We start from the raw sequence: 44954 nt of genomic DNA, 5'->3' as shown, positions 1-44954 counted from the left end.
AGATAGGCCCGGTCCCGCGTCCACAGCCACAACCCCTCAAGCACCGCCAGATAGCTCGCCAGACCAATCGTGATCGCCGGGAACACAATGTGAAACGACACCGTGAAACCAAACTGAACTCGCGCCAACTCCAACGCACTCAGCGTAAACATGACCGAAAAATCCTGATGAATGGGTCGGCCCGCGGGGGACCGGCCTGAACAGATAAGACGCGGGCGAAAACCCCCGGAGAATAACCCTGAGGCGGGCCTTGATGCCTAGACGACGGCCCTTGCGCCCAGTGAGGGCTGCGCGATCAGGCCGGACAGCAGCATCAGCCCGTCCTCAAGATCGCCGCGATCCGGGGCCACCCCCAGCGAGATGCGCACTGCCTCGATCGGATGGGAGGCCGTGGCAAAGACCTGCCCCGGCACGACCGAGACTCCGGCCCGGTCGGCATGTTCGGCAAAGTCCGCCGCGCGCCAATGGTTGGGCAGGCGCAGCCACAGATGATGGCCATGCGGGTCGGCGGCGAAATCCATGCCTTTCAGGACCGAGCCCGCCAGCTTCTGGCGCAGGGCGTTTTCGACGCGGATCGCCGCGGTGATCTGGTCCAGCGTGCCGTCGGCGATCCAGCGACTGGCCAGCGCCGACATCAGCGGCGGGGCCATCAGGATGGTGGCGCGCAGGACGCCCGCCAGCCTCAGCGCTTGGGTCGCCGCAGGGGCCACGACATAGGCGACGCGCAGCGCGGGCGAGGCGCATTTCGACAGGGTCGCGATATGCCAGGTCAGGTCCGGGGCAAGCTCGGCCATCGTCACCCGGCGTTCGGGCAACAGCGGGGTGTAAGGGTCATCCTCGATGATCGCGACGCCGTGCTGGCGCGCGATCTGGGCTAAGGCCCTGCGCCGATCCTCGGGCAAAGTCGCGGTGGTCGGGTTGTCGATGCTGGGGATCAGATACAGCGCCCTGACGTGACGATCACGACAGGCGCGGTCGAACGCGTCGGGAATGATGCCCTGATCGTCCATGTCCAGCGCGGCGATTTCCAGCCCCTTCTGGATGGCGACGGCCTTGATCCCCGGATAGGTCATCGCCCCCGCCGCGATCACGTCGCCACGCCGCAGCAGCAATTCGCAGACCGCAAACAGCGCGCTTTGCGCCCCGCCGGTCAAAACGATACGGTCGGGGGACAGTCCTTCGATCCGCGCGCCCAGCCAGTTTGCGGCGGCCCGGCGGTCGGGCTCGGCCCCGGTGCTTTCCTGATAGTGCAGGCTCAGCAGGCCCTGCGTGCCCCCCAGAATGCTTGCGATGCCGGTCGGGAACAGCTTGCGGAAATCGACATCGGCTGGCTGCGAGGGTATATTCATGCTGAGATCGATCAGCGGCTGCGCCAAATCCGCGGCTTTGCCGTCCAAAGCCTCGCTGACAAAGGTGCCGCGTCCTGCCTGCGCCTGAACCAGCCCCTGGCGGCGCGCCTCGTTGAAGGCGCGGGTGACGGTGGTCAGGTCGACGTCAAGCGCCTCGGCGACGCTGCGCTGGGGCGGCACACGTTCGCCCGGCGCGATGCGCCCGGCGCGGATATCCTCCGCCAGTGCCTCGACGATGCCCAGATATTTCATCCGGGCGTTTTCGATCAGTCGCGGCTTCCACATGGGGTTACTCGTATTGTATGGATGTATTGTTGGTTTGTATGGGTCTACTGCGTCTGCGTGCCGGGCTGAAACCCGTGCATGCCCTTGGCCCATTGAAAGGCGACGAAGCTGCCCTTCACAGGGGGCAGCAGGGCCAGAGACAGCACGATACTGGCAAGGCCCAAAGTGACCGCGATCGTCGTCGGCCTGTCGCCGATCAGGTTGAACATGACCGGCAGTGAAAACCCGATCAGATGGGCGACAATCAGAATCACGAAATAAGCGGGTCCGTCATCCGCGCGCTGCGGTGTCAGGTCCAATCCACAAGCGTCGCAACTGGCTGCGACCTTCAGATAGCCCGAAAACATCCTGCCTTCGCCGCAGCGTGGGCATTTCAGGCAAGCCCCCCGCAACATTGCGGGCTTCACGTTTTCAGCGCCCTGAACCAGCATCTGTCCTTGCTTCATCATCGCACATCATCCCCTGCGACAGCTCGATTCGCTTGCGGTGATCATACGCGAATTGTATGGGCATACAATCATCAATGTATGGATATTAAGCATACGGATTCAGCATTGTCTGTATCCCGCGCCGGACCAGCAGGGCGGTTAAAACAATTGCCCCAGCGTCAGGCCTGACCTAATGATATGAAATTCAACAAAGACGATGTTGGCCCGCGCGGAAACTTACGGAGGGATATGATGCCTCTGGTCGAGCGTCTCCTTCGCGAATTGCAACTGTCGCTTTATCTGCCCCATTTCGAACGCAACCACCTGACCGACGATCTGCTGGCCACGCTGACCGATGCCGATCTCAAGGAAATCGGCATCAGTTCTCTTGGGCATCGCAAGCAGATCCTTGCCGCGATCGCCTCCGTCGCCCGGACACCGGCCGAGGCACAGTTGCGCGCCGTGGTTGTGCTGTTTGCCGACCTGACCGGATACACGCGCCTGACCCGCGAATTGCCCAGCGAGGACATGCATGTGCTGCTGTCCGAGTTCTTCTCGCAATTCGATGCGATCCTGCGGCAGACGGGCGGCACGGTCAGCCATATCGGCGATTGCGTCATGGCAGTGTTCGGCACCGAGCGGTCGCATGGCAATGAGGCCGAGCGCGCGCTGACTGCCTCGATCGCCATGCATGCGGCCATGCCGGGGCTGTCGGCGCGGACAGGGCGCGAGTTGTCGATCCATATCGGCATCGCGGTCGGACAGGTGCTTTTCGCGCAGGGCGGTCTGGGCGAGTTGGGCGGCATCGGTTTTACCGTCAGCGGGGATTCGGTCAATCTGGCCTCGCGCATTGCCGACAATGCCGAGGCCGGCGAGACCTTGATCTCTGAGCGCGTCTATCGCGGGCTGGAAGGTCGGATCATCTGCGATCAGGAACGCCGGATCGAGGTGCAGGGCTTTGACGGCCCGGTCCCTGTCCACCGTTTCCGGGCGCTGCGGGCGGCCTCCGCACCCAGCCGCTTCGTTGGTCGCAAGACCGAAATCGCGTTGGCAGACAACCTTCTGCGGGCTTGCGCGACGGGCCCACCGGGCGGTGTGCTGCATATTCGTGGTGAGGCCGGAATTGGCAAGACCGCCTTGGTCGAACAGATCCTGTCCATGGCGCAGGATGCCGGTTTCGCCTCGCACCGGACGTTGGTTCTGGACTTTGGTCTGGGCGAAAAGGCCAGCGTCGACCGTGACATCCTTGCCGCCTTATCCGGTCTGCCGCGCGATGCCAGCGCGGATGCCGTCCGGGCGCGGACCGAGGAATATCTGCGTCAGGGCGCGCTGGACCCGGCCGGGGCGCGGTTCTTTGAGCTGGCCTTGGGGCTTGTGCCTGCGGGAACCGCGCAGGCCTTTTTCGCCGGGCTGGATTCCGCGGCCCTGGCCGAGGGTCGCAGGGCGGTCGTCGCCCGCGTGGTTCAGGCCAGCGCCCGCGCCCGCCCGCTGCTGCTGGTGGTCGAGGACATCCATTGGGCCGATGCGGAAACCCGCGCCATCCTGTCGGTTCTGGCCGGGACGGTTCCGCAGGCGCGGGTCTGCCTGATTCTGACCGAGCGCCGCACCGAACGCCTGATCGACCCGCAGGAACTGTTTGCCGGGCTTGACGCGCAGGTCCGGCAGATCGACCTGAACGCCATCAGCATCGAGGAGGGGCTGGAGCTTGGCCTTGCCCTGCACGGGGCGCAGGGTGAGTTTGTCGTCGCCTGCGTGCGCCGCGCCGAGGGCAACCCGCTTTTCCTTGAACAATTGCTGCGCAGCGGCTCGGACCCGCAAGAAGCCAATGTCCCCGAGACGATTCAGGGCCTGATCCAGTCCCGCGTCGACATGCTCAGCGAAGACAACCGCCGAATCCTGATTGCCGCCTCGGTGATCGGGCAGCGTTTCGACATGGCGGCGGCGGCGGCGATTGCCGGAATCCGCATCGACAATCTGGCGGTGCTGGAGGGAAGCGCGCTGATCCGGCGGCATGAGGACGGCTATCTGTTCCACCACGCGCTGATCCGCGATGCGGTCTATTCCCAGATCCTGCGTGACCAGTTGCGCCGCCTGCATCGCGCCGCAGCCGACTGGTTCGCGCCCCATGATCGGTTGCTTCATGCCGAGCATCTTGAGAAGGCGGCCGACCCCGATGCCGCCGCCGCCTATCTGACCGCCGCAAATGAGGTGCTGGATCGGCACCGCCGCGACAGCGCCATCGCGCTTGTCGATCGCGGATTGGCATTGGCCGGGGACGATATCCGCGTGCCCTTGCTGCTGCTGCGCGGCGATGTGCTGCGCGATCTGGGGCGTGGCCCGGAATCCATTGCCGCCTTTGAATCGGCACTGGCCGAAGCGAAGGGGCCTGCTGCGGCGCTGAAGGCGCGGATCGGGTTGGTCTCGACCATGCGGGTTCTGGACCGGATTGACGATGCCTTCGCGATGATTGCCGAGACCGAAACCCTGATGCGCGATGCCGAGGCCGAATTCCTGCCCGATCTGGCCCGGCTGCATTACTTGAAAGGCGGGCTTTGCTTTCCACGCGGCGATTTCGGTGGCTGTCTTGCCGCGCATCGTCAGGCCTTTGACTATGCGGTTCGCGCCGATCACCCGGAACTGCGGGCCCGCGCACTGAGCGGCCTTGGCGATGCCTATTACGCGCAGGGCCGGATGCATCTTGCCCATGGCGTGTTCGAGGAATGTCTGGCGCTTTGCGACGCGCATGCCCTGAGCAGCGTCGAATGCGCCAATCGCTTCATGCTGGGCACGACCAAGATCTACATGCTGGAAACCCGCGCCGCGCTGGACGAGGCGCTGCGTTCCGCCACGCTGGCCCAGCGGATCGGCCAGCTGCGCCCCGAGATCGTCGCGCGCCTTACAGCGGGTTGGATCTATCAGTCCATGGCCGAACATGACGCCGCCCGGCAGCAGATCGAACGCGGGCTGGAGGCCGCGCAGGAACTTGGTGCCCCGCGCTTTCTGCCCTTCCTGCGCGAGACGCTGGTGCGCGTCTGCCTGTCCGAAGGCGACGTTCCCACCGCGCATGCGCTGGCCTGCGATGTGCTGGAGCAGGCCCGCAGTATGGGGGCGATGAATTTCATCGGGCCCTGGGTTCTGGCCTCGCATGCGATGACCTGCTGCGATCCCGACCAGCGCAGCACCTCTCTGGCCGAGGGCGAGGCCCTGCTGGCGGGCGGTTGCGTCGGGCATAACCATTACCGCTTTCGCGCCTATGCGATCCGGGCCTGTGCGCAGGCGGGCGATTGGGACGGGGCGGGGCGGCAGGCAGCGGCCCTTGCCGCCTATACCAAGGACGAGCCAACCCCTTGGTCCGATTTGCATATCGGCTTTGGCCATGCGCTGGCGGCATGGGGCAAGGGCGACGGCGCGGCCCGGCAGGCCCTGCATGACATTGCCGATCGCGCCAGCGCTGCGGCGCAACTGACCACCCGGCGCGCCATTCTTGAAGTGACCGGCATCACCACCTGAGCTTTTCCATCGTTTGAATTCAAATCAAGGGAGGGACCTGGAATGAATGACACGGATATTGCCATCATCGGTGGCGGCATTGGCGGTTTGGCAGCTGCGTGGAACATCATCCTGACGGCCAGACAGAAGAACCCCTCGGCGGTGCCGCGGATCACTGTCCTTGAGGCCAGCGATCGTTTCGGCGGCAATGTCGACACGTTCGACTTTACCTTCGGCAATGGCCCCGATGGCACGATCGACCGCTGGGCCGATCTTGGCGTCAATGATTTCAACGTGACCGCCTATACCAACATCGTGGCGGTGATGAACCAGATCGGCTTCAAGGCGGGCACGGACTATCTGCCGCTTGAGGATTCCACCAGCTATTCGACCGGGGATGGCAGCATCTGCTTTACCGACAGCGCCTCGGCATGGTGGGGGACGGCGATCGATAAGGCACTGGCGGCCTCTGTCAACGATTTCATGCAGGTTGCGGGTGTGGACGCGACCAAGAATGCCGGGAAATTCGCCACGACCACGATCAGCGAATATATCGATATGGTGGGGCCGACGCGAAGCCCGCCATGGGATGCGCGGCTGGGTCCGCAGGTGATCTATCCCCGGATCAACGGCATGTATTTCGTCACCGAGCTTGGGCCGCGCGGCATGCCGTTTCTGGCGGTGATGCATTATTACGCGATACAGGAAGGCGCAGGCGGCAAACCCGCCAACAGGTGCTATTTCGTCGGCGGGGCGTCGCGTTGGATCAATCAACTGGTCGCCTATATGACGGCGACGATGCCCGAGATCACCTTCGTGCAAAACTATCGGGCCTCGGCCAGCCTTGAGGACGGGCTGTTCACGATCAGCAATGATCTTGCCCCGACCTTGCAGCCTTTCAGGGCCAAGAAACTGGTGCTGGCGGCGCATGCCGATTCCTCACTGATAGCGGTCAAGCAGGGACTGCCGGGCGAGGTTGCCTCGGCCATGGCCTCGATCGAATATACCAACGGCATTTCGGTGGCCCATACCGACAGCCGTTTGCTGCCCGTGAATTGCAATGCCTGGTCGACTTACAACATCCTGATCCACCAGCCGGGCGCGGTGGCGCAGATGCCCTATACGATCAACTATGTCGCGAACCGGCACCAGAACGATGCGCAGAACCCGTTTTATGACAAGTTCGGCTATCCGCTGTTCTTTGTTTCGGTCAATCCCTATCGCCCGATCCCGGATGATCTGGTCCTGAAGGATGCGCAGGGCAATCGTGCGGTGCAGAACCTGCGCCACAATATCCTTGATTTCGCCACCTTGCAGGCTCAGGCGGTCTGCCTGAAAAATCAGGGCGTCAATGGCATCTACTATGCTGGCGGCTGGACGCAGGGCGCGGGCCTGCATGAGGAATGCTGGGTTCAGGGTCAGGATGTCGCCAAGCTGATCCTTGGCGAGACCGAACACCACGAAAAGCTCAAGGCACTGGACTTTGCTGAGCTGGCTGGCGCGCGGCTGCACCGGAACATGCAACCCGGCTGATCCGCATCGGCAAAGGGCAGTTCCTGACTGGCGGGTTTCCTGAGCCAGTTTGCCAAAGGCAAATCCGGGAATCCGTGTATCATTTCCGGGCCGGTCGGACAGCCGACCGGGTTTTCTAGACCTTTCCCATCATTCTGGAACGAACCCCGGCCGATGGATCTGCCCGCCCGCCCTGCCGCCGCGACCAGCCTGCCCAAAGCGCCGGGCCGCATGTCCAGCATCGTGGCGGGGTTTCTGCTTGGGCTTGATTCCGTGGGGGAAAGCTATGCGCTGGCCTCGCTTTGCTTCGCGGGGGCATTGGCGACGGGACTGGGTTCCGGCACGCTGATCCTGCTGTTTTCGACTGCGGTATCGGCGTTTTCGACGGCGCTGTTCAGCCGGATTCCAGGCGCACTGGGAACCGCGCAGGATGCCTCGATCGCGGTGCTTGCCGCCGCGATGGCCTCGGCCGCGGCGGCCACGACCGGAGGGCCGGCGGCGGCGCTGGTCACCGCTATCGCCGTCATGGGCATTTCGACGACGCTGACCGGGATCGCCTTGCTGCTGCTGGGCAAGCTGCGGTTGACGCGCTTTGCCCGGCTGCTGCCCTTTGCGGTGTCCTGCGGGTTTCTGGCCGCTTGCGGGTTGCTGCTGATCATCGCCGCGATCGAGCTTGTTCTGGGCGGCAGCCCTTGGCAGGCGTGGCGCGGGGGCCTTGATGCCGACAAGATCAAGGTGCTGCTGCCCGCCATCGGCCTTGCCCTGCTGCTGGCGCTTTCCGGCCAGCACCTGCGCACGGCGCTGGGGTTTCTGACGGTCTTGGTGGCGGCGGTCGCCGGATTCTGGATCGTACAGGCAGTGCTGGGTCAGGATATCGCGGGTCTGGTGGCATCGGGTCAGCTGGTTTCCTTCGATACGACGGACCAGCCTGTGCTGGCACTTGGGCAGATCGACGTTGCGGTGCTGCTGGGGTCGTCCGGAGCGATTCTGGTCGTGGTGCTGCTGAATGTCCTCAGCGTGGTGCTGAACCTCAGCGGGATTGAGCTGGACAGCCGCCGCGATGTCGATTTCGACCATGAAACCCGGCTGGCGGGGGGCGCGAATATCCTGATCGGGCTGTTCGGCGGGCTGGTCAGCTATGCCGATAGCCCGACCACCGCGCTGACCAACAGCCTTGGATTGCGGCGCAACAGCGTCGGACTGGGCTATGGGCTGGCCGCGCTGACCGGCTGCGTCTTCATGGGCTGGCTGATCCCCTATTTCCCGGTCTTCGTCAGCACCGGTATTCTGCTGTTCATCGGTTATGGTCTGGTTGCGGATTGGCTGTGGTCGGTGCGCCGCCAGATCGACAGACTGGAATGGTGCGTGGTGATTGCCGTGGTCGCCGTGGCCTGCCTTGTCGACATCCTTGCCGCCATCGGGCTGGGCATTCTGCTCTCGGCGCTCAGCTTTGCCATGGCCTATGGCCGCACCCCGCTGGTCAGCGCCCGTTGGTCCGCGCGTGAGCGCCGCTCGCCGCTGGACCGGGCGCCCTCGGCCGAGCTGTGGTTGTCCGGTCAGGGCGCGGCCATTCAGGGGCTGACGCTGTTTGGCCATATCTATTTTGGTCGCGTCGATCTGCTGCGGAAGGAAATCCGGGGGCTGAAATGGCCGGATGCGGCGGGGCAGGGATTGCCACGGCAACTGATCCTTGATTTTTCGTCGGTCAGCGGGCTGGACGGGGCGGCCTGCGCCGCCTTGATGCGGATTTTGCTGCAACTGGGCGACCGGGATGTGACCTGCTGGCTGGCCGGGCTGAATGCCGATTGCCTGCGCGCCTTGCGGGCCTGGGACCGGGATTTCGACATCCATGCCCAGTTGCGGCTGGCACCGGATGTGGCCACGGCGCTGGAGGCGGCCGAAACCCTTCTGCTGGCCCATGCCCCGCCCGAGGCGCTTGCCCATGGCGCGACCGACCTGCCCGACGCGCCGCCGGGCTTCTTCAAGGCGGTGGCTCTGGCGCAGGGCGATCTGCTGGTCACCGAGGGCAGCGCCGGCGACGAGGTCTGGTATCTGCAATCCGGCCAGCTTGGCGTTTTCGCGCGGACTACGACAGGGCCAAAGCGGCTGCGCTCGCTTGCGCCCGGAAATCTGGTGGGCGAGATCGCGCTATATACCGCAGGCCCGCGCAGTGCCGAGATCCGCGCGGATGCACCTTGCCGCCTGCTGTGCTTTGCCGCGCAGGATCTGCGTGATCTGGAGGCGAGCGACCCCGCCACGGCATTCGCGATCCATCGCTGGCTGGCACGCGGTCTGGGTGAAAAGCTGGTCCGCGCGAACCGGCTGCTGGGCTGAGGGGCGCGGTTACTTCAGCGCGACAAGGATCGCGCCGCAGGCGATCATCGCCACCCCCGCCCAGCCGGTCATGGACATCCGCTCGCCCAGAAACAGCGCCGCGATGATGGCGACCAGCACCACGCTCAGCTTGTCGACGGGCGCGACCTGCGCCGCCTGGCCCAGCTTGAGGGCGCGGAAATAGCACAGCCATGACAGGCCCGTGGCCAATCCCGACAGGATCAGGAACAGCCATGTCCGCCCCGAGATCGTCGCCGGGTCCATCCATTGGCCGGTGGCAAGGACGATGCCGCCGGCTGCCAGCAGGATGACCACGGTTCGGACAAAGGTCGCGTAGTCGGAATTGACGTTCTCGATCCCGACCTTGGCAAAGATCGCGGTCAGCGCCGCGAACATCGCCGATAGCAGCGCCCAGATCTGCCAGCTGTCGAAAAGCCTCATGTCGCACCTTTTGGCCCATGGCGGGTCAGTCCCGCTTTCCACGCCCATAGTCCCGAAAAACGATCAGAACGACAGAGGCAACCTGATCCCTTCCGCTGGGCGGTCCTTAACCCGCCTCTCGCAGCCCCGGCTGTCCATCCAGAAAGCCATCGGCGAAGCTGGCCTGCGGCATCAATTCCCGCAGTCTGGTCATGGTTTCGGAGCCGGGGGTCAGGCCTTGCAGCGCCCGGTCGTAAAGATCGACGATGGCAGCGAAATCCCCCGGATGGGGCGACAGGCGCAGGGATGCGACCCCGGCCGCCTGAAGTTCCGCCATTTGCAGCGCCACGGTGGTATGGGCGTGGCCAAGGGTCTGCACGCCGTTCACGGTCAGGAAGCTTTGGCCGTCCAATGTCTCGACATCGCGCCCGTCGGGGTCCTCGCCGCAGACGAACTGGCAATTGTCCTTGGCGCGCTCATGCAGCCTTGCGTGATAACACCGCCCCGAGATCGCCAGCGGCGCCCGGCCATGGCCCCAGACCTCCACCGCGACCCCGGCGGCCAGCCCGGCCTGAGCCAGCGTCGTGACCGAGGCCAGCGGCAGTTCCGGCGGCAGGCAGATGCGCGTTGCGCCTTTTCGCGCCAGCCATTCCAGCGTGCCTTCGTTATAGACATTCACCGTCGGGCCGACCTGAAACGCCGCGCCCTCGGGCAGATATTTCAGCACGCCCAGATCGGCGATCTCGACCGGCACGCCCGAGGCAAACAATTCCTCGGCCTGCCGCCTTTCGCGCTTGAGCGTGATCAGCGCCAGCGTCGACAGGCTGACCTCTTTTCCCGCTGCGGTCAGGCATTCGATGGCCTGCGGGATTTCGTTCTGCCAGAAGGGCAGGCGCTTCGAGCATACCCATTCGCCGATCACCACCCGGCGCGCGTGGGTGGCGGCGATCATCTGATAGAAATCGCGCAGCTGCGCGGCGGGCCAGAAAAACGCGATGGGTCCGATGGTCAGGTCCATGCTCATCTCCAGGTCTTGGCATAGGCGCCGGTGGTGGCGGATTGGCCCTCGGTCAGGCGGGCCAGCAAACCGGTGGGCATGGGTGCCCCGGTCTCGGCGGCCTCAACAGCGGCGCGGAATGCCCGGACCACCTGCGCGACATAGGCGCGGCTGCGTTGCCGCCCCTCGATCTTCAACGCGGTGACGCCTGCCTTTTGCAATCTGGGGATCAGTTCGGTGGCATCCAGACTGACCGGGTCCTCGAACAGATGCCCGGTCTGGGCCGGACCGCTGGCGGTGGCGGGGGCGGTGAAGCAGCCCTTGCACAGCGTCGGATAGGGGGCGGGTGCGCCCTTGGGCGTGCGGTGGATCAGGTAGCCGCCCAAACGCGCCTCATTCTGGCCGTCCTGTTCGACATAAGCGACATGGCTGGCCGGAGAGCAGACGCCATTCATGTTCGGCGACAGGCCGGTGGCCCATGACGACAGTGAACACCGCCCCTCGGCCATGACGCAAAGCCCGCCAAAGGCAAACACTTCGGTCTCGATATCGATTTCGCGGTTGATTGCGGTGATTTCCTCGACCGTCAACACGCGGGGCAGCACCACGCGGCGGATGCCGAAGGATTCCGCATACAGGTTGATCGCATCCGGATTGGCGGCCGCTGCCTGTACCGACAGATGCAGCCGCAGATCAGGATGGGTTTCGGCGGCATGCGCGATCAGGCCGGGATCGGCAAGGATGACAGCATGTGCGCCTGCGTCCTTGGCATCGGCCACGGCCCGGTGCCACAGCGCCTGTGCGCCCGCACGCGGGAAGGTGTTGATCGCGACCAGCACCTTGGCGCCGCGCGCCTTGGCATAGGCGATGCCTTCGGCCATTTCCTCGCGCGAGAAATTGAGACCGGGGAAATTGCGGGCATTGGTTTCATCGGCAAAGCCGCAATAGACGGTATGTGCGCCCGCCTCGACCGCAGCGCGCAAGGCGGCAGGTGTGCCCGCCGGACAGACCAGTTCCATCATCATCAGATCTCCTGCCGGGTCAGCGGATAGCCGGTGCGGGATTCCGCCAGCGCGAAAGCACGGCGCAGCCAGCCGTCAAAGGGGCTGCGGGACAGGGTGGCCAGTTCCTCGGTCAGGTCCAGCTCGGCGTCGTCCAGGGCATTGCGGAACGCCAGCACCGCCGAGGTGTCGCCCGCGATTTCCAGATCGCCCGAAAAGAACAGCGCATCGCCATCCTCGCTGCCATGAAGCATGGCCAGAAAGGCAGCCAGCTGGCCCCGGATCGCCGCATCATGCGGGGGCAGGGGACGCTTGCGCGACCATGCGGTAATGCGCTGCGCCTGCGGCTCGATCAGCAAAAGCGCGGGGCCGTCGATCACGTCGATCAGGAAGCGCGCGCTTTGATACGCGCCCAGACGGCCAAGGATGGCGGGCTTATGCGCCGCGATCCGGCGCAGCAGCCGCGACAGGGCAAAGCCGATGACCGAGGCTGCCGGGACTGGCATCGGCAGATGACGAAAGGGCGGGGGAAGGGGTCTTTGAGCTATCATGCCCGCAAGGCTAGATCGGCAAAACCGCGCCACAATTGACATATGTCAAGTTTGTGCCGGTTTTCAGTCTCTAGACAGCACGGCATCACGATAATGGAGCCGCCGATGCGCAGCCTTCCTGCCTTTCCCGATCTGCGGGGCTTTCTGACCTTTGTCGAGGGGCGCGGCGATCTGGCGCGCATCCCCGACCCGATCTCCTTGCGGCACGAAATGACGGCCCTGCAACTGGCAGCCTTGCGGGCGGGCGGTCCAGTCCTGCGGCTGGAGGGCCATGACGGGCCGCCTATGCCGGTGGTGACGAACCTGTTCGGCACGCGCGAAAGGGTCGCCGCCGGACTGGGGCTGCTGCCCGATGAAATCCCCGCCTTTGGCAGCTTTCTGGCCAGCCTGCGCAGCCCGGCCTCGCCCGAGAGCATGCGCGATGCGCTGTCGCGCTGGCCGATGCTGCGGGCGGCGCTTGCCGCGCGGCCAAGGGTGCTGCGCCATGCCCCCGCGCAGGATCAGGAACTGGGCGGTCTTGATGCGCTGCCGGTCCAGACCCCTTGGCCCGAGGATGCAGGCCCGCTGATCACATGGCCGGTGGTGATCACCCGCCCGCAGGACAGCGCGGCAGCCGATGTGGCGCGCTACAATCTGGGCGTCTACCGGGCGCAGGTGCTGGGGCCGGACCGGCTGATCATGCGCTGGTTGGCCCATCGCGGCGGCGCTGCGCATCACCGCAGCTGGCAGCGGACCAACGCGCCCATGCCGGTGGCGATCGCCCTTGGCGCCGACCCGGCGCTGCTGCTGGCGGCGGCGCTGCCCTTGCCCGAAACCGTGTCCGAGCTGGGATTTTCCGGTGTGCTACGCGGCCAGCGGACCGAGTTGGTTGCGGCGCGGATCGTCCCGCTCATGGTTCCGGCCCGTGCCGAGATCATCGTCGAGGGCTGGATCGACCCGGCCGAGACCGCCCCCGAAGGCCCCTTTGGCGATCATACCGGCTATTACAACGCCGTTGAGCCGTTTCCGGTGATGCGGGTCAGCGCGATCACCTGCCGCCGCGATCCGCTTTACCTGACCACCGTCACTGGCAGGCCGCCGGATGAGCCCTCGGTCATCGGAGAGGTCTTCAACGAACTCGCCCTGCCGGTGATCCGCGCCCAGATCCCCGAGGTGCAGGATCTGTGGCTGCCGCCTGCCGCCTGTTCCTATCGCATGGCGTTGGTCAGGATCGACAAGCGTTACCCCGGACAGGCGCGGCGGGTGATGATGGCGCTATGGGGGATGCTGCCGCAATTTTCCTATACCAAGCTGGTGGTGGTCGTGGATGGCGATCTGGACATCCGCAACTGGGACGACATCGCGTGGGCCTTGGCGACCCGCATGGACCCGGCGCGGGATGTCATGCTGCTGGACCGCACGCCGATGGATTATCTGGACTTTGCCTCGCCGCTGGAAGGGTTGGCGGGCAAGATCGGGATCGACGCCACCACCAAGATCGGCAGCGAGACGACTCGCGAATGGGGCCGGGAAATGCATCTGGACCCCACGCATGAGGCATGGGCCGCAAAGCTGCTGAAAGGGATCATGCCATGAGGGTGGTGCTGGGTGTTTCCGGTGCATCGGGCGCCGCGCTGGCAATGGATTGCGCCGAGGCGCTGACCCGCGCCGGGGTCAGTATCGATCTGGTCCTGTCGGCCATGGCCGAACGCACCTTGGCCGAGGAAATCGGCCCCGATGCCTACGAGCGCCTGTGCGCGATGGCGGCGCGCGTGCATCCGCGCGGCGATCTGGGGGCGGAAATCGCCTCGGGCTCCTGCCCGGTCGCGGGGATGATCGTTGCGCCTTGCTCAATGCGCAGCCTTGCCGCCATCGCCCATGGGTTTGACGATAACCTGCTGACCCGCGCCGCCGGGGTGCAGCTTAAGGAACGCCGCCCGCTGATCCTGTTGACGCGCGAGGCTCCGCTGACGCTGGCGCATCTGCGCAACATGACCGCCGCCGCCGAGATGGGCGCGGTGATCCTGCCGCCGGTTCCCGCCTTCTATCTGCGCACGGCCAGCCTTGCCGAGGTCACCGCCCAGATTGCCGCCCGCGCCGTCGACCTGCTGCGCCTTGCCCCGCCGCAGGCAAGGGCATGGGTGCCTGGGCAGAACGGCTGACGGTTTGTGCTAGCGGGGCAGATTGTCCCGCAGATAGATGGTCGGGTTCACCTCGGGGGGTGTCGCGGGCAACTCATCGGCGATGGCTTTCATGGCCTGCAGGGCAAGGGTGATTTCCACGTCCGGGTTCTGGTCGATGACCGCGTCGATCAGGTCGGCTTCCAGCGCCGCGCGGGTATGGGCGGTCAACTCGTGCAGCACGACGAAGGGGCGCGGGGTCGGCATGTCGCGCAGCATGGCGATCAGCGCGCGATTGCCTGCGCCGATGGAATAGATGCCAGTGATCTGCGGGTCTGCGGCCAGCATTGCCGCAAGCTTCTGACGCAGGATGTCGGACCGGTCCTGAACCTCGATCGGGGGCAGCAGATGCAGATGCCGCCCCGGCTCGGTCAGGACCTCATGCGCCCCCTTCAGCCGGTCGCGGTGATCGCGAGAGGCAAGCGCGCCAAGGATCGGCAGCACCCGACCCGGACCGCGCCCATGCGCCAGGCGCAGCAACCGGCCTGCGGTCCGGCCCGCGGCGACATTGTCGATCCCGACATATAGCATCCGCGCCTCGACCGCGGCGTCGGAAACCAGCGTCACGACCGGAATGCGCATGGCCTGCAGCCGTTCGACCGCAGCCGTCAGCGCGCCCGAGTCGCTGCCGATGATGCCGACGCAATCGCAATCCCCGGCCTCGATCCGCGACAGTTCGGCCGCCAGTGCATCGGCATCCAGCGGCGGCACGTCATGGATCTGGATCTGCATGCGCTCGGCCAGACGCTGCGCGGCCTGCGCCTCGACCACCTGACGCAGCACGGTGAAGAAGCTGTGATCCCCCTGCGGCAGATAGAAGCGAAAGACATAGCTGCGCCGCCGCGACAGGTTCGCTGCATGGATGTCGCGCTGGTAGCCCAGTTCATCAATGGCGTGCTGGACGCGCAGGACCGACTTTTCGGCCACCCCGCCACGCCGGTTCAGGACGCGGTCGGCGGTCGAATAGCTGACGCCTGCCGCCCGCGCCACGTCATGCAGCGTCGGGTTTCGCATGATCTCTCCTCCGCGTCCAAAGATTCCAATCGGAATGACAGACGTCAATCAGCAATCTGACAGACGTCTTTCTTTTTCTTTGACAGGTTATCGGGCGCGGCGCAGTCTTGGCCCAGATCCGGCGACTCGACCGGATGGTCGCATCTATTGGGAGGTATCGATGCGCACTGCCATTCTGGCCGCCGTCCTTGCGACGGTGGGTTTTTCGTCTGCTTCATTCGCACAAAGCATGACCGTCGGTGTGTCCTGGTCGAACTTCCAGGAAGAGCGCTGGAAGACCGATGAGAAGGCGATCAAGGACGCGCTTGAGGCCGCCGGGGCCAAATATGTCTCGGCTGACGCGCAATCGTCCTCGGCCAAGCAGCTTTCCGATATCGAGGCGCTGATCGCTCAGGGCGTGAATGCGCTGATCGTGCTGGGTCAGGATACCGAGGCTGTCGTGCCCGCCGTTCAGGCCGCCGCCGATGAAGGCATCCCGGTCGTCGCCTATGACCGCCTGATCGAGGACCCGCGTGCCTTCTACCTGACTTTCGACAACGTCGAAGTGGGTCGGATGCAGGCCGCCGAGGTGCTGAAGGCCGCGCCCAAGGGCAATTACGTGATGATCAAGGGTTCGCCCACCGATCCCAATGCCGACTTCCTGCGCGGTGGCCAGCAAGAGGTCCTGCAAAAGGCCGTTGATGCCGGCGATATCAAGATTGTCGGCGAGGCCTATACCGATGGCTGGCTGCCCGCCAATGCCCAGAAGAACATGGAACAGATCCTGACCCAGAACGACAACAAGGTCGATGCGGTCGTGGCCTCGAATGACGGGACCGCAGGCGGTGTTGTCGCCGCGCTGACCGCGCAGGGCATGCAGGGCATTCCGGTTTCCGGGCAGGATGCCGATCATGCCGCGCTGAACCGCGTCGCGCTGGGGACGCAGACGGTGTCGGTCTGGAAGGACTCGCGCGTGCTGGGCAAGACCGCAGCCGAAATCGCGCTGGCGCTGGCCGGTGGCAAGGCTGCGGCCGAGGTCCCGAATGCGATCAAGTTCAAGACGCCCGGCGGCAAGGACATGGACGCGATCCTGCTGACCCCCGTGCCGATCACCAAGGAGAACCTCTCCACCGTGGTCGATGCCGGATGGATCACCAAGGATGCCCTGTGCCAAGGGGTCCAGAACGGCCCCGCGCCCTGTAACTGATGGAAGGGGTGGCGGCGTTACCAGCGCCGCCACCGCGCCATGCACATGAGCGACCTTTCCCCCGCCGCCCCGCCGCGCCGCAACTGGCTGCAACAGCTTGAGATCGACCTGAGATTGCTGGGCATGATCGGGGCCTTTGCGCTGGTCTGCCTGTGCTTCTGGATCGTGACCGATGGCCGCTTCCTGTCGGCGCGCAATATTTTCAACCTGACGATCCAGACGGTCTCGGTCGCGATCATGGCCACGGGAATGGTCTTTATTATCGTCTGCCGCCATATCGACCTGTCCGTGGGCGCGATCCTTGCGCTGGCCTCGGCGATGATGGGGATGATGCAGGCGCGCTGGCTGCCCGGCATTTTCGGGCTGGAGCTGGGCCATCCGCTGATCGCGCCGCTGACCATGGTCACCGGGCTGTTGGTCGGGACGGCCATCGGGGCGCTGAACGGCTGGCTGGTCGGCTATCAGCGCATCCCGGCCTTTATCGTCACCTTGGGCGGGTTGTTGATCTGGCGCTATGTCGGCTGGTATCTGACGGCGGGACAGACCATCGCACCGCTGGACCAGACCTTCCTGCTGTTCGGGGGGGCCGAGGGCACCTTGGGCGTCACCACCAGCTGGATCGTGGGCGGGCTGGCCTCGATTGCGGCGCTGTGGGTGATCTATGGCGCCCGCCGCCGCAAGCAGTCGCATGGCTTTCCCGTGCGCCCGATCTGGGCCGAGGGCGCGGTCATGGCACTGGTGGTCGGCCTGATCATGGGCTTTGTCGCCATCCTGAATTCCTATGAGCTGCCGCAAGCCAAGCTGAAGCGCATCTTTGAGGCGCGGGGCGAGGTCATGCCCGAGGGGTATACGCAGGGCTACGGCCTGCCAATCTCGGTCCTGATCCTGATCCTTGTAGCGGTCGCAATGACCGTCATCGCCAGACGCACCCGATTTGGCCGCTATATCTTTGCCACCGGCGGCAACCCCGACGCGGCCGAGCTTTCGGGCATCAATACGCGGCTGCTGACCGTCAAGATTTTCGCGCTGATGGGGTTCCTGTGCGGGCTGTCGGCGATCATTGCACAGGCGCGGCTGCAATCGCACCCCAATGACATCGGCACGCTGGACGAATTGCGGGTGATTGCGGCGGCGGTGATCGGCGGCACGGCGCTGTCGGGCGGGATTGGCACCATCTATGGCGCAATCCTTGGCGCGCTGATCATGCAAAGCCTGCAATCGGGCATGGCCATGGTCGGGGCCGACGCGCCTTTGCAGAATATCGTGGTCGGCGTCGTGCTGGTTCTGGCCGTCTGGATCGACATCCAATATCGCAGAAGGCTGGGGATGCGATGACACCTTTAGTGGAAATGCGCGACATCTCGATCGCGTTCGGCGGGATCAAGGCGGTGGATCACGTCTCGATCGACCTTTATCCGGGCGAGGTCGTGGGTCTTCTGGGCCATAACGGCGCGGGGAAATCGACGCTGATCAAATGCCTGTCCGGGGCCTATCGCGCCGACGCGGGCGAGATCTATATCGACGGGCAAAAGGTCGATATCCGCAATACCCGCGACGCCCGCGCCCTGAATATCGAGACGATCTACCAGACGCTGGCCTTGGCCGACAATCTGGACGCGGCCTCGAACCTGTTTCTGGGGCGCGAGCTGGTGACGCCCTCGGGCCTGCTGGACGAATCCCGGATGGAGGCCGAGACGCGCCGGATCATGGCCCGGCTGAACCCCAATTTCCGCAAATTCGCCGATCCGGTCATGGCGCTTTCGGGTGGGCAGCGGCAATCGGTGGCGATCGCCCGCGCGGTCTATTTCAACGCCCGCATCCTGATCATGGATGAGCCAACCGCCGCTCTTGGCCCGCAGGAAACCCAGATGGTGGCCGAGCTGATCCAGGAGCTGAAGCGACAGGGTCTGGGCATCTTCCTGATTGAACACGACATTCACGCCGTGATGAAGCTTTGCGACCGCGCGGTGGTGATGAAAAACGGCCAAAGGGTCGGAACGGTGCGGGTGGACGAGGTCACCGATGACGACATCCTTGGCATGATCATCATGGGCAAGAAACCCGCGCAGGCAGCGTAAGCCTCACAGCGACATGCGATGCACTGGTGCCCCGGCGACCGGGGCGTCGAAGGCAAGCAGCGTGCCGGGCTGCATGGTGCCGTCGTCGCGCGGCATGTGCAGGCAGGTGACATAGAGTGTCCGCAGATCCGGTCCGCCAAAGCAGGGCATGCTGCAGCCTTTATGGGGCATTTCCCAGATTTCGATGATCTCGCCTTGGGCATTCATGCGGTTCAACCGGCCCGAGCGGACCCCGGCGCTCCAGTAGCAGCCCTCGGCGTCCATCGCGGCGCCATCCGGACGGCCCTCGTCAGGGGCATTGTCATGCAGGCGGGTCGCATCGCCGATGCCGCCGCGCATCGGGTCGAAGTCGAAAGCCTGCACATAAAGGCCGCTGCTGTCGGAATGATACATGCGGCGACCGTCGGGGCTCCATGCCAGCCCGTTCGAGGTCAGCAGCCCGTCAAGAACGGTGGCGAAGCTGCCATCCGGCGCGACGCGGTATAGCCGGGCATTGCCGGTCTGCGGCTCGGCCTCGTCCCTTGTGCCGACCCAGAAGTAGCCGTCCGGGCCGACCTTGCCATCGTTCAGCCGACTGTCCGCCCGCCCGCCATCGGGATCGCACAGCAGGGACAGCGCAGCCGTCGCAGGATCAAGCAGATGCACGCCCGTCTGCAACCCGACCACGATCAGGCCGCTGTCGCACAGGCCAAGACTGCCCGCCGCCGCTGGCATGTCGAAGCGGTCCAGCCTGCCATCCGCATGGCGGCGAAACAGCGCCGGGGCCAGCGTGTCGACGAACCACAGCGCGCCGGTGCGCGCGTCCCAGACCGGAGATTCCCCGACCTGCAGCGGCATGTCGATCACCTGCCGCACCTTGGGCTGGAAGCGCTGCGGTTTCGTCATGGCATTCCTTTTTTTATAAGGTGTTGGTTCAATCATCGACGCCGCTGAACATGCGGTTGCGGGCGTTCAAAATATGGTCGCGCATGGCCAAGGCGGCGGCGTCCTCGTCCCGTGCGAGGATCGCGGCGACAATGGCGTCATGCTCGCGCTGCACGGCGCGGGCATGGGGTGGCGAACGCCGCAGGCTGAGGCTGCGGGTGACCGAATGCCCGATCGAGAAATGTCCGCGATACATGCCGCGCACCTGCATGTGGAACGGGTTTCCGGTTGCCTCGGCGATGGCGTCATGCAGGGCCAGATCTTCCTCGGCGCCCAGATCACCGCGCAGCATCGCGGCTTCCAGCCGGGCTAAGGCCTCGGTGATATGGCTGCGGTCCTGCGCGGTGGCATTGCGCGCGGCCAGTCCAGCCGCCGCCGCCTCAAGCCCGGCGCGGAATTCAAAGAAACGCTGCACATCGGCCAGCGATCCGACGGGCACCTGCTGCAGCATGGTGCTGTCCGGCCGCTGGCGGACATAGGACCCCGAGCCCTTGCGCGAAACGATCAGATTGTCCTGCCGCAGCCGTTCCAGCGCCTCGCGCAGGACGGGCCGCGATGCGCCCAGCATGACGGCAAGCTGGGGCTCCGAGGGCAGGCGCGCATTCAGCGCAAAGCGCCCGTCGGCAATCATCGCGATGATCTTTTCATAGATGATGTCGCTATAGCGGGTGGCGCCCGCTTTCTGCTCATGCCCTGTCATTGCGGACGTCATGTCTTTCCCCGCAGGCATATCGTGATCGGCGGCGGCGGTAATATCCGGTCGCCACATCAGATCTAGCGTTATGAAAGCTGTCATAATCTGTCAATACTTGTAATTTTCTGATCCTCTGATATCGATTCTCTTGTTGCGATCGCCGCGTGGCGAACCGGCCTTGGGAGGGGCCAGCGACGACGGCGGGTCGGCAGCCAAGACGCCTTGGGAGGAGAACGAGGATGCAAGACCCTATTCCGCTGCCCGGCGGGCTAAGTCGCCGTGGCTTTCTGGCGGCGTCCGGCAGCGTATTTGCGCTGGCCGCGCTTGCCACCCGCGCCCGCGCCGCGACCGTGAACGAGGCTCCGGCGCTGGCCGATATGGTCAAATCGGGCGGGTTGCCCGCATTGAATGACCGCCTGCCGCAGAACCCGCTGGTCGTGACCCCGCATGAAAAGATCGGCACCTATGGCGGTGCGATCCGGCGCGGGCTGCGCGGGTCCTCGGACCATAACGGCATTCTGCGCATGGTCGGCAATCAGGGCCTTGTGCGCTGGAACATGGATTTCACCGAGGTCCTGCCCAATGTCGCCGACAGTTGGGAAATCGGCCCCGATGCGACCCAGTTCACCTTCAAGCTGCGGCCGGGAATGCGCTGGTCTGACGGCCACCCCTTCACCGCCGATGACGTGGTCTTCGCGATCGAAGAGGTGGTGAAGAACCCCGAACTTTACAGCGCCACCCCGGCGCAATTGCAGGTCGCGGGCAAGCCGGTGGTGGTCGAAAAAGTGGACGACGCGACGGTGCGCTTCACCTTTGCCGCGGCGAATGCGCTGTTTCTGGAAAACCTTGCGACGCCGTTGGGCCAGCACCCGACGCTGTTTCCCAAGCATTATTGCAGCCAGTTCCTGCCCTCGTCCGGGCGCGATCTGGTGGCCGAGGCCAAGGCGGCGGGCCTGGGCACCTGGACGGAACTGTTCCGCGCGAAATGCGGCGATATCGAGATCCCCAGCCGCTGGGCCAATCCCGACAAGCCGACTTTGGACCCCTGGGTCGTCAAGGAGCCCTATACCGGCGGCGCGACCCGCGTGGTGATGACCCGCAACCCCTATTTCTGGCAGGTCGATACCGAGGGCAATCAGCTGCCTTATGCGGATGAGCTGAGTTTCGGCATCTCGCAGGATGTGGAATCGCTGATGCTGAACGTGATCTCTGGGCAGATCGACATTCAGGACCGCCATATCAACATTCTCGCGAACAAGCCCACCCTGTCCGAGAATGCCGAGAAGGGCGGCTACCGGTTGCTGAAGCTGGTCCCCTCGGCGTCGCAGCAATGCCAGATCTACCTGAACATGACCCACAAGGACCCCGGCATGCGCGAGATGTTCGCCAATAAGGCGGTCCGTCATGCGCTGTCGCTGGGTCTGAACCGGCAAGAGATCATCGACATCGTCTATTTCGGCCAAAGTGAGCCCTATCAGACCGGACCGCGCCCGACCCATCCCTGGCATCACGAGGGGCTGTCCAAGCAGTTCACCGAATTCGACCCCGACAAGGCTAATGCCCTGCTGGATGAGGCGGGTTATGACAAGCGCGACGGCAATGGCTGGCGGCTGCGGCCGGATGGCGGGGCGACCTTCTTTGCCATCGACGTGATCCCGACGCTGTATCCGGACCTTGTGGACACGCTGGAACTGGTCAAGGCGCATTGGGCCGAGCTGGGCTTTGACGTCAAGGTCAACACCATCGAACGTGCGCTGTACTATACCCGTGGCGATGACAACGCGCATGACGCGCAGGTCTGGCCGGGGCCGGGCGGGCTTGATCCGATGCTGGACCCGCGCGACTATTTCGCCTTCCATCCGCAGGGCTCTCGCTACGCGATCCCTTGGGCGATGTGGTACACCTCGAACGGCACGGCAGGAGAGGAGCCGCCCGAAAGCCAGAAGCAGCGTTTCGCGCTGTTCGATCAGGCCCGCGCCACCGCCGATCTGGCCAAGCGCGGCGAGATCATGAAGCAGGTGTTCGACCTGACCGCCGAGGCCTTCGAAACCATCGGCATCTGCCTTGCGGTGGGCGGTTTCGGGATCATTCGCAACAATCTGCACAATGTGCCCGAGACCCAGCCCGACAGCTGGTCATGGCCCAATCCCGGTCCGGCCATGCCGCAGCAATTCTATTTTACCGCCTGACGCGTTCGGGCCGGCCCGCGACGGGCCGGTCCTTCCCCGCCCGACCGGAGCCATTGGATGCTGCGTTTCATCGCCAAGCGATTTCTGTGGATGATCCCCTCGCTTTTTGCGGTCAGTTTTCTGGCTTTCGTGCTGATCCAGTTGCCGCCGGGCGATTACGTGACGACCTATGTGGCGACGCTGGCTTCCTCGAACGAGATCGTCGACCAGAACGCCGCCGCGCAATTGCGCGAGCGCTTCGGCCTCGATCAGCCAATGATCGTGCAATATTCGAAATGGATCTGGGGCATTGTCACGCGGGGCGATTTCGGCCTGTCCTTCGAATGGCAGCAGCCGGTTTCCGGGCTGATCTGGGAACGCATGGCGCTGACGCTGGTGCTGGCGGTGGTCAGCCTGCTGGTCACCTGGGCCATCGCGCTGCCGATCGGGGTCTATTCGGCGGTCAGAAAATATTCGATCGGCGACTATGGCTTTACCATCTTCAGCTTTCTGGGTCTGTCGATCCCGTCCTTCCTGCTGGCCTTGGTGCTGATGTATGTCGCCGCCGTCCATTTCGGCCAATCCGTCGGCGGGCTGTTTTCCCCAGAATATGAAAACGCACCGTGGAGCTTCGGCAAGCTTCTGGACCTGCTGCATCACCTGTGGCTGCCGGTGATCATTCTGGCCGTGTCCTCGACCGCCAGCCTGATCCGGGTGATGCGCGCCAATATGCTGGACGAATTGCCCAAGCCCTATGTCACCACCGCCCGCGCCAAGGGCCTGTCAGAGCTGCGCCTGCTGCTGAAATACCCGATGCGGATCGCGCTGAACCCGTTCATCTCGACCATCGCATGGCTGCTGCCGAACCTGATTTCGGGCTCGGTCGTGGTGGCCATCGTGCTGAACCTGCCCACCGCCGCGCCGATGCTGCTGCAATCGCTGATGGCGCAGGACATGTATCTGGCGGGGGCCTTCGTCTTGCTGATCTGCGCGCTGACGCTGATCGGTTCGCTGATCAGCGACATTCTTCTGGCGCTGGTCGATCCGCGCATCCGGCTTGAGTGAGGGACCAATGACCGATGCCAGCCTGCAAGCCGAAGTCCCGGCCGAGCGCGTCGCCGTCGCCTCGCAATGGCAGCTGATCTGGTGGGCCTTCCGCCGCCACAAACTGGCGATGATCGCGCTGGTCGTCACCATCGCGCTGTACACCGTCGCGCTGGTGCCTGGGTTCTTCGCAATCAACGACCCGGTCAAGCAGAACGCGCGCTCGACCTTTCATCCGCCGCAGCGGGTGCATGTCATCGACCGCAGCGACGGGCTTCAGATCGGCCTGTATTTCCGCCCCCTCAAGATGACCCGCGACCCCGAGACACTGGCCGCCATCTTCAAGGAAGACCCCACGAAAAAGGTCGGCATCCGCCTGTTCGGGCGGGGCTATGAATATTCGGTGCTGGGCCTGTTTCGCAGCAATATCCACCTTCTGGCGTCGAGCGATCCGAAACAGCCGCTATACCTGTTCGGGGCGGACCGGCTGGGGCGGGATGTCTATTCCCGCGTGGTGCAGGGGGCGCAGATCTCGCTGTCGATCGGGTTGGTCGGTGTGGCGCTGTCACTGGCCTTGGGCGTGATCTTGGGCGGGATATCGGGCTATTACGGAGGAAAGATCGATTTCGTCATCCAGCGGGTGATCGAATTCGTGCTGGCCTTGCCCACCATTCCGATCTGGCTGGCGCTGGCGGCGGCACTGCCGCAGAACTGGCCTGCGACGCTGCAATACATGATGATCACCATCATCCTGTCGCTGACCGGTTGGGCGCAGCTTGCCCGCGTGGTGCGTGGGCGCTTCCTGTCGCTGCGATCCGAGGAATTCGTCGCCGCCGCGCGGCTGGACGGCGTACCGGAGCGGCGGATCATCTTTCGGCACATGCTGCCCAGTTTTGCCAGCCACATCATCGCCTCGGTGACGCTGGCGGTGCCCGCGATGATCCTGGCGGAGACCTCGCTGTCTTTTCTGGGGCTGGGGCTGCAGCCGCCGACGATATCCTGGGGGGTGCTGTTGCGTGAAGCGCAGAACATCCGCTCGATCGCCACGGCGCCTTGGTTGTTCCTGCCCGGCGCGGCGGTGGTGCTGGCGGTGATGGCGCTGAACCTGCTGGGTGACGGGCTGCGCGACGCGGCCGATCCCTATAACAAATGAGGGCACCCATGCCGCAAGTCGAGCCGACCCCACCGCTGCTGGATGTCCGCGATCTGGTCACCGAGTTCCCGACCCGCACCGGCGTGTTCACCGCAGTGAACGGCGTGTCCTTTTCCATCGCGCCGGGCAAGACGCTTTGCGTTGTCGGCGAAAGCGGCTCGGGGAAATCCGTCACTGCGCGCTCGATCCTGCAGATCGTCGATCAGCCGGGTCGGATCGCGCGGGGACAGATCCTGCTGCGCGGTCCCGACGGCAACATGCTGGACCTTGCCATGCTTGACCCGCGCGGTCGTGCGATCCGTGCCGTTCGTGGCGCGCGGATCGCGATGATCTTTCAGGAGCCGATGTCATCGCTGTCGCCCGTCCATACCGTCGGCGACCAGATCATCGAGGCGCTGCGTCTGCATCTGCGGATGAACAAGACCGAGGCGCGGGCAGAGGCCATCTCTCTGCTTGGTCAGGTCGAAATTCCCGACCCTCAAAAAGCGGTGGACCGCTATGCCTTTGAATATTCCGGCGGGATGCGGCAGCGTGCGATGATTGCCATGGCCTTGGCCTGCAAGCCGCAATTGCTGATCGCGGATGAGCCGACGACAGCCTTGGACGTGACCACGCAGGCCGAGATCCTCGACCTGATCGCGCGGCTGCAAAAGGCGCATGGCATGGCGGTGCTGTTCATCACCCATGACATGGGCGTCGTCGCCCAGATCGCCGATGACGTGCTGGTCATGAATCAGGGCGTCGTCAAGGAATATGGCCCGGTCGAGCAGATTTTTCACGCGCCCAAGGACGATTACACCAAGATGCTGATCGGCTCGGTCCTGAAGCTTGAGCACAAGGCCGAGGCCCGCGCCAGCCGCCCGCCGATCGACATGACGGCGACCCCGATCCTGGACATTCAGGGGCTGACCATGAAGTTCGGTGAATTCACCGCGCTGGACAAGGTCTCGATCACGTTGCAACCCGGCGAAACGCTGGGGATCGTGGGGGAAAGCGGTTCGGGCAAGACGACGATGGGCCGCGCCGTGATGCGGCTTTACGATCCAAGCGGCGGGCGCATCCTTTACCGGCGCGCCGATGGCGCACAGGTCGATCTTGCCGAACTGCACGGCTCTGACCTCAAGGCCGTGCGCCGGGAATTGCGCATGGTCTTTCAGGACCCGTTCGGTTCGCTGAACCCGCGCATGACGGTGGCGCAGATCATCGCAGAGCCGCTGCTTGTGAACGGCATCGCCCGTGGCCGCCAGTTGGATGAGCGTGTCTGCCATCTGATGGAGCAGGTCGGGCTGAACCCGGCGACGCGCGAACGCTACCCTCATGCCTTTTCCGGCGGGCAGCGCCAGCGGATCGGCATTGCGCGGGCGATCACCCTGAACCCGCGTGTGATCGTCGCGGATGAGGCGACCTCGGCGCTGGATGTCTCGGTCCGCAGTCAGGTGCTGGACCTGCTGATGCGGCTGCAGGACGAACTGGGGCTGGCCTATATCTTTATTAGCCATGATATCGGCGTGATCCGCTACATGTGCGACCGCGTGGGCGTCATGTATCGCGGCCAGCTGGTCGAGGTGGGCGCGGCGGACAAGGTCTGCAACAACCCCGATCATCCCTATACGCAAGCGCTGCTTTCGGCGATCCCGCGACCCGATCCGCGCGACCGCGACCGCTCGCGCCGCTTCCGCTACCGGGCCGAGGATCAGCCCGAACCCGCACGGGCCGTCGGCTAAGGGGCGCCGCATGATATCGCCGGCCTTCGGCCGCAAATAGCAACCTGACGAGGACCGCGATGTATCTTGGCACCCAACTTCCGGCGCGCAATGACGACGACTATCGGGTGATGAAGCAATTGGGCGTCGACCATATCTGCGCCGACCCCGAAGGCGACTGGCGCGATTGGGACGTGGCGCATCTGTCGCGTTTTCGCGAACGGATCGAGGGGTTCGGCCTGACCCTAGATATGCTGCAACTGCCCTTGGCCTCGGTCCCGGTGGATCGCGCGAAATGTCCCGACATCATGCTGGCCGGGCCGGATCGTGATGGCCAGATCGACGGCATCTGCCAGTTGATCGAGAATTGCGCCGCCGCTGGGATCCCTTCGGTCAAATACAATTTCAACTATATCGGCATTCCCCGCAGCCCGCTTGAGGCCGGACGAGGAGGCGCGCGCGCCGAGGCCTTTCGCTGGGACTTGATGGACCAGCAGGAACCCGGCCCCGCAGGCGAGATCGCCGAGCAGGAGATCTGGAGCCGGATCGACTATTTCCTTGCCCGGATTGTTCCGGTGGCCGAGGCGGCGAATATCCGGCTGGCCTGCCATCCGCATGATCCGGCGACGCCCCCCGGCTACAAGGGCGTGACGCGGGTTCTGGGCACGGTCGAGGGGATGAAGCGCTTTGTCTCGATGCATGAAAGCCCGGTTCATGGCCTGAATTTCTGCATCGGCACGCTGGGCGAGATGCTGGATGATGTTTCCGAGGTTCCGGAGATCACCCGCTGGTTCGGCGAACGCGGCAAGATCATGAACATCCATTTCCGCAATATCGCGGGTGGGCGTTACTCCTTCCGCGAGACGCTGCCCGATGAGGGCGATATCGACATGCCCGCCGTGATCGACGCGCTGCGCGACACCGGTTACCGCTACATGGTGATGCCCGACCATGCCCCCACCCTGTCGGGAGAGAATGAGCGCGGCGTGGCATTCGCCTTTTGCTACGGCTATATCGCCGCGCTTTTGCAGGAACGGCGCGGATAGCGACCGGGGCGCGATGGCCCCGGTCCGGTTTCGTCTGCGTCAGGCGAAGGCGTAAGAGCCGTCGGGGCGTTTCGGGACCTTGCGCTGCCAGTGGATGTAGCCTTCTTCAAGCATGGCTTTCTCGTCCATCTCGACCCCCCAGCCGGGACGGTCGGGGCGCAGTTCCAGATAGCCGTCCTTGGGCAGGTAGGGGTCGACGACATAGCGCGCTTCCATCTCGCGCTGGTCGATCTCGGTCCCGCCATAGACGTAGCCCTGTCCGACGGGCAGGCGGTATTCGAGGATCTTGAAGTTCTGCTGTGCCGCCGAGAAATGGACGTTGACCGCCGTGGCCAGCGGACCCATCGGGTTATGGGGCGCGACGCTGACGAAATGCGCCTCGGCCAGGGTGGCGATGCGGCGCATTTCCGAAATCCCGCCGACGACGCAGATGTCGGGCTGGATGATGTCGGCGCCCCGCACCTGCAGCAGTCGCAGGAATTCGTTGCGGTGATAAAGCGACTCGCCGGTGGCCAGGGTGCAGTTCAGGCCCTGCTTCAGGTCGCCATACATCTCGATATTCTCGGGGCGCAGGGGTTCTTCGAAGAACAGCGGATCATAGGGGGCCAGCGCATTGCCAAGCTGGCGGGCCATCGCGGGCTCAAAGATCTTGGCATGGGCGTCGAAGGCGATTTCATAGCTGCTATCGACCGTCTCGCGCAATTCGCGGAAATATTCGGCCGAGGCGCGGACGACCTCGCCCCAGCGATGGCTGTTCGGCTCAAGCCGCCAAGGGCTGAGCTTGAAGGCCTTGAAACCCCATTGCTCATTCAGGCGATCCAACTCGTCGCGCGCGGCGGGCACGTCGGGCGCGGTATAGACCCCGGCATAGACCTTGACCCGGTCGCGGACCTCGCCGCCAAGCAGCTTATAGACCGGCACGCCCGCCGCCTTGGCCGCCAGATCCCACAGGCAATGATCCAGTCCGGAAATCGCCGCCAGTCCCAGCGCGCCGGGCGGGAAGCGGCATTGCTGGATCATCAGGTTGTACAGATATTCGACCCGCGTCGGGTCCTGCCCGGCAAGGAAGCCGTAGAGGTAGTCAAGCAGCGGCGGCAGGGCCAGGTCGGGGCCGTGGTTGTAGCATTCGCCCCAGCCGGTCAGGCCGTCATCGGTGTCCAGCGCCACGATGACGCGGGGGCGGTCCTTGTCGCGGGTCATGAACACCCGCATGCGATCGATCTTCATAATGCTCCTCCTGAAAATGGGTCCGGCGGGCTGGTCACTCGGCGGCGACGCTGGCGGCGGGACGATAGCCAAGGCTGCCCTCGCGCAGCAGCCGGGTATAGGGATGGGTCAGATCGCCGCGGACCATCGCCTCGCGGGTGGCGACCTCGACGAACTGGCCTTTCTGCATGACGGCGATGCGGTCGCAAAGATGCGTGACCACCGCCATGTCATGGCTGACCAGCAGATAGGTCAGTCGCCGTTCTTCGCGCAGGTCCTTGAGCAGGTTCAGGATTTCCGCCTGAATCGAGACATCCAGCGCCGAGGTCGGCTCATCCAGCAGCAATATCTGCGGGTCAAGGATCAGGGCGCGTGCGATGGCGACGCGCTGACGCTGCCCGCCCGACAGCTGATGCGGATAGCGAAAGCGGAAGCGACGCGGCAGACCGACCTGATCCAGCGCGCGGTCGATCCTGCCGTCGCGATCATCCATGCCGTGGATCTCCAGCGGCTCGGCCAGAATCCGACCGATCGTGTGGCGCGGATGCAGCGAGCCGAAAGGGTCCTGAAACACGATCTGCTGCTGGCGCAATTGCGCCAGCTCGCGGCGGTCCGGGCGCACCGGAACGCCTGCGATGCTGATGGTTCCCTGCCAGTCCTTCACCCGTCCGGCAATGGCACCAAGGATGGTGGACTTGCCGCAGCCGGATTCGCCCACCAGACCGAAGCATTCGCCCTGAGCGATGACCAGATCGACGCCGCGCACCACATGGTTGACCCTTGGCCTGCGGCCAAAGCTGACGTTCAGACCGGCGACTTCAATCATGTTTCTGTCTTGCATGGCTCAGACCTCTGCCCAGGCCGGATCGCGGCGCAGCACGGCCAGACGATCCTTGGGATCGGTCAGGCTGGGCAGGGCTTCCAGCAGACCTTGGGTATAGGGGTGGCGGGCCTGATCCAGTTCGCTGGCGCGCAGTTCTTCGACGACGCGCCCGGCATACATGATCAGCACCCGGTCGCAGAAGCTGCGCACCAGATTGAGGTCATGCGAGATGAACAGCAGCCCCATGTCATTGCCGGTCACCAGCTCATCCAGAATGGTCAGCACCTGCTGGCGCACTGAGACATCCAGCGCCGAGGTCGGCTCATCCGCGATGATCAGCGCGGGCTTGGCGATCAGCATCATCGAGATCATGATCCGCTGCCCCATCCCCCCGGAGACCTCATGCGGGTAAAGACCCATGACGCGCTCGGGGTCGCGGATATGGACCTTTTCCAGCATCTCGATGGTGCGCAGGCGGGCCTCGCGGCGGGACAGGTTTTCGTGAAGGATGGCGGTTTCGGCGATCTGCTCGCCCACCGTCATCACCGGGTTCAGCGAATATTTCGGGTCCTGCAGGATCATGGCGATGCGATGGCCGCGGATGGCGCGCATCTGGCGTTCGGATTGCGACAGCAGGTCTAGGCCCTGAAACTGCATCCGGTCGGCGGTGATCTGGGTCTTGCCCGGATGCAGGCGCATGATGGCGCGCCCGGTCGTGCTTTTGCCCGAGCCGGATTCGCCGATGATCCCGACCTTTTCCCGCCCCACATCGAAGCTGACATTGCGGACGGCAGGAACCAGATCCTTGAGCGAGGGGAAGGCGACCGTCAGGTTGCGCACGGAAAGCAAAGGCTGGGTGTCACGCATGTTTGGGATCCAGAATATCGCGCAGCCCGTCGCCGAGCAGGTTGAAGGCAAGGCTGACCACAAGGATCGCCAGACCCGGCACGGCGGTCAGCCACCATGCATCCAGCAGGTATTGCCGACCCTGCGCCGCCATCGCCCCCCATTCCGGCTGCGGCGGTTGCGCGCCAAGGCCCAGAAAGCCCAGACCCGCTGCCGTCAGGATGATCGAGGCCATGTTCAGCGTCAGGCGGATGATGACCGAGGGCGCGCAAAGCGGCACGATGTAGCGAAACAGGATGCGTGCGGTGCTGGCGCCCTGAAGCTCGGCGGCGACGACGAAATCGGATTTGCGGAAGGTCAGCGTCTCGGCCCGGACCAGCCTTGCGACGGGCGGCCAGATGGTCAGGGCGATGGCGATGACCGCGTTTTCGATGCCCGCGCCAAGCGCCGCCGAGAAGGCCAGCGCCAGAACCAGACTGGGAAAGGCCAGAAAGATGTCGGTGACCCGCATCAGGATCATGTCGACCCAGCCGCCCAGATAGCCGGCGGCGGCGCCGACGACGAAACCGATCGGGCCGACGATCACGGTGACAAGGATCGCGATGTAAAGCGTGGTGCGCGCACCGTAAACCAGCCGCGAATAGACGTCGCGGCCCAGTTCGTCCGTTCCGAACCAATGGCTGAACGAGGGGGCTTGCAGCGCCTGCGAAAAATCCTGCGCCAGCGGGTCATGCGTCGCCATGATCGGTGCCAGCGCCGCGAACAGGATCAGGATCAGCACCACCAGCAGCCCGCCAAAGGCCAGAGGATTGGTGCTGAACCGCAGCCATGAGACATAGGCCTTATGCGCGCGGGCCTGCCGCGTCGAGGTGAAGTCGTCGCTTAGCAGCCACGCCCGCAGCCCCTCGTTCTTGTGGATCATGGTCATGGTCAGCGGGTCCTTGGGTCGACGAAGCGGTAGACGACATCTGAAAGCAGGTTGATCAGGATCGAGATCAGCCCGATCAGCAGCACCGCGCCCAGAACCGCGTTCATGTCGGCATAGAACAGGGCGGCGGTCAGGTATTGGCCAAGGCCGGGCCAGCCAAAGACGGTCTCGATCAGGACGGCCCCGTCCAGCAGCCCGCAGAAGGCCAGCGTCACGACGGTCAGCAACTGGACCCGGATGTTGCGGAAGGCATGCTTCCAGACCACTGCGGGCTGGGCAAGGCCCTTGGCCCGCGCGGTCAGGATATATTCCTGATTTAGCTGTTCCAGCATGAAGCTGCGGCTCATCCGGCTTAGATAGGCCATGGCGGCATAGCCCAGCAGCAAAGCGGGGGCGAGGATGTGGTGCAGGGCGGACCAGAACACTTCCCATTCCCCGGCCAGCACCGCGTCAAGGATCAGCATCCCGGTCGGGCCTTCGACCAGCCCGTCATTGTAAAGATCGATCCTGCCGCCGCCCGGAATCCAGCCCAGCCCCGCATAGAAGATCAGGATGACCATGGTGCCCAACCAGAAGATCGGCGTGGAATGCCCCAGCAGTCCGACGACGCGGGCCAGATGGTCGACCCATGTGCCGCGCCGCACCGCCGAGATGATGCCCAGCGGCACGCCCAGCAGGGTGCCGATGGTGATGGCAAGGATGGCCAGTTCCAGCGTGGCCGGAAACACGCGGGCCAGATCGTCGACCACAAGGTTCTTGGTGACGTTCGACTGCCCGAAATCCAGATGCAGGATGTTCTGCACATAGTGGAAGAACTGGACATATAGCGGCTGGTCCAGTCCCAGCTGCTGATAGACGCGGTCATAGGCGGCCTGATCGAAGGTATCGCCAAGGATCGCCAGCACCGGATCGGCCGGAACCATCCGGCCAATCACGAAGGTCAGAACCAGGAGACCGAATAAGGTCGTCAGGATCACGGCCACAGATGTGGATACCTTGCGCAGCGCCTCAAGCAGGCTTTGCCAGCGGGTATCGTGATCCTGTGCCGTCAGGTCGGTTTCGCTCACTTCGGTCTCCTGATCTTTGGCTCAGGCCTTGGTCACTTTGTCCCAGCGCGTCACCCAGGCGGGATGCCCGGTGTAACCGCTGACACGCTTGACGACCGCCTTGACGTCGATGCGCTCGAACGAGGTCACCAGCGCTGGCGAGCAGCTCAGGTATTCTTCGTTCAAGGCGGTGTAGATTTCGGCGCGGCGGGCCGGATCGGTCTCGCGTGCGGCGAGGGTGACCTTTTCCTGCAAGGGTTTCGGCACATCCCAGGCCGAGCGCCATGCCAGCAGCCCGCTGAGCGGTGCGCCGTCACTGTTGTCGGAATTCGTCGCATAGGATTGCAGGATCGAATGCGGATCGGGCAGGCGTTCGCCGCTGCGCGCGAAATAGATGTCGGTGGCGCGTTCGCGGAACTTGCCCAGATAGTCGCCGACCTGCAGGTCCAGCTTGATCCCGGCCTTCGCGGCATTGGCCTGCAGCGATTGCGCGAATTCGAAATAGGGCGTGCCCGAGGGCAGGTAGCAGGTCTTGGCAAAGCCGTCGGCCAGCCCGGCCTCGGCCAGCAGCGCCTTGGCCTTTTCCACGTCCAGCTTGTAGGGCGCTTCATCGACGACGCCGGGCAGGCCGGTGGGGATGATCGTCTGCCGCATCACGCCGTAATAGCGCATGACGGTGCTGGCCAGACCTTCGTAATCGATCAGATAGCGGAAGGCCTCGCGGACCTGCGGACGCGACAGGATGTCGTCCTTTTGGTTCAGCGCGATGTAATAGAAGCCAAAGCCCGGCACCTTCTGGATGTCGATATTGCCCGCGCTTTCAAACCCGGCCAGATCGGTCGAGGACAGCCGCGTCGCCACATCGACATCGCCCGCTTCAAGCTGCAGGCGCTGGACCGAGGATTCCGGCATGTGGCGCATGATCACGCGGCGCATGGCCGGGGCGCCGTTCCAGTAATCGGGGTTGGCATCCGCCATCAGCACGTCATTCGGGCGGAAGTTGCGCAGCGAAAACGGGCCAGATCCCGCATCCGAGGCCTGCATGAAGTTGCGGCCCATATCGCCGTCCTGCTCCTTGCTCAGCGCAAGCTCGCGGTCGACGATCGAGCACCCAGAGCTGGCCAGCGAGGCCAGGATCAGGCTTTGGTTCCACAGCTCCGGGGTCTCGATGACAACGGTCTGGGCGTCGGTCGCGCGGATCAGCTTCTCGACGTTTTCGTCGTTGAAGCCCCATTGGCGCAGGTCGATGGCGGGGGACAGGCCCAGCTTGACCAGCCGGTGCAGCGACCATTCCACGTCCTTGGCGGTCAGCGGATTGCCGGAATGGAACTTGACCCCGTCGCGGATCTTGAAGGTGAAGGTCAGGCCATCGGCCGAGACCTGCCATTCGGTCGCCAGTTGCGGCTTCGGTTCGGCCAGATTGTCCGGCTCGAAATAGACCAGACGGTCGTAAAGGTTGGCAAGGATCTCGATCGATTCGATCTGGTTGGCCTCGTGCGGGTCAACGCCGCGCATCGTGGTCATGTTCGTGGCAATCACCAACTGATCCTTGGGCGTTGCCGCCATCGCGGCATCCAGCGGCAGGGCAGTAGCCACCGCCGCAGCGGCGACGCTCGCCAGAAACTGACGTCTAAGCATTGGATTCTCCTCCCTCATTGCATCCGGCCGGCGTCTTTTGGGTCGACAGCATCTGAGATGTGATATATCAAATGTCACAACGGAGGATTACAGTCAACCCGGAGAATCCCGATGAATGCTGCCACGCCCCCTGCGGAAGCCGCGCTTTCGCGCCTTGATCCCCTGGCGGTGGCGGGGCTGCGCGAGCATGTGCACCGCGCGCTGCGTCAGGTGATCCTGCAGGGCGGATTCGAGCCGGGCGCGCGGCTGAACGAACGCGCCATCGCCGAGCAACTGGGCGTCAGCACCACTCCGGTGAAAGAGGCCCTGCGCCTGCTGGAGGCCGACGGTCTGGTCCGCACCAAGCCCCGCAGCGGGGTGATCGTGAATTTCGATTTCGCCTGGGCCGAGGAAATGATCCTCGCCCGCGCCGCGATCGAATCGACCATCGCCCGGCTGGCCGCGCAGCGCATCACCGCGCCGGACAAGCCGGTGCTGCAGGCCATCCTTGACGACATGCAGCGCGCCACCGCCGAAAGCAGCGCCGAGGAACTGGTGCAGCTGAATGAGGTCTTTCACGGCCATATCCGTTCGGTCGCGCGGGCGAATTACCTGCGGCTGCTGAATGATCGGCAGGATGTCTATGACAGCGGCGCAAGGCGGGTGATCCATTCCGATCCGGCGGAACGCCAGCAGGCGCTGGCCGAGCATCGGCAGATCGGCCGCGCGGTCATTGCTGGCGACCCCGACGCCGCCGAAGTCGCGATGAAGGCCCATGTCCTGCGTGCCGGCGACAGCTATCTCGATCTCGTTTTCAGAAAGAACAAGGACTGACATTGTGACCAAGGACATCCAGGCGATCCGCCAGACCCTGACCGGAATTTCCGGCGTGCCCGTGACCCCCTATGACGTCTCGGGCAATATTGACGAAGCGCTGCTTGCCAAGCTGATCGCGCGGGTCGCTGGGGCGGGCATCCACAACCTGATGGCAGCGGGCAACACGGGCGAGTTCTTCTCGCTGTCGCTGGATGAGATCCGCCGCGTCCATGCCGTCACCGCCGAGGCGAATGATGGCCGGGCGCTGATCAGCGCCGCCGTCGGGCGCTCGCTGGTCGAGGCCAAGGCGCTGGCCCGCGACGCCATCGCTGCCGGATGTGGCGCGATCATGAGCCATCACCCGATGGACCCCTTTGCCGGACCCGCCGCGCAGGTCGATTATTTCCTGTCACTGGCCGATGCCGCCACCGTGCCGGTGATTGCCTATGTCCGCACCGACACCTTCTCGGTTGCGGATTTCCGGCGTCTGGGCAGCCATGACAATATCGCCGGGGTGAAATTCGCCTCGCCCAACCTGATGCTGCTGGCCGATGTGATCCGCTCGACCAAAGACCTGCCGACGATCTGGGTCTGCGGTCTGGCCGAGGCCTGGGCACCCGCCTTCTATGCCATCGGCGCGCAGGGCTTTACCTCGGGCTTCGTGAACGTCTTCCCCGAAATTTCGCTGGCCGTCCATGCTGCCCTGGTCCGCGGCGATTTCGCCGGGGCGCGCGACCTGATCGACCGTTTCGCCGGTTTCGAGGAACTCCGCACCCATCACCGCAATGGCGCGAATGTCACCGTGGTCAAAGAGGCGCTGGGAATTCTGGGCTATAAGGTCGGCCCCGTCCGCCTGCCGGGCGTCCCGAAACTGGCACCTGCGGAACGCGCCACGCTGGAAGGCATCATTGCCGCGCAGATGGCGGCGGTCTGAACAGCGATCCAAGCAAGGCTGGCTTCCGCGATGCGGTGCCGGCCTTGGCCTGGACCCGTCGCGCGATGCCGGCTTTCGCAGCGGGCCGCGCCCGCTATGCTGGCCTCGCGCAAGCCGGAGCAGAGCATGGCCAAGCCCACATTCAAGGATATCGCGACCCTGGCCAAGGTGGGGACGGCCACGGTCGAAAGGGTGCTGAACGGTCGTGGCGGCGTGCGCGGCGATACGGTCGAACGGGTCGTGCTGGCGGCGCGGACCTTGGGCTATCCCCGCATCCTGCCCGAGCGGCATCGTGGCCTGCTGCGGATCGAGGTCATGCTGGTGCGGCCCGAAACCACATTCTTTCGCAGACTCTCGCGTGCCTTCGAGCGGATCGCCGCGACGCTCAACCCGCTGGTCGTGGTTCACCGCAGCTTTCCCGATGAGATGAACCCGGTCGAGATCGCGCGCCGGATCGCCTCGACCGAGACGCCGCGGGCGGGATTGATCCTTGCGGTCCCGGACCATCCGCTGATCCGGGACGCCATCGAAACCGTCGCCGCGCGTGGCGTGCCGGTGGTCCATGTGGTGACGCGCGCCTCGGACCGGGTGGGCGAGTTCGTCGGCATCGACAATTACGCGGCGGGACGCTCGGCGGCGATGTTCATGGCGCGGATGCTGCCGCAGGGCGGGCCGGTGATCGCGCTGTGTCATCCGATCTATCGGGTCCATCGCGACCGGATTCGCGGCTTCTCGGACTATTTCAGCGACAATCCGGGCGCTGCGACACGCTTTGTCTGGCTGGGCTTTGGGCATGACGACGATGCCCGCAGCGCCGATCTGCTCTTCCATGCGTTGCGGCGTCACCCCGATCTGGCGGGGCTATACAATGCGGGCGGTGCAAATGCGGCGCTGCTGGATGTCCTGCGCCGCGATCCGCGCGGGCGCGAGGTCTATTTCGTCGGCCATGAACTGACCGATTACACCGCCCGTGCCCTGCGCGAGGGCTATATGCAGATCGTGCTGGATCAGGCCCCCGAGGCGCAGGCCCGCCGTGCGTTGGACCTGATCCTGCACCATGTCGGCCTGACCGAGATTGCCCCGGATCAAAGCCCGATCCGCTTTGTCACCATCACCGCCGAAAGCATCTGATCAAATCTGATCAGGGAATCCTTCGCCAGTCTCTCCATGCGCTGTTACCGCTGATCTCAGGGAGATCGCTTGGAGAAAAGCGTCATGGATGACTTGAAATTCGGCACGCGGAACAAGCGCGGCGACTGGACGCCACATGCGACGGTCCAGCCCGCCCCGATCTGGCAGATGCCGCCGCAGCTCAAGGCGGTGCTGCACTGGCTGCCGCATTACTTCCTGCCGTGGAACGTGATCTTTGCCGCCTCTGCCGTGGCCTATTGGGCTTGGGTGATCCCCCCGGTCGAGGTGCTGCGCAGCATCCAGATCGGCTGGGTCCTGTGGTTATACGCGGTGAATGCGGTCTGCGTGTTCCTGTTCTACGGTGCGTTCGAACTGCATCTATATGTCCTGCGCCGTCAGGGCAGCCGTTTCAAATATAACGCGAAATTCCCGTCCGAGCAGAAAAGCAAGGCCTTCTGGTTCGAAAGCCAGGTGATCGACAGCATGCTGCGCAGCTTCCTGTCCGGCGTCACCATCTGGACCGGGCTCGAGGCGCTGATGCTGTGGGCCTATGCCAATGGCTACGCACCTTGGCTCAGCTTTGCCGACAACCCCTGGACATTGGCGCTGGTCGCGCTGGCCGTGCCGATCATCCACGAGGTGCATTTCTTCCTTGTCCATCGGCTGATCCACACGCCGTTCCTGTATAAATGGGTGCATTCGGTTCACCACAATTCGGTCAACCCCTCGCCCTGGTCCTCGCTGGCCATGCATCCGGTCGAGCATCTGCTGTATTTCGGCACGGCCTTCTATCACCTGATCCTGCCCTCGAACCCGATCATCATGATCTATCAGATGAATTTCGCCGGTTTCGGCGCCATTCCGGGCCATGTCGGCTTTGACAAGATCGAGGTGGGTGACGACCGGCTGGTCGATAGCCATGCCTATGCCCATTACCTGCACCACAAATATTTCGAGGTGAATTACGGCGACGCCCTGATCCCCTTGGACAAGTGGTTCGGCACCTGGCACGACGGCTCGCCCGAAGGCGAGGCGCGGATGCAGGCCCGTTATCGCAAACGCAAGGAAAAGCTCGCTGCCCGCAAGGCACAACTGGATGCGAAAGGAGCCACCGAATGAACTGGGTCACCGCCTGCAAGCTTGACGATATCGAACAGGAAGGCGCCATCCGCTTTGACCATGGCAGCCGCACCTATGCGATCTATCGCGCCCCGGATGACAGTGTCTGGTGCACCGCCGGTCTGTGCACCCATGAGGCGATCCACCTGTCCGAAGGGCTGGTGATGGATTTCGAGGTCGAATGCCCCAAGCATTCCGGTGCCTTCGACTATCGCACCGGCGAGGCCCTGCGCCTGCCCGCCTGCGAGAACCTGCGCACCTACCCGGTCGAGATCGTCGAAGGCGAGGTCCGCGTGGCGCTGTAGCGCCGCGCATCCCCCAGCTCCGGCATGTCACGGGGGTGAGCCGGCACCCCGCCAGGGAGGATAAGATGAAGACGTTTCTTGCTGCGGTCTCGGCCGTGGCCCTGATGGCGGCTGCCGCCGATGCCGAAACCATCGCCGTCTCGATGCAAAGCTTCGACAACAACTTCCAGACATTGCTGCGCGAGGGCCTGCAAAGCCGCGCCACCGAAGTCGGCGGCGTCGAGCTGCAGGTCGAAGACGCGCAAACTGACGTCGCCAAGCAACTGAATCAGGTGAATAATTTCATCGCCTCGGGCGTGGACGCGATGATTGTGACGCTGGCCGACACCTCGGCCGCGCCGGGTATCAGTCAGGCGGCGGCGGATGCGGGTATTCCGCTGGTCTATCTGAACCTGCAGCCCGCCAATGTGGACAGCCTTCCCGCAACGCAAGCCTATGTCGGCTCGGCCGAGGCGGATTCCGGCAGGCTGGGGGCCGAAGCGGCCTGCGCGCTGCTGAAGGCGCACGGCAAGCAGGACGATGCACAGGCCTATCTGCTGATGGGCGATCTGGCGCATGAGGCGACGCGCGAGCGGACGCAAGCCGCCAAGGATGCGCTGGCCGCGGGCGATTGCAAGGGCGTGACCATCGCCGACGAACAGCCCGCCGCGTGGCAGCGCACCAATGCGCTGGACCTGACGACCAACTGGATCACCTCGGGCCGTCCGATCGACCTTGTCTTGGCCAATAATGACGAAATGGCCATCGGCGCGATACAGGCGCTGAAGGCCGCCGGAACCTCGATGGAGGATGTCGTCGTTGTCGGCATCGACGCCACGCAGGACGGGCTGGCGGCCATGCAGGCGGGCGAGCTGGACGTGACCGTATTCCAGAACGCTGCCGGTCAGGCCGCCGGCGCGATCGACGCGGCACTGGCGCTGAGCCGGGATGAGAAGGTCGCCTCCAAGGTGATGATCCCCTTTGAGCTGGTGACCCCCGACAGCATCGCCCGTTTCGCGGGCCGGAACTGACCCCTCGACCGGCGCGGTCGCCTTACCGCGCCGGTCCCCTTCAGGCAGGAGAGCGACATGAACGGCATGGTCATCATCGGTGCTGGCGAATGCGGGACGCGGGCGGCATTTGCTCTGCGCGAACAGGGCTATGACGGTCCCGTCACCCTGATCGGCGCGGAAGCCGGGCTGCCCTATGAGCGTCCTCCCCTGTCCAAACCCGACGGGGGACAGGCCATCCGCAAGCCGATCTGCGAACAGGCTGCGCTGGACGCGGCGGGGATCGACTATCGCCCCGGCATGTCGGTCGAGGCGATCGACCGGCAGACCCGAACCCTGACCCTGACGGGCAGCAGCCTGGCCTATGAACGGCTGTTGATCGCCACCGGCGCCCGTCCGCGCCGCCTGACCTGTCCGGGGGCTAAGCTTGCACTGGATTTTCGCACCCATGCCGATGCTTCCGCCGTGCTGGTCGCCGCGACCGGTCCGGTGGCCATCATCGGCGCGGGGCTGATCGGCATGGAGCTGGCCGCGCTTCTGCGGGGGAGGGGCATCAAGGTGACGGTGATCGAAGCCGGACCCGCGCCGCTGTCACGCGCAGTTCCACCCCATCTGGCCACGGCCTTGCACGACCGCCATATTGCGGAAGGCGTGGACTTCCATTTCGGCCAGGGCATCCAGCAGATCAACCCCAACGGGGTGACGCTGGCGTCCGGAGATCATGTTGCCGCAGGTCTGGTCATCAGCGCCATCGGCGTCATCCCTGACACCGCGCTGGCTCAGACAGCCGGGCTTGCGACCGGAAACGGCATCCTGACCGATGCGCGACTTGCGACCTCGGACCCTGCCATCTTTGCGGCGGGGGATTGCGCTGCCGTTGCCCAACCCGGCGGCGGGCATATGCGCCTTGAAAGCTGGCGGAATGCCCGCGATCAGGCCCAGATCGCCGCGCGCAATATGCTGGGCGGGACCGAGGATTTCGCGGCGCTGCACTGGTTCTGGTCCGATCAATATGATCTTGGTCTGCAGGTCGTGGGCCTGCCAAAAGCCGGACAGGAGATGGTCACGCGCCCGCTGGGTGACGGCCAGATCAGCCTCTATCTGGCCGATGGTCTGCTGGTCGCCGCGGCGGGCCTTGGCCCCGGCAACAGCATCGCCCGCGATATCCGGCTGGCCGAGATGCTGATCGCCGCCGGCAGCCGCCCCGACCCAAAGGTGCTGGCCGATCCAGCGGTGGGACTGAAAGCGCTGCTCAAGACCGCGCGTGCCGCCTGATGCAAAAGCTGCTTGTCTTTCAATCGCTCTGGGCGATGGAGCGTCGCCATGCCGATGGTTTTGAACCCAGTCTGGAGGAGAATATTGCCCGTATCGCCGCAGCGGGCTTCGACGGGATCAGCGCGCATTACACCGATCGGGCGGCTGTCGAACGCCTGAACCGCGCCACCCAAGGCACGGGGCTGGGGATCGAAGGCGTCTGCTTTCCACGTTCGGTCGACGACCTGCGGCTGCCTCTGGAACTGGCGACAGAGTTCCCGGTCCGCCATATCAACCTGCAGCCCGACATCCGCCCGCGTCGGGTTCAGGACTGCCTGCCGCTGCTGGACGGCTGGATGGAATTGGCCCAGCGGGCAGGTGTGCCCGTCCTGATCGAAACCCATCGCGACCGGATGACGACGGACCTGCATTTCACGCTGGACCTGCTGGATGCCCGGCCGGGTCTGCCCTTGCTGGCCGACCTGTCGCATTTCCTTGTCGGACGCGAATTCGCCTTTCCGGTCGATGTCGAAAACCACGCAATGATCCATCGCATTCTGCGGAACTCATGGGCCTTTCACGGTCGCGTCGCCTCACGCGAGCAGGTGCAGGTTGAGATATCTTTTCCCCAGCACCGGCCATGGCTGGACCTGTTCCTTGACTGGTGGGAGCACGGTTTCCGCGACTGGTCGGCGCGATCGGCCCCGGATGCGGAGCTGATCTTTACCTGCGAACTGGGTCCAAAGCCCTATGCGATCACCGGCGCGTACGGCGAAGAACTGTCCGACCGCTGGTCCGAGGCGCTTTCACTGCGCGAGATGGTCCTGACCTTATGGCAGCGCGTGCAAGGGCTCAGGCCCGCTCGGCAACCGCAGCTTTCGACATGCGGCCCTTGAGCGACAGGAAGAAACGCTCATAGGTGCGGAAGCTGACCTCGGCCATGGCGATTGAGATCACCACGAACAGAAGCGTAACCAACCAAAGGCTCTGCGATGGGTCCGGCAGGACGCGCCGGCCGATCTCATGGGCGATATGCAGCCCGATCAGGTGATACAGATAGATGCCGTAGCTGACTTCTCCGACACGCGCGACCGGAGCAAAGGTCAGGACCGGTCGCAGCACGTGATCCTCGCGGATGACGATCGAAATCAGGCAAAGCGCCATCAACACGTCCATGCCCAAGGCCGCCCAGCCGACCAGCATTGGCGGGGACAATTGCAGATAAAGCGCCAGCGTCAGGAAAAAGACCAATGGCGCACCGCGCCAGCCGGTCACCGCCATCAGCCAGGAATAGCCGGTCCTTTGATGCAGCAGCACAGCCGTCAAAGCCCCCCACAGGACCGCCATATAGGACGCGCCCGGCAGCTTGAAGATCGCCTGCTCGGTCTCGATCCTGGGCAGGCCAAGCCAATCCGCGAGGCCAAGCGAGATCAGCAGGCAAATGACGATCAGCGTGATCAGCAGCCCTGTCCGAAACCGAGCGGCAGCGGGCAGCAGCACCAGCAGGGCCGGCCAAAGAAAATAGAACTGTTCCTCGACCGACAGCGACCAGGTCACTGACAGAAGCGGGATATGTTCCTTCAGGAAATTCGCCAGAAACAGGTAGTAATAAGGCAGTTTGGCGATGTCGCTCTGACCTTTGAACGCGATCCAATAGATTGCCAGCAATGTCACCAACAGCAGATAGACCGGCAGGATCCGCAATGCCCGCCGCCCATAGAAGGCACCGACCGCGATCCTTCCGGTTCGGTTTTCTTCACGTAGCAGAAGAGTTGTGATCAGAAAGCCGCTGAGAACAAAGAAGAAATCCACTCCGACAAAACCGCGGCTCAGGATGCGCGGGCCGCCCTCGGGGTTGGCAAATGGGCTGTGATGCCACATGACCGCGGCGATGCACAGGCAGCGCAGCCCGTTCAGGGATGAGAAGTAACGCCTTGAAAGATAATCCTGATGTGCCGCTTGCACCGGGGCACGAAGGTCGTCGGCAAGGGCCGCATAGGGGGTCGGAGCGCTCATCTGTCCCAGTTCCAGACCGTTCTTCCTAGAAATGGGCGGGGATCAGGGGATCTGTCAATCTGTTCAGGGGGACAGGTCGTTACCGAAACCCGGTCAAAATGGCAGCGAAGGGGACGGCACGGCGGCAAACCTGTTGCAGCCACGGACCGAGAAAACGCCGGGCGGCGAACGGTGCCGCCCGGTCCGGCTTCAGAAGCTCATCGAATAGATCAGCTTGAAGGTCTGGGTGCGGCGGTTGCCGTTAAAGCCGTCGTCGCGGGTATAGGCGGCGTTGAGGAAGGCGCCGTTCTGAAACTTCCGGCCAGAGGCGATCTGGCTGTACAGGTAATCGTCCTCATCGGTGTAGCTGCCGACCGAGTTCTCGTATTCGTGCTTCACGCCCAGCTCGAATTGCGGGGACCATTCGCCGGGCTTGAAGACCGGCTTCTCAAGGCGCGCGACGGCCTGCACCATGCCGTAGTCAAGATCTTCCTCGGGGCTGTGGCCGCCCTTGTTGTTAGTTGCCTCGTCGCGGATGGTTTCCTGCGCCACGATGCCCAGTCGCGGATGCAGCACCCAACCCTTGCCCAGCTGCGGCAGGTCGGCGTCGGTGAAGGTGCCGACCAGATCGCCCTGCCAGTACAGCAGCGAGCTGTCGCGATCCTCGCTGACCGTTCCGAAGGGCGTCGGAATATCCGTGGTGCTATCCCCCCACAGCGCCACCACCCGATGCGCATCGCCCAATGGTCGTTCATGATATACATCAGATCGCCCCGGAACCCGGCCGAGGTCGAGCTGATCTCGCCGCCATTATGCTTCATGTCGGAATCCGCGCGCTGGCCCAGCACGCCGATGCCCCAGACCAGATTGTCGCTGGGCATGTTCAGATATGACACAAGGATGCTGGGCAGCGTGCCTTCGGAATAGGTCGGGTTCTCGGCGCCGCGATTGGCGTTGAAGGTGAACTTGCTATAGATGAACGACTGCCCGTCCGGCAGGCCCTGCAACACCGAAACCGGTACCAGCAGGGTCGAGATGTCGTCCTCATAGCCGGTGGTGATGCCCGTGGCCTCGGCCTTGGCCTGTTGCGACAGGCCGTTGTTGATCCGGCTTTGGGTCGCGCCGAAAGTATCGTCGACGCCCCAGATGCTTAGCAGACCCGCTGCGCCGAATTTGCGCTGGAACGTCGCCATGCCACTGGGCGGCCCTCCGGCATGGGCACCCGCATGTCCCGCAGACCGGTCCTGCGCCACGCCGGGCAGCGCGCTGGCCGAGATCAGCAGCCCCGCACAGATGATGGATTTCATGTTCATTCTTCCTCCCTTTCGAAGATCTTTCCGGGTCTTCCAGCCGGTGCCGGATCAGGCCGGCCGTACCCGATCGCCCCCAATGGGGACGTTCGGGAAACCTTGGCGATGAGGCGTGGTCTCAGCCCGCGCGGTAGCGTTGGCCGAGCATGCGCAGCGTCTGGGCAAACAGGGTGACGTCGATGCCCACGCCGACGAAATTCGCGCCTGCGGCCTTGCTGGCCTCGATGAAATCCGGGTCGGTGGTCAGGACGCCCGCCGCCTTGCCCGCGGTGCGGATGCGGGCCATCGCGTCCAGCACGGCGGCCTGCACCTCGGGATGGCCGGGATTGCCCAGATGGCCCATATCGGCGGCAAGATCCGAGGGACCGATGAAAACGCCATCCACGCCCTCGGTTGCGACAATCTCGTCCAGCGCGGCAAGGCCTGCGCGGGTCTCGACCTGCAGGATCAGGCAGATCTGGGCATTGGCCGTCGCCAGATAATCCGGGATCGCCGCAAAGCGCGAGGCCCGTGCCAGCGCCGAGCCGACGCCCCGAAACCCCTCGGGCGGATAGCGGCAGGCGCGGGCGGCGCGGGCCGCCTGATCCGCGCTGTCGATCATCGGGATCAGCAGGGTCTGCGCGCCGATATCCAGCGCCTGCTTGATCTTGGCCGGATCGTCATCGGGCAGGCGGATGATCGGCGCGCTGTCCGAGGCCGCGACCACTGCGACCTGCGCCGAAAGCGAGCGGATGTCGTTCGGCGCATGTTCGCCGTCGATCAATAGCCAGTCGAAACCGGCAGTTGCCGCGATCTCGGCGGTGTAGGGATCGGCAAGGCCAAGCCAGATGCCATGTGTGACCTCGCCAGTGGCAAGGCGATGCTTCAGGTGGTTGATGGGGGCGGGCATTTCAGACTCACGCGAAATTCAGGGTCACATGACCAAAATCGCCGAAATCGGCATCAAATCGACTGCCGGGCGGGGCCTCTATCGGGCGGATGAAGCTGCCCGACAGCAGCACCTCGCCCGGCGCGATACCCTGCCCATATTCGGCAAGGCGATGGATCAGCCACAGGATGCCGGTGACCGGATCGTCCAGCACCCCTGCGCCAAGGCCGGT

At 64.4% G+C, this 44954-nt stretch carries 42 protein-coding genes (1 of these 42 only partly in view); 22 read left to right on the top strand and 20 right to left on the bottom strand.

All coding sequences use genetic code 11. The features are described 5' to 3' along the window. The 3 genes from GL300_RS19525 to GL300_RS19515 all read right to left on the bottom strand — a co-directional run. On the bottom strand, nucleotides 1-152 hold a 152-nt coding region (locus tag GL300_RS19525; RefSeq protein ID WP_211595236.1), incomplete at its 3' end, for a cytochrome ubiquinol oxidase subunit I. 105 nt (nucleotides 153-257) lie between these two features. After that, nucleotides 258-1634 carry an aminotransferase-like domain-containing protein gene (locus GL300_RS19520; RefSeq protein ID WP_155041366.1) on the bottom strand — a complete coding sequence of 459 codons (1377 nt, stop codon included), beginning with the start codon at nucleotides 1632-1634 and terminating at the stop codon, nucleotides 258-260. Nucleotides 1635-1678: 44 nt separating this feature from the next. Then, a complete protein-coding gene (locus GL300_RS19515; protein WP_246195258.1) occupies nucleotides 1679-2083 on the bottom strand; it encodes a DUF983 domain-containing protein in 405 nt (134 codons plus the stop codon). Nucleotides 2084-2311: 228 nt separating this feature from the next. Between GL300_RS19515 and GL300_RS19510 the strand changes: the two genes are divergently transcribed. From GL300_RS19510 to GL300_RS19500, 3 genes are all read left to right on the top strand, one after another. Further along, nucleotides 2312-5572 carry an adenylate/guanylate cyclase domain-containing protein gene (locus GL300_RS19510; protein WP_170297731.1) on the top strand — a complete coding sequence of 1087 codons (3261 nt, stop codon included), beginning with the start codon at nucleotides 2312-2314 and terminating at the stop codon, nucleotides 5570-5572. Between the two features lie 42 nt (nucleotides 5573-5614). Continuing rightward, entirely contained in the window at nucleotides 5615-7084 is a 1470-nt protein-coding gene (locus tag GL300_RS19505) for an FAD-dependent oxidoreductase (RefSeq protein WP_155041364.1), read from the top strand. 153 nt (nucleotides 7085-7237) lie between these two features. Further along, nucleotides 7238-9397, top strand: coding sequence for a cyclic nucleotide-binding domain-containing protein (locus tag GL300_RS19500; protein ID WP_155041363.1), 2160 nt, complete (start codon nucleotides 7238-7240; stop codon nucleotides 9395-9397). A gap of 9 nt (nucleotides 9398-9406) precedes the next feature. Here the strand turns inward: GL300_RS19500 and GL300_RS19495 are convergent, their stop codons facing one another. From GL300_RS19495 to ubiT, 4 genes are all read right to left on the bottom strand, one after another. Beyond that, entirely contained in the window at nucleotides 9407-9838 is a 432-nt protein-coding gene (locus GL300_RS19495; protein ID WP_155041362.1) for an EamA family transporter, read from the bottom strand. Nucleotides 9839-9944: 106 nt separating this feature from the next. Next, nucleotides 9945-10835 (bottom strand): ubiquinone anaerobic biosynthesis protein UbiV, encoded by an 891-nt coding sequence (gene ubiV / locus GL300_RS19490; RefSeq protein WP_155041361.1) that lies wholly within the window; start codon nucleotides 10833-10835, stop codon nucleotides 9945-9947. Nucleotides 10836-10837: 2 nt separating this feature from the next. Next, on the bottom strand, nucleotides 10838-11833 hold the full coding sequence (ubiU, locus tag GL300_RS19485) for a ubiquinone anaerobic biosynthesis protein UbiU (protein ID WP_155041374.1): 996 nt from the start codon (nucleotides 11831-11833) through the stop codon (nucleotides 10838-10840). A gap of 5 nt (nucleotides 11834-11838) precedes the next feature. Further along, nucleotides 11839-12321 (bottom strand): ubiquinone anaerobic biosynthesis accessory factor UbiT, encoded by a 483-nt coding sequence (ubiT, locus tag GL300_RS19480; protein ID WP_246195257.1) that lies wholly within the window; start codon nucleotides 12319-12321, stop codon nucleotides 11839-11841. Nucleotides 12322-12471: 150 nt separating this feature from the next. Here ubiT and GL300_RS19475 point away from each other — a divergent pair, with 150 nt between their 5' ends. Both GL300_RS19475 and GL300_RS19470 read left to right on the top strand, forming a co-directional pair. Next, on the top strand, nucleotides 12472-13941 hold the full coding sequence (locus GL300_RS19475) for a UbiD family decarboxylase (RefSeq protein WP_155041359.1): 1470 nt from the start codon (nucleotides 12472-12474) through the stop codon (nucleotides 13939-13941). Then, complete coding sequence (locus GL300_RS19470; protein WP_155041358.1) at nucleotides 13938-14507, top strand: UbiX family flavin prenyltransferase; 570 nt, start codon at nucleotides 13938-13940, stop codon at nucleotides 14505-14507. The genes GL300_RS19475 and GL300_RS19470 overlap by 4 nt, the downstream gene beginning before the upstream one ends. Nucleotides 14508-14516: 9 nt before the next feature. On the opposite strand, the gene GL300_RS19465 is transcribed toward GL300_RS19470, so the two are convergent. Further along, nucleotides 14517-15539, bottom strand: coding sequence for a LacI family DNA-binding transcriptional regulator (locus GL300_RS19465; protein WP_155041357.1), 1023 nt, complete (start codon nucleotides 15537-15539; stop codon nucleotides 14517-14519). A gap of 160 nt (nucleotides 15540-15699) precedes the next feature. Between GL300_RS19465 and xylF the strand changes: the two genes are divergently transcribed. The 3 genes from xylF to GL300_RS19450 are packed head-to-tail and all read left to right on the top strand — an operon-like array spanning nucleotide 15700 to nucleotide 18803. Next, nucleotides 15700-16725, top strand: coding sequence for a D-xylose ABC transporter substrate-binding protein (xylF, locus tag GL300_RS19460; protein WP_155041356.1), 1026 nt, complete (start codon nucleotides 15700-15702; stop codon nucleotides 16723-16725). A gap of 45 nt (nucleotides 16726-16770) precedes the next feature. Continuing rightward, nucleotides 16771-18060 (top strand): sugar ABC transporter permease, encoded by a 1290-nt coding sequence (locus tag GL300_RS19455; protein ID WP_155041355.1) that lies wholly within the window; start codon nucleotides 16771-16773, stop codon nucleotides 18058-18060. Beyond that, entirely contained in the window at nucleotides 18057-18803 is a 747-nt protein-coding gene (locus GL300_RS19450) for an ATP-binding cassette domain-containing protein (protein WP_155041354.1), read from the top strand. Before GL300_RS19455 ends, GL300_RS19450 begins: the two co-directional genes overlap by 4 nt. 3 nt (nucleotides 18804-18806) lie before the next feature. Here GL300_RS19450 and GL300_RS19445 read toward each other — a convergent pair whose 3' ends face one another. Beyond that, nucleotides 18807-19688 carry an SMP-30/gluconolactonase/LRE family protein gene (locus GL300_RS19445; protein ID WP_155041353.1) on the bottom strand — a complete coding sequence of 294 codons (882 nt, stop codon included), beginning with the start codon at nucleotides 19686-19688 and terminating at the stop codon, nucleotides 18807-18809. A gap of 28 nt (nucleotides 19689-19716) precedes the next feature. Continuing rightward, nucleotides 19717-20427 carry a FadR/GntR family transcriptional regulator gene (locus GL300_RS19440; protein ID WP_155041373.1) on the bottom strand — a complete coding sequence of 237 codons (711 nt, stop codon included), beginning with the start codon at nucleotides 20425-20427 and terminating at the stop codon, nucleotides 19717-19719. Nucleotides 20428-20660: 233 nt separating this feature from the next. Here GL300_RS19440 and GL300_RS19435 point away from each other — a divergent pair, with 233 nt between their 5' ends. Genes GL300_RS19435 through GL300_RS19415 form a run of 5 tightly spaced genes read left to right on the top strand, consistent with a single transcriptional unit; the run spans nucleotide 20661 to nucleotide 27535 of the window. Next, a complete protein-coding gene (locus GL300_RS19435) occupies nucleotides 20661-22610 on the top strand; it encodes an ABC transporter substrate-binding protein (protein ID WP_155041352.1) in 1950 nt (649 codons plus the stop codon). Nucleotides 22611-22667: 57 nt separating this feature from the next. Continuing rightward, entirely contained in the window at nucleotides 22668-23654 is a 987-nt protein-coding gene (locus GL300_RS19430) for an ABC transporter permease (RefSeq protein ID WP_155041351.1), read from the top strand. A gap of 7 nt (nucleotides 23655-23661) precedes the next feature. Further along, nucleotides 23662-24786: an ABC transporter permease gene (locus GL300_RS19425; protein ID WP_155041350.1), complete on the top strand. Its 1125-nt coding sequence runs from the start codon at nucleotides 23662-23664 to the stop codon at nucleotides 24784-24786. An 8-nt stretch (nucleotides 24787-24794) separates the two neighbouring features. Continuing rightward, nucleotides 24795-26510, top strand: coding sequence for an ABC transporter ATP-binding protein (locus GL300_RS19420; RefSeq protein WP_155041349.1), 1716 nt, complete (start codon nucleotides 24795-24797; stop codon nucleotides 26508-26510). Nucleotides 26511-26569: 59 nt separating this feature from the next. After that, entirely contained in the window at nucleotides 26570-27535 is a 966-nt protein-coding gene (locus tag GL300_RS19415) for a mannonate dehydratase (protein ID WP_155041348.1), read from the top strand. 39 nt (nucleotides 27536-27574) lie between these two features. Here GL300_RS19415 and GL300_RS19410 read toward each other — a convergent pair whose 3' ends face one another. The 6 genes from GL300_RS19410 to GL300_RS19385 are packed head-to-tail and all read right to left on the bottom strand — an operon-like array spanning nucleotide 27575 to nucleotide 34022. Beyond that, nucleotides 27575-28762 carry a galactarate dehydratase gene (locus GL300_RS19410; protein WP_155041347.1) on the bottom strand — a complete coding sequence of 396 codons (1188 nt, stop codon included), beginning with the start codon at nucleotides 28760-28762 and terminating at the stop codon, nucleotides 27575-27577. Nucleotides 28763-28796: 34 nt separating this feature from the next. Beyond that, the gene (locus GL300_RS19405; RefSeq protein ID WP_246195256.1) at nucleotides 28797-29582 is read right to left on the bottom strand and encodes an ABC transporter ATP-binding protein; all 786 of its coding nucleotides are present in this window, start codon (nucleotides 29580-29582) and stop codon (nucleotides 28797-28799) included. A gap of 3 nt (nucleotides 29583-29585) precedes the next feature. Next, entirely contained in the window at nucleotides 29586-30431 is an 846-nt protein-coding gene (locus GL300_RS19400) for an ABC transporter ATP-binding protein (protein WP_155041346.1), read from the bottom strand. Further along, nucleotides 30424-31338, bottom strand: a complete 915-nt coding sequence (gene nikC / locus GL300_RS19395; RefSeq protein WP_155041345.1) for a nickel transporter permease — start codon at nucleotides 31336-31338, stop codon at nucleotides 30424-30426. The genes GL300_RS19400 and nikC overlap by 8 nt, the downstream gene beginning before the upstream one ends. Before the next feature lie 2 nt (nucleotides 31339-31340). Beyond that, nucleotides 31341-32405 carry an ABC transporter permease gene (locus GL300_RS19390; RefSeq protein WP_343043121.1) on the bottom strand — a complete coding sequence of 355 codons (1065 nt, stop codon included), beginning with the start codon at nucleotides 32403-32405 and terminating at the stop codon, nucleotides 31341-31343. A gap of 21 nt (nucleotides 32406-32426) precedes the next feature. Then, on the bottom strand, nucleotides 32427-34022 hold the full coding sequence (locus GL300_RS19385; protein WP_155041344.1) for an ABC transporter substrate-binding protein: 1596 nt from the start codon (nucleotides 34020-34022) through the stop codon (nucleotides 32427-32429). A gap of 111 nt (nucleotides 34023-34133) precedes the next feature. Between GL300_RS19385 and GL300_RS19380 the strand changes: the two genes are divergently transcribed. The 8 genes from GL300_RS19380 to GL300_RS19345 all read left to right on the top strand — a co-directional run bounded on the left by GL300_RS19380 (nucleotide 34134) and on the right by GL300_RS19345 (nucleotide 41445). Then, a complete protein-coding gene (locus GL300_RS19380) occupies nucleotides 34134-34835 on the top strand; it encodes a GntR family transcriptional regulator (protein WP_155041343.1) in 702 nt (233 codons plus the stop codon). Between the two features lie 4 nt (nucleotides 34836-34839). Next, on the top strand, nucleotides 34840-35751 hold the full coding sequence (locus GL300_RS19375) for a dihydrodipicolinate synthase family protein (RefSeq protein ID WP_211595222.1): 912 nt from the start codon (nucleotides 34840-34842) through the stop codon (nucleotides 35749-35751). Between the two features lie 126 nt (nucleotides 35752-35877). Next, nucleotides 35878-36882, top strand: a complete 1005-nt coding sequence (locus GL300_RS19370) for a LacI family DNA-binding transcriptional regulator (RefSeq protein WP_155041341.1) — start codon at nucleotides 35878-35880, stop codon at nucleotides 36880-36882. A gap of 69 nt (nucleotides 36883-36951) precedes the next feature. Beyond that, the gene (locus GL300_RS19365) at nucleotides 36952-38001 is read left to right on the top strand and encodes a sterol desaturase family protein (protein WP_246195255.1); all 1050 of its coding nucleotides are present in this window, start codon (nucleotides 36952-36954) and stop codon (nucleotides 37999-38001) included. Further along, nucleotides 37998-38306, top strand: a complete 309-nt coding sequence (locus GL300_RS19360) for a MocE family 2Fe-2S type ferredoxin (protein WP_155041340.1) — start codon at nucleotides 37998-38000, stop codon at nucleotides 38304-38306. Before GL300_RS19365 ends, GL300_RS19360 begins: the two co-directional genes overlap by 4 nt. Nucleotides 38307-38371: 65 nt before the next feature. Continuing rightward, on the top strand, nucleotides 38372-39316 hold the full coding sequence (locus GL300_RS19355; protein ID WP_155041339.1) for a substrate-binding domain-containing protein: 945 nt from the start codon (nucleotides 38372-38374) through the stop codon (nucleotides 39314-39316). 57 nt (nucleotides 39317-39373) lie between these two features. Then, entirely contained in the window at nucleotides 39374-40570 is a 1197-nt protein-coding gene (locus GL300_RS19350; RefSeq protein WP_155041338.1) for an NAD(P)/FAD-dependent oxidoreductase, read from the top strand. After that, the gene (locus tag GL300_RS19345; RefSeq protein ID WP_155041337.1) at nucleotides 40570-41445 is read left to right on the top strand and encodes a sugar phosphate isomerase/epimerase family protein; all 876 of its coding nucleotides are present in this window, start codon (nucleotides 40570-40572) and stop codon (nucleotides 41443-41445) included. The genes GL300_RS19350 and GL300_RS19345 overlap by 1 nt, the downstream gene beginning before the upstream one ends. On the opposite strand, the gene GL300_RS19340 is transcribed toward GL300_RS19345, so the two are convergent. Further along, nucleotides 41402-42565 (bottom strand): acyltransferase family protein, encoded by a 1164-nt coding sequence (locus GL300_RS19340; protein ID WP_155041336.1) that lies wholly within the window; start codon nucleotides 42563-42565, stop codon nucleotides 41402-41404. The two genes, GL300_RS19345 and GL300_RS19340, sit on opposite strands and share 44 nt — an antisense overlap. Before the next feature lie 189 nt (nucleotides 42566-42754). Continuing rightward, nucleotides 42755-43288, bottom strand: a complete 534-nt coding sequence (locus GL300_RS19335; protein ID WP_155041335.1) for a hypothetical protein — start codon at nucleotides 43286-43288, stop codon at nucleotides 42755-42757. Nucleotides 43289-43297: 9 nt separating this feature from the next. Between GL300_RS19335 and GL300_RS19330 the strand changes: the two genes are divergently transcribed. Next, nucleotides 43298-43471, top strand: coding sequence for a hypothetical protein (locus GL300_RS19330; RefSeq protein WP_155041334.1), 174 nt, complete (start codon nucleotides 43298-43300; stop codon nucleotides 43469-43471). 501 nt (nucleotides 43472-43972) lie between these two features. Here GL300_RS19330 and GL300_RS19325 read toward each other — a convergent pair. After that, nucleotides 43973-44743, bottom strand: coding sequence for an aldolase/citrate lyase family protein (locus GL300_RS19325; protein WP_155041333.1), 771 nt, complete (start codon nucleotides 44741-44743; stop codon nucleotides 43973-43975). A 7-nt stretch (nucleotides 44744-44750) separates the two neighbouring features. Continuing rightward, nucleotides 44751-44954 carry the end of a 2-oxo-hept-4-ene-1,7-dioate hydratase gene (hpaH, locus tag GL300_RS19320; RefSeq protein WP_155041332.1) on the bottom strand. Its footprint extends 603 nt past the window's final position, so only the last 204 of its 807 coding nucleotides appear in the window; the start codon falls outside the window, past its right edge; the stop codon is at nucleotides 44751-44753.

The sequence above is a fragment of the Paracoccus litorisediminis genome, from assembly GCF_009711205.1.
Lineage (GTDB): Bacteria > Pseudomonadota > Alphaproteobacteria > Rhodobacterales > Rhodobacteraceae > Paracoccus > Paracoccus litorisediminis.
Note: the sequence above shows the minus strand (reverse complement) of the source record. Positions and strands in the feature narration are given on the sequence as shown.

Excerpts from the sequence above, each read along its gene's own strand:
- ubiT (WP_246195257.1), bottom strand. The coding sequence starts at position 12,321 with ATGCCAGTCCCGGCAGCCTCGGTCATCGGCTTTGCCCTGTCGCGGCTG.
- GL300_RS19505 (WP_155041364.1), top strand. The coding sequence starts at position 5,615 with ATGAATGACACGGATATTGCCATCATCGGTGGCGGCATTGGCGGTTTG.
- GL300_RS19500 (WP_155041363.1), top strand. The coding sequence starts at position 7,238 with ATGGATCTGCCCGCCCGCCCTGCCGCCGCGACCAGCCTGCCCAAAGCG.
- GL300_RS19435 (WP_155041352.1), top strand. The coding sequence starts at position 20,661 with ATGCAAGACCCTATTCCGCTGCCCGGCGGGCTAAGTCGCCGTGGCTTT.
- GL300_RS19510 (WP_170297731.1), top strand. The coding sequence starts at position 2,312 with ATGATGCCTCTGGTCGAGCGTCTCCTTCGCGAATTGCAACTGTCGCTT.
- xylF (WP_155041356.1), top strand. The coding sequence starts at position 15,700 with ATGCGCACTGCCATTCTGGCCGCCGTCCTTGCGACGGTGGGTTTTTCG.
- GL300_RS19350 (WP_155041338.1), top strand. The coding sequence starts at position 39,374 with ATGAACGGCATGGTCATCATCGGTGCTGGCGAATGCGGGACGCGGGCG.
- GL300_RS19445 (WP_155041353.1), bottom strand. The coding sequence starts at position 19,688 with ATGACGAAACCGCAGCGCTTCCAGCCCAAGGTGCGGCAGGTGATCGAC.
- ubiU (WP_155041374.1), bottom strand. The coding sequence starts at position 11,833 with ATGGAACTGGTCTGTCCGGCGGGCACACCTGCCGCCTTGCGCGCTGCG.
- GL300_RS19495 (WP_155041362.1), bottom strand. The coding sequence starts at position 9,838 with ATGAGGCTTTTCGACAGCTGGCAGATCTGGGCGCTGCTATCGGCGATG.
- nikC (WP_155041345.1), bottom strand. The coding sequence starts at position 31,338 with ATGACCATGATCCACAAGAACGAGGGGCTGCGGGCGTGGCTGCTAAGC.
- GL300_RS19515 (WP_246195258.1), bottom strand. The coding sequence starts at position 2,083 with ATGATGAAGCAAGGACAGATGCTGGTTCAGGGCGCTGAAAACGTGAAG.
- GL300_RS19330 (WP_155041334.1), top strand. The coding sequence starts at position 43,298 with ATGATATACATCAGATCGCCCCGGAACCCGGCCGAGGTCGAGCTGATC.
- GL300_RS19405 (WP_246195256.1), bottom strand. The coding sequence starts at position 29,582 with ATGCAAGACAGAAACATGATTGAAGTCGCCGGTCTGAACGTCAGCTTT.
- GL300_RS19370 (WP_155041341.1), top strand. The coding sequence starts at position 35,878 with ATGGCCAAGCCCACATTCAAGGATATCGCGACCCTGGCCAAGGTGGGG.
- ubiV (WP_155041361.1), bottom strand. The coding sequence starts at position 10,835 with ATGGACCTGACCATCGGACCCATCGCGTTTTTCTGGCCCGCCGCGCAG.
- GL300_RS19340 (WP_155041336.1), bottom strand. The coding sequence starts at position 42,565 with ATGAGCGCTCCGACCCCCTATGCGGCCCTTGCCGACGACCTTCGTGCC.
- GL300_RS19470 (WP_155041358.1), top strand. The coding sequence starts at position 13,938 with ATGAGGGTGGTGCTGGGTGTTTCCGGTGCATCGGGCGCCGCGCTGGCA.
- GL300_RS19520 (WP_155041366.1), bottom strand. The coding sequence starts at position 1,634 with ATGTGGAAGCCGCGACTGATCGAAAACGCCCGGATGAAATATCTGGGC.
- GL300_RS19425 (WP_155041350.1), top strand. The coding sequence starts at position 23,662 with ATGACCGATGCCAGCCTGCAAGCCGAAGTCCCGGCCGAGCGCGTCGCC.
- GL300_RS19450 (WP_155041354.1), top strand. The coding sequence starts at position 18,057 with ATGACACCTTTAGTGGAAATGCGCGACATCTCGATCGCGTTCGGCGGG.
- GL300_RS19345 (WP_155041337.1), top strand. The coding sequence starts at position 40,570 with ATGCAAAAGCTGCTTGTCTTTCAATCGCTCTGGGCGATGGAGCGTCGC.
- GL300_RS19415 (WP_155041348.1), top strand. The coding sequence starts at position 26,570 with ATGTATCTTGGCACCCAACTTCCGGCGCGCAATGACGACGACTATCGG.
- GL300_RS19385 (WP_155041344.1), bottom strand. The coding sequence starts at position 34,022 with ATGCTTAGACGTCAGTTTCTGGCGAGCGTCGCCGCTGCGGCGGTGGCT.
- GL300_RS19400 (WP_155041346.1), bottom strand. The coding sequence starts at position 30,431 with ATGCGTGACACCCAGCCTTTGCTTTCCGTGCGCAACCTGACGGTCGCC.
- GL300_RS19455 (WP_155041355.1), top strand. The coding sequence starts at position 16,771 with ATGAGCGACCTTTCCCCCGCCGCCCCGCCGCGCCGCAACTGGCTGCAA.
- GL300_RS19380 (WP_155041343.1), top strand. The coding sequence starts at position 34,134 with ATGAATGCTGCCACGCCCCCTGCGGAAGCCGCGCTTTCGCGCCTTGAT.
- GL300_RS19440 (WP_155041373.1), bottom strand. The coding sequence starts at position 20,427 with ATGACAGGGCATGAGCAGAAAGCGGGCGCCACCCGCTATAGCGACATC.
- GL300_RS19325 (WP_155041333.1), bottom strand. The coding sequence starts at position 44,743 with ATGCCCGCCCCCATCAACCACCTGAAGCATCGCCTTGCCACTGGCGAG.
- GL300_RS19360 (WP_155041340.1), top strand. The coding sequence starts at position 37,998 with ATGAACTGGGTCACCGCCTGCAAGCTTGACGATATCGAACAGGAAGGC.
- GL300_RS19410 (WP_155041347.1), bottom strand. The coding sequence starts at position 28,762 with ATGAAGATCGATCGCATGCGGGTGTTCATGACCCGCGACAAGGACCGC.
- GL300_RS19355 (WP_155041339.1), top strand. The coding sequence starts at position 38,372 with ATGAAGACGTTTCTTGCTGCGGTCTCGGCCGTGGCCCTGATGGCGGCT.
- GL300_RS19465 (WP_155041357.1), bottom strand. The coding sequence starts at position 15,539 with ATGCGAAACCCGACGCTGCATGACGTGGCGCGGGCGGCAGGCGTCAGC.
- GL300_RS19475 (WP_155041359.1), top strand. The coding sequence starts at position 12,472 with ATGCGCAGCCTTCCTGCCTTTCCCGATCTGCGGGGCTTTCTGACCTTT.
- GL300_RS19420 (WP_155041349.1), top strand. The coding sequence starts at position 24,795 with ATGCCGCAAGTCGAGCCGACCCCACCGCTGCTGGATGTCCGCGATCTG.
- GL300_RS19430 (WP_155041351.1), top strand. The coding sequence starts at position 22,668 with ATGCTGCGTTTCATCGCCAAGCGATTTCTGTGGATGATCCCCTCGCTT.